Here is a 57,671-nt window from a genome sequence, read left to right on the forward strand (position 1 = left end):
ATTATAACCACTTACTGGAAAATTAAAAATGTTTTGTCATCTCATTTCAAATTAATTAATTCGCTGAGTGATTAATCTCATCTGTTTTGGTGCCCTTGGGAATAAAATGCAGTTTTTGCCATCGTTGAGATCGACTGGTTCTGTCTTTTACTTCACCAGCAAGCTGGCCACATGCTGCATCAATATCATCGCCACGCGTTTTACGAGTAATCGTATTAATACCGTTTTTAATTAACCGGTCTCTGAATGCATCTATAGTGGCCTGTGAAGAACGTTGATATTGAGTCATCGGAAATGGATTAAATGGAATCAGATTGACTTTGGCAGGCACATCACGTAGTAATTTGATCAGTTGATTTGCATGTTCGGGCTGATCATTGACATCTTTTAACATCACGTATTCAAAAGTAACTTTTCTTCTTGGTTCGTCTTTAAAATATCGTTTACATAAAGCCATGAGCTGAACCAAAGGATATTTTTTGTTGATGGGTACCAATTCATTTCGTAGGGCATCGTTGGGAGCGTGCAATGAAACAGCCAAGGCAACTGGACTCACTTCTCTTAGTCGTTCTAACTCAGGAAGAACACCAGAAGTGCTTAGTGTAACTCGTCGTTTAGATAAACCATAGGCAAAATCATCCATCATGATATTCATGGCAGACACAACGTTATCAAAGTTAAGTAAAGGCTCTCCCATACCCATCATGACAACATTCGTAATGCTTTGATCATGAGCTCCTTGTGCTTTTGATAATTCTCTGGCAGCCAACCAAACCTGTCCTATTATTTCAGCAGTGCTCAAATTGCGATTGAATCCCTGTTTGGCTGTAGAGCAAAAAGAACAATTTAGTGCACATCCCACTTGAGATGAGACACACAGAGTACCTCTATTAGCCTCAGGAATGTAGACCGTTTCGATACAATTGCCACAATCCAGCTTTAACAACCATTTATGGGTACCATCGCTTGATTTTTGACAAGCAACAATTTCAGGTAATTTAATATGGGAAATCCGTGAAAGTTTCTCCATCAAGGCTTTCCCTATATTGGTCATTTGAGTGAAGTCAGTCAGGCCGGCCTGATGAATCCATTGAATTAATTGCTGCGCTCTAAATGGTTTTTCACCCCATTGAGTCAGTAACTCTCGTAACTGCTGATAATTATAATCCAATAAATTAACTTTTTGATCGGCCATAGTGACTCCTAAACAACCTTATCTATCACACAGTTCATGAGGTTCAAAGAAAAATGCTATTTCACGAGCAGCATTTTCAGCACTGTCTGAACCATGAACTGCATTTGCATCAATGCTATCAGCAAAATCAGCGCGGATAGTTCCTGGTGCTGCCTCTTTAGGATTCGTAGCGCCCATAAGGTCACGGTTTTTAATAACCGCGTTTTCACCTTTCAGTGCCTGGATCATCACCGGACCAGAAATCATAAATTCAACAAGAGCATTAAAAAAAGGACGGTCTTTGTGGATTTCATAAAATGCTTCAGCCTGAGAACGGGATAATTGCATCATTTTTGCTGCAACAATCTTTAAGCCAGCATTTTCAAAACGACTGTAGATTTGACCGATTACCGATTTAGCTACAGCGTCTGGTTTAATAATAGACAGTGTTTGTTCTATCGCCATCATGCACTCCAAGAGGTTAGTTTTTAAAGTGCATTATTATACATGAAGATGAAGTGTTCTGGCTAATATAAATTCACTCTGCAACCCAGGATCGTTTTATTTTGGTTAGTTTTCACCTATTGTTTTGTCAAAGTATAGTGATTCTTTGTTAATCGCATCCTGATTCGGATCAATTTTGTATTCAGGTAATAATTTGATTAACTCAGTAACGCGAAGAATGGTGTCGTAAAATTGAGAACGATAAGATTTTGCCTGTTCTCCCAATATCTTATTCTCCTGATTGTATTCGCTCATTTGCGAATCAAAATGAGATAATATCTCAAGTATATCCGACATATTGTTTAAAATTTTATTTTTTAAATCATCACTTAATTTTAGCTGGATGCTTTTGGTAAACTCCTCAACAATCAGAAGTTTATTGCCAAGAGAGGCCGCCTTTACATAATCACAGTGAATAATTGCATAATTAATCGCAGTACGTATGGCGCTTTTTTTGACTTCAAATCCGCCAGTTTTTAACGTGTTGTTTATAAGAGATAAAACTGATTCAAATTTTTTTCTCCAGTCGTCAGCAATGCGGATCAATTGTGCCTGCGCCGTAGCAATTAATTTGTTTTGTTCCAGTTCCAGTTGATGAAACTCTTCTCCCAGGGTTACTAATTTTTGTCGCTCTGCTTCTAACGATTCACGTGTTAATGCACCAGGGGATGTCTCGCTTTTACCACTTTCTCCAGATAATAAATAATCAATAAACAATTTCTGAGCATAAACATGATAATCACCTGCTTGTTGGAGTACGATTCCATTCAGAACATTTTTTAATGGAATTTGTAATAACTTGTGGTAGAAACTAAAGGGGCTTTTAATTGCGGTGACTAACTCATTTTGTGGCAAGGAAATGTGATACGATCCGAGTAATCGCTCGGCAGTGATTAGACCATAAGTTGAAAACCATTTGCTCAATTGTTCGTCTTGTATTATCTCGTCCATAATTCATCCAATTTAAATTATCTAGCGTCTGTGATATAAGGCTTATTAACTGAAATTATAGTGTATTTCAATGATGTTAAAACGATTAGATGCTGATTTACAAATTTTATGCGAATTTCTCAGAGTTTCGACCCCCGACTCATGGCTACAATATGCATCACAGCATATTCCCTTATTATTAATTGATCATGCTCATTGCGAGCGAAAAGCAGCCGCCACTGCAATTAATTTCATCAGTAAATATCCTGAAAAAGCAGAATTAGTCGCCATTATGTCGCCCCTGGCCAGAGAAGAATTGCTGCACTTTGAAAAAGTAATGCATATTATGAAGCAAAAGGATATTTCTTTTGGTCCGCTCCAGCCTTCAAATTACGCAACAAACCTCCATAAGCTGATCACCAGGCGTGATGGAAATGAACGCTTATGTGATCAGCTTATTATTGGAGCGATTATAGAGGCTCGCTCATGTGAACGGTTCAATGCCATCATTCCTTTTTTAGATGATCCGGATCTTGCAAAATTTTACAAGACTTTGATTAAATCAGAAGCGCGTCATTTTCAGGATTATTTATCCCTTGCCAAACTTTATGGGGGTGACATTGATGAACGTCTGGAACGATTTTTAAACATTGAGAATAAATTTATTATGGATAAAGATACCGTCTTTCGGTTTCACAGTGGCACTCCTGAGTACGAGAAAAGCGATTTAACTGAACCTCAGGCTGTTCAGTAGGAATTGTATACGGTAAATAGCGGAAGTTGCCAGAAACGGCTATTTATCCTTTCGATAGAGAAGCCAGTTAAGCTGATTTGGGAATCGTCATGCAATGATGATAAAGCACAGTCTAAACAGCCTGTATTAGACAAAGTCTTGATACAGGCACATTTCAGTGGTGTGAAGTGATTCGCTCCAGCTTGCTAAACAAGGATACAGCCCATATGTCAAAACTCTCTAAGGACCACGAGGCCTTAATTCAAGCTCTGTGTGACCTTCCAGGAAACTGCCTAATCCCACATCAGGATCATTTTTTAAATTATCGAACGTCTCTTTATCTAAAACCTTACCATCTTCATTAACAAACGTTGATTTATCACCAGCTACTGGCTTATAGCCCTGCTCCTCAAGCCACATCCGTACTCCCTTAGCGAAAAAATCATCGAGCTTTGAACTGGTTTGGTTGTGATTATCAGAACGGGTAAGCGGTTCGATTTTTAAATGGCCATCTTTTGTAAAGCTGACTGCGTGCTGAAGTGCGGGCAGCTCAACATCCGGATTTTTTCTAAACATTTCAGTAACAAAATCAGAGGCCATTAATAACTTATCAGTAACAAAATTACCGACTGGAGCAGCTACCGTTTCTTTAACGGATTGATGCAGCGCTCTCGCCAAATAACCATTAATGTTCCATAATTTCATCATTGCAGAACGCCAGTCATTGTACGCGTTTACGTCTGCGTTCAATGCTCTTTCTGCTTCTTTCAAGGCTACGTCCCAAAGAGTTGACTCCCGACCAGTTTGAGGATCGGTAGTTTTGCTGCCTTGATGTAATTTGTCCATTGCTGCAGCACGCGCATCGGCTCTTTTTCTTTCACGTTCTTCTAGTTCCCGAATCAAATTCTTCTGCTCTTCTTCTCTACGTATTCTGGCGAGTTCCTCGCGCATTTTATCTTCTGATTTAGACATTACTGTACTCCTCGTGCAAAAGGGTTTGGGTAAAATAGAATCCTTTTGTATTATCATAACACAATACTTGTGGCGTGTCATCCCAATCACTAAGAACAAATCGCTGCATTTCAAGCAACTGATTCTGATATTGGGTAAGTCCTGGCTTATGAGTATGGCCATGAATTAAAATACGTACTTGATGCTGTTTCATATGCTTCAGAACTGCTTCGGTGACTACATCCATTTCATCCATTGGTTTATATTGTTTCCTGGAGCTGATGGTCCGAACTTTAGAAACAATACGCTCACGAAATTTTAAAGAAAGGCTCAGAAAAAACAAAGTAAAAAACCGATTACGAGTTAGACGTCGTAACCTTTGATGTCCTACATCATTGGTACAATATCGATCCCCATGGGATAATAATATCCTCTCACCACCCAATTCAATGACGGTTGGCTCGTGTAGAATAGTCCAGCCAGTCAATCTAGCAAATTGTTTACCCAGCAAAAAATCACGATTTCCGCACATATAATCTATGGATATCCCCCGCTGGGTTAACTCGAAGAGCTGGCTCGCAATCCCCTTGCTCCATTCATTCACTGAATCATCTCCAGCCCAAGCATGGAAAAAATCACCAAGAATGTATATTTTTTTTACTGATGTTCGAGCCCAGTCTAGAAAATGATTAAAGCGCTCTTGAATAGCAACGTCTTGCGGATGTAAATGAAGATCTGAAATAAAAACTGCCTCTAGCATAAAGACTCAATAACAATGTGTTGATTCGATAAATAGATCTGACAAGGTCCGTTAATAGGCTCTATAGCATCACTTAATCGATAAAAACCGGCAATTGAAACTAATTCTGCTTCAAGCGATTGGCAAAATATTCTTGCATCAACATCACCGGAGATACCGGCTAAAGCCCTTCCTCGCAAAGCGCCATACACATGAATATTACCGTCGGATAATAATTCAGCGCCATGACTTACTGAGGAGGCAATAATTAAATCAGCACCTTTGGCAACAACCTGTTGCCCAGAGCGAACGGGTGTAGTCAATAATTTGGTTCTAATCGTTTCAGCGACAGTATGCTCCATTGGTTGTTCAATTAATGGTTTATCCTGTGAAGTTGATGCGTTTAAAACAGCTAATCCATTACATTGAGCAAGAGTTTCTTGCAAGGCATTGCCTCCCTGGATTGCAACAGGAATCATCCCATGATCTCGAGCAATTTGAAGTAATGCATTCAAATCAAATTCCGACTGATTTACTGATGACAGATCAAATACAACCGGTGTCTTTTCAAATAATTTAGGGGCTTTAACAACTGTTTCTGCAAATTGTTGTGAAAAAAAATCAAGATTCGTATTTAAAACTTGTAAAACTGTAAAGGTATAAAGTCTGCCTTTTAATTTAAATGCTTGAGTTTTAGTTATATTTTCACCCATCTCTATGATATCCATAACTGATATTTTTGTTTATACTATCATGTGGGAACCAATAACAGAAGGATATCAAAGTGGATAAACGATGGTTTGAACAATATCAAAATGGCGTGCCACATGAAATTGACCCCAGTCAATATTTATCCCTAGTATCTTTATTTAAAGAATCATGTAGCCTTTATGCCAAGCGTATAGCTTATACAAATCTGGGCAGTAGCATTACTTATTCCCAGTTAGATCATTTAACCAGGGATTTTGCAGCCTATCTGCAACAGCTCGGTTTACAAAAAGGAGCCCGAGTCGCCATCATGATGCCGAACGTGCTTCAATACCCTGTAGCGTTATTTGGTATAATGCGAGCGGGTTTTGTCGTTGTAAATACCAATCCGCTTTATACAACGGATGAAGTAATTCACCAGATGAATGATTCTGGAGCCGAAGCAATTATTGTCCTTGCCAATTTTGCCAACACTATAGAAAAATCCTTACCGTCATTGAAGACAGTAAAGCACGTGATTGTGACTCAGATTGGTGATCTGTTCCCGACTTTTAAGCGTTTAATCGTTAATTTTGTAGTCAAACACATAAAAAAAATGGTTCCTGCTTACACTATCCCTCATGCAGTTGCGTTTAACTATGCCCTGCTCGAAGGCAAGCAATCAACATTACACCATGTTGATTTAAATCATGAAAGTATTGCCTTCCTGCAATATACAGGAGGTACAACAGGTGTTGCAAAAGGGGCGATGCTGACACACGGAAACATGGTCTCCAACGTATTACAAGCATACTCATGGATTGCACCACTAGGAATTTCGGAGGATGACATCATTGTTACAGCCCTCCCTCTGTATCATATATTTTCATTAACAGCGAACTGTCTGACCTTTATGAAAGTTGGTGCTAAAAATATTCTGATTACCAACCCCAGAGACATTAGTCATTTTATTGATGAAATTAAAAATTCCGGTTTTACCGCTTTTACAGGAGTGAACACTTTATATAATGCCCTCCTGAATCACCCCAAATTTAAAGAAATCGATTTTTCAAAACTGAAACTGGCATTGTCTGGCGGAATGGCGCTGCAAAAAAGTGTATCGCTTCGATGGTCTGAAATGACGAAGTCCCGTGTTTTAGAAGCTTATGGTTTAACGGAAACCAGCCCTGCTGCAACAATGAATCCGATGTATCTGGAAGGATACAATGGCAGCATAGGATTGCCATTACCCTCTACTGATGTTTCAATCCGCGATGACAATGACAACGAAGTACCTATAGGAACAAGTGGCGAATTGTGCATTAAAGGGCCACAGGTTATGTCAGGTTATTGGAAACGCCCGGATGAAACAGCGCTGGTATTCACCAAAGATGGCTTCTTAAAAACAGGCGATATCGCACGAATGGATGAAGAAGGTTTTATTTATCTGGTTGACAGAAAAAAAGATATGATCGTAGTGTCCGGCTTTAATGTATATCCTAATGAAGTAGAACAAGTTATTGGAATGCATCCTGGAGTATTGGAAGTAGGTGTTGTTGGTGTTATTGATGAGGAATCTGGAGAGCGGGTAAAAGCCTGTATTGTCAAAAAGGATCCGAATTTGACAGCAGAACAAATAATCGCTCACTGCAGAGAGCACCTAACGGCTTATAAAGTACCCAAAATCGTTGAGTTTTTTAATGAACTTCCTAAAACAAACGTAGGCAAAATATTGCGACGTTCATTAAAAGAAGGGGCAACTGGAGCTGATGCATCACAGAGTAAAACACCTAAAGTAACCGCTTAAACCTTAACGGTGTTAATTGAGCTAATCAATCGGGGGCTAGTCAAGCCTCGATTGAGCAAATCGCTTTATCTCCATTCAAAATACTTTGAGTAAAGATGAATAAAGGTACCATCATCCTCCATTTGCAAGATAATCTGATTAATACGATTAATCAGTTCAGCATTTTCTAAATGAGTCATAACAGCATAACCTTCTCCTATAGGAATTTTATTACCTATAAGTTTGTAAATTCCTGGATTAGTAGCAATCCAGTATTTAGCAGATTCATAGTCCAATACAAAGGCATCAATTTCTTTATTCTGTAGCCCTACAAACATGTCATTTATCAACGGATACACTACAATAGTATTGTTTCTAAAGTCAGCACGCACCTGATTCCCATAGGGAGTTCCCTTTCTTACCCCAATTTTTTTTCCATAAAGATCATCTGGAGTGTTTATTGAGGCATTATCAGCAGAGGTAATATATTGCGAGTAACTTTCCAAATAAGGAATGCTGAACAAGAACTGTTTTTGTCTTGTTTTTGTGATAATTACGGATGAAATGACAAGGTCAACTTCGTTACTTTTGGTTGCCTCAAAGAGATCATTAAAAGTGTAGGCTTTAAATTTACAAGCAACATTTAATCTTTTGCAAATTTCCATCATCAAATCAATATCATAACCATAATAGGTTGACTCTTGACTGGCCCATGTCTCAAAAGGTGGATTAAATTTGGAAGAGCCAATAGTCAAGGTTTTGGAATAACAGAACACTGACGAGATGCACAAGATAAATAATACAAATGATTTCATAAGTTCTGCCCTGAATAATCTGCATTAATAACACCATAAGCATGGTCTATATTTTTATTTTTGTACAATCCTTAAAAAATGAATTTCGTCATTTATAAACTGATGAATCTATAATCATTTGTTTCATAATACGCCAGTATCCTCCCATATAAATTCATTTTTTGTAATAAATTCACATGATCTTATTTGTATCCCATAACATGAAACAGTGATATCACGATAATTTAGTGCAGTATGGACTAAGGGCATTGGAATGGTAGCTTGCAACAAAATACCCTACTCTCTAAACATAAAAATATCTGAGGAACGTCGTAATCCTCCCTGATTTTTATCCATTTTTACTAGCTGGCGTAGCCTGGGAGCAGGCCCAAAGGGCCGTATCCCAGGGTTTCTTTTAAGTTAAAAATGGATTATTACCATAAAATTAGTGAAAGAGATTGGTCTAAGTGAGTTTGGAGAGTAAATGAGTGGTGAACTTAAGCTGGCATAACAATGAAAACCTGGGATACGGCCCTTGGGGCCTACTCCCAGGCTACGCCTAACCTGTTCTGCAACATTCATGATAGCCTGCACTGATCATATGGATGATGCTCCACCCCTGGAGCACTCCGCTCCCCTTGCAGATTGCTGCCAAAAAACAGCATAAGCTTATTGATATCTAAAATTTGGCTTTGCTGCGCTGTACCTGACGGTCTGGGTTGACTATCAGTAACAGCTTTTGCATCCTGGCGCTGACTCTCGGCAAACTGTTCCCTCAAACCAGCCGCATAGTGAGGATATTGAGCAATAATGACATTCAAATCATCAGAACTTTTTATCAAACGTCTGAACTCCTCCGGTTGCTTCAACACACATTCAAGCAATAAATCCGCAGACTGGGGAATTTTACTGGCGATACGCACCAGCGAGGAGGCGTATGAAACCATTCTCCTGCAGAAGGCAGGCTGATTTCTGAAGATCGATTCAAACAGAATGCCCGCATACTCTGGTAATTGTTCGATTAGCTTTATCCAATCCCGTTCACAGGTCACGACTCGAGCAAAATCAATCGGATTATTTAAAACCCGCTCTATCAATTCATACGCATGATGAGGTAATGTTTTAATGGCGTAAATCCAGCTATCCAGGGTAGCTGCTATCAGTTTACTGAAATCAGCCGGATCATCTAAAACCCGTTCAAAGCTCTCTCTGCTATAGTCTGGAAATTCACGAACTATCTTGAAAATTTCAAAATAGAATAAACCAGCTAGAAATCCCTCATCACTGTTCCAACACCGGTCAAACAAGGCCTGGGCATGATTTGGGAATTTTTTGACAAATCGAATAAAATTAGAAGCGCTACTAGAAACAAGTTTTATGAACTGTGTATTATTGCGCCACACTCGCTCGAACAGTTTCTCGGCGTGCTCCGGGAAGTAATGGGTTGTCAGAAGAAAATTGTCGAGATTGTTCAATATCAATCGCTCGCAGTCTTTTGGGCTGTCCCAGACCCGCTCGAAGATCTCCTGTGCGCGCAGCGGAAAGCGTTGGGCCGCAGTACCCCAGTGATGGGTGTTGTTTGTAATCAGCACTTGATAATATTCCTGTCTGTTCCATATCCGCTCAAACAATTCATCAGCGTAATGCGGAAATTTATCGACTGTTTGCCAGAAGACATGGCAGTTCCAGGCTATCACGCGGCGGAAGATTTCTTCATCATTCAAAACACGTTCAATCAGCATGTCCGCATACATTGGAAATATTTCAGCCGTGTGAATCAGCATATTGGTGGGGTTGAAACCATAATCATTTCCGCTGATAATCAAATGCGAAAAATAAATGGGATTATTCCAAAACGACCGAAACAGACTGTCCGAATGCTCCGGAATCATTATAGATAAACGCTTCCAGCCCCTGGCGTTTTCCATAACCAGCCGTTCGAATTGATATGGGCTTTTCTGAACACGTTGATACAAGGCAAGCCTGTATTCTGGGAAGCGCTCCAGTATCTTAATAAAATCTGTAGAACTGGATACCAGTTTTTTGAACTCCTCCTCATTGCTCTCTAAAACCTGCTCCATTATCCCCTTTACCAGTGGAAGAGGTTGTGCCGCTACCTTGAGTAAGTCCTTCGTGTTGCTTACCAGCCGATTGAATTCGTTTCGATTATTCAATACCCTACCTATGAGTCGCTCTGAAAAATCAGGGTACTCGGTAATTGCTCTAAACCACGCCTCAATATTGTGTATCAGCCGATGGAAATCCTTGTCGTTATTCAAAAGCCGCTCAAGTAACCTGTCCCTATACTCTGGGAATTTTTTCACCGTAGTCAACAAGGCATCATTGTTATTCAGGATGCGAGTGAAAAGGGCCTGATTACTCCAGACCAGTTCGAACAGTTGCTCCCTTTTCTCTGGAACAACAGTGGCCATATACATCCAGCCATACATGTTACTCAACACCACTTGATTTAAATCATCCTGATTACTCCATAACCGCTCAATCAGTCTGTCCTTATGCATTGGGAAAGCTTTGACTGTATTTGACCATGTTTCTAAATCATACATGACCAGCCGTTTGAACTCAGTCGGATTATTCCAGACCTGTTCAAACAATTTCTTCTGGTGCTGTGGAAAAGCTTTGGCCGTGTTGCGCCAGTCAAGATTACTTTCAAACACGAGACGCCGTGTGAGATCCGGTACACGCCAGACTTGATTAAACAGACGTTCCGCATGGTCGGGAAAACATGCACCCGTACTTACCCATTCGTCGTTATCGCAAAACAACAGGCGCTGGGCTTCATCATGCCTGCTCAAAACCCATCCCAGCAGTCGGTCTGCGTGCTTAGGACACTGTCGGGCTAATTGACGTAGGCAAGAAGGATACCTTAACTGGGTCTTAAAATAATCCGGCCTACACAAAACCCAATTCAAAAGACTGTCAGCATATTTGGGGTAATGCTCGATCAGGTCATTCAACTGAAACCCGCGGTCAAAGAGAAGCTTTATGCCATGCGGGGAACTTAATGCCATTTTAATCAATGTTTTCTTGTATTGCGGCAGATGCTGTATTGCAATCCGCAAGGTGTCGGCATCGTGCATCACCATACGGTTGAAATCCTCCGGATTTTCCATAACCCGTTTAACGAGTAATTCAAGCTGTTTGGGTAATTGACGGATGGTATTGAGCCAGGTGTGTTTGTTTTCTAATACCAATCGCCTGAACGATTCCGGCTCATCGAAAACACAGCTCACCAGGAAATCAGTCTGTTCGGGGAATTGCTGAATGGTGCTGAGCCAGGTGTGATTGCTCTGCTGTACCAGACGCCTGAAATCATCCGGGTTGTTGAAAATACACTCCGGCATTAACTCCACCTGCCGAGGCAATTGCCGAACAGTGTTGATCCAGGCTCTGTTGTCACAGGTTATCAACCGCCTTACATCATCAGGCCTGCTTAAAACGAAACAAATCAGTTTAGTGGCAAAATGGGGCAATGATTTGATAGCCTCAATGAACTGGTAATTGTCTGCGATCAGTCGTTTGAACCGTTCAGGGCAATTTAGACCATAATCAAACAACCTGTCCGCTGATTTAGGTAATTGGGTGATGGCTTTGATCCATTGATAGCCTGCACCCTGTAAACGATTCCAGGCATCCTGATTACTCAAAAGCCTGTCAATCAACCTGACTTCATGAGCAGGAAACGCCCTGGCCATATTGATCAAGGAATCGAGGCTGCCATGCACTGTCCGTTCATAAGCTTCTGGACTGTTCCAGACTCGTTCAAACAGTTGTTCGCGTTGTTCAGAATAGTGTCTGATTGTTTTAAGCAGGGCATTCCCATCTGGCGACATGAGACGATTGAAATCGTCAGGGTTACGCCAGACCTGCTCAAAAAGCCATTGTGAATGTTCCGGAAACTGTTGGGCGGCGCTCAGAAAGGTATTTTTGTCGCGCATTACCACACGCTTAAATTCTACCGGGCTATTGCAAAGACGTATGAATATCTCATTCGCAACATCTGGAACATGGTCTGCTATGCTGCGCAGGGTATGAATATCCTGAATGACCAATCGTGCGAACTCCCGCTCGCTGTTTAATATATATCGCATCACGCAATGCTTATAATTGCGAGCCTGCCTGACTATCTGGATCAAGATATAATGACTGCTCACCAGACGCCTGAAATTGTCCGGATCATCCAGCAGGCGTTGAACCAGTAGTTCTTCATGCTGTGGAAACTGGTTGACAGTACCAAGCCAGGTATTGGCATCCTGCATCACCAGGTGCCGGAAATCTTCCTCGCTGTTCAAAACATACTCGATCAATCGATTTGATTGCGATGGCAGTTTTCTGGCGGTAAGGACCAATAGATAATGCGTATCCACCAGTCGTCTGAATGTGTCCGGCTGTTGCAACAGCTGATCCACCAGATCGTCAGCAAATTCAGGCAATTGAATGGCCGTATTGATCCAGGTTTCATGACTGTGCATCACCAGGCGTTGAAAATCTCTGGGGTTTTGTTCAACCTCTCTGAACAGTGGTTCCGCATGCTCCTTAAAGTACAGGATTGTCTTGAGCCAGTTGCTGTTTCGAGATTTTAACAAGTTATTAAAAACGGGAAGGTTGCCTCGAAGTCCTTTATACAGTTTATCCGCCTGCTCCGGAAACGTCTCGACAGTCCTGAAAAAGGCACAGCTGCTGTTGGCTATCAGTCGGTAAAAATCGTCCGCATTGATCCAAACTTGTTCAAACAGCTGTTCGGCATATTGCGGAAACAGACCGACGATGTCGAGCCAGATGTGATTATCTCTCAACACCAGCCGCCTGAAATCAGCGTAGTTATCACAAAGTGAGGTGTATATATTTTCTTTGAGAAGCGGAAATGCCTTAACCAGTCTTATCAGATGCTCAGAGGATTTAATCATTCGTGTCAAATTCACATTATCAGCACATAAGCATTCAATGAGATGATTTATACACACTTGTTCAAATACAGTAGACTCGTCAAATGCGTCAGGCTTGATCCTGATTGCACCTGAGAAAACCTGGTTATGATAAATGCTGTCCTCCAGAGCCTGTTTATCAAAATGAGTCAATAACTCACGTTTATCGGAGGCAATCAGCCAGGATAGAAACAGCTTACGAAACGATTCATCATGCCATGGCAGTTTGCCTGCCAGCGCTAATTGCAGAGAAAGATCGTGCGACAGAAACAATAAAAACGCAACCCGAACGTCCTGGGCGAGCGTTTCTAAACCGTTTTGAGATAAATGGGCGATTTGGACAAGAAAACGATGTGTCAGGTTACCATTGATCAGGATCCTAATTTCTTCCTGCGGTATATCATTTTTTTGCAGAATGGATTGAATACTGTTTTTAATGGCAGCGTTTAATGCTTTCCGCTCTGATTGAATACGCCTTATCCTCGATAACTCAAGGCGTTCCGTTTGGTCGTCCTGCTGTATCAGCCAGAAGAGCAAATGATAACAGAGTGCCCGGGCATTGCTGGCATCAAAACCGCCTTCATTTTTTATCCACTGCTGGTATTTGGCCGCCTCTTTCGCTTCTTGAAAGACGTTGTTGATCACCTCGGCCAAAACATCAGTGAAAGACGGTTGAGCGCTATTGGTTATGATATCAATGAGGCTTGCCTGTTGTTCATGCGACAAGTCTTCTGATATTTCTTTCTGGAAGACTGGCAATATGCGTCTATGCATGGCAGGAGGCAGTTGCCTTCCCTCGACCAGATTAAATACGACTCTCCAGCCAGAGGAAGACATATTGTGACGCTTATCAGCTATCTTCAGAATCAGACTGAGCATCTGTCTGTCACTGCCGTCATAGCCATTCAACAATTCACTAAACGACAAACTGGATTGATAGGCCTTTTTTAAATAATCTGACACCGGTGTCAGAAAATCACCGCCGTTAGATGACGCACTTAGTATATGGTTCTGGCGATACTGTTCAATACGGTCCAACAGGGTTTGAATGCGTTGCTGATTTTTGGCTCTGGCCGATTCTAATGCCTGGATTCGATTGGCTTCCTGATAATACAAGGTATAAAGGCATTTAGCCTTCTGGCGGATGCTGAGATGAGACAAATCATTCACCTCTGCCAGATGAGTCAACAGGTCAAACACATGCACACCGCATGACCAGTTATCGCTTTGATGTGGAAACGGGAATGCAACAGACTGGAAGCTGTCACTGGTTTCCAGACACAACATCTCCTGCAGTCGCTGCTTTGCTTCCGCGGTTATTGAGGCATCACCATTCGAGTCATAAAGAGCAACCGCATGAGCGGCCTCGCCTAAGGTAATCCATACGGCAATCTGATGATGGCTGGATGACTGAAATGAAAAAGCAACATGAAGGTAACCATCCTCTCGCAATGAGTCTAATGAGAATACAGCCTTTTCGCCTGACATCATCTCGATACCGGGAACATAAACCGATTGTTTCGATTCAAGTGCTGCCTGCAAGGCCAATTGCACCTGGTGTTGGGTGAAGCCACCCTCGGCATTCTGGCAGATTTCCTGCAATTCCAGTTCAAAGCGAAGATCATTGATCACTGCCTGCAATCCTCCCAATTGCCGCATGTGTGCATTCCAGAGCCTTTCTTCATGATGCTGCAAATCAGCAAGGGCATCCATCAGATCAGACCTGGATGCCGCCTCAATAACGAGCCTGACGCCTGCCGGGTCACGCGAGACAAGAATACCTGGTATCCCGTCAAACAAACAAAACAACCTCTCTGCGCTTTCGACTGGCAGTCGTTCCCTGCTATACAACAAACAGTTGCTATGAGGAATGACATCAAGATGCACTTCAAGACGACCGCCCTCTTTGTTGACAATTCTGGTAGTAGATTCCCTATGCTCTGGAATAAACTTTACGATAGGTAAATCAATGCCCTGCAGGGTTTTTACGACTGAAATAACACGTTGTTTATCGATTTGTTGATGCTCGTCTATATAAGCATGAATCAGTTGATCCAGCATCAGTAATTGCTCTTTCCTGTATTCAACATACCAGTGTGGATTAACCGACATCGCAATTTGTTTCAATTGTTCAGGCAGATTATCACGCACGTGATACTCCACACGGTTGCTATCCTCGGCCGCTTGACAGTTATCCGGACTGGCATAATCTGTAAACAAATGCGACCCCTGTTCGGCACAATAGCTCAGAAAAAAATAACTGTATTGAGCACATCCCTGGTTGTGGCTCCGAGTCTGCAACTCATCCGTTGACAGAATAATTCTGGCGTCAGGAAAAAAGGCCCTGAGACAGGCTAGGGCCGGAGGTACCGGGGAATACCTCATACCTAAACCCTGGGGATCAAACATATACACATGGACCTGGTTATTCACCACCCGCATATAGATAGCAATGCAGTGAACGAGCGGCCTGAATAAAATCAATGCCTCGGCGCCCTCATCCTGCAGATGAAGTTTTGGCAACAAAGCAGCCAAATCCTCTGATCCAGCAAGCATAAACGATTGCGTATTATGATTGCGTAAGTCATGCAACACGAGCAACGCAAGTGCCTCATGATTTAATTGAACATTATTATTGAACTGGTTTTCAGATAAATTGAGCAAGTCGATATGATTTGGCATGTTGTTCCTCAATAATTTTTTTGTGAGCTCAGGTGCTAAACCTGCGAACAAAATTAATGTCTTTAATTAAAACCAATAGATTATATATTGAGCAGCACAAGGGTGGTTACCGTATAAAATACGGTACTAGATAACATCTATTTTGAAGTAGTCTTCTTTAATCGTTTTCATAATCCGGATAAATGCATGCGTGGTTCAATCAATTTCGCAGTGACAGCGCTCTGGGTTATATGTTTTAAAACGGCTCTCTCATGCTGGTTTTATGCGATAAGCGTTTAACCAGCATCTTTTATAAGGAATATAATGCCTACCAATCAACTTAAAAAACTTATTATGGACACCTCTCGAGATAACCAGCTTCCAGCGGAAGAACGGGCGAAGGAATTAATGGATGAAGGTGCCAATGCCAACGAATGTTTATTGATCGCAGCCTCCTATCATCGTATCGAATTTATAAGATGGCTGATTGTATACGGAAAAGCTGATGTTAATTTCACAGGTGAATACAATCGAACCCCTTTAATTAAAGCAACATCGGAAGCATGGCATTATCAATATGACCCAGGTTGTATACGGCTGTTGCTCGACCATGGCGCAAACCCGGATTTGTATACTGAGGATGGTCAATCACCCTTGTTAGTAACAGATAATCTTGAACTGATAAAACTGCTGCTGGAATATCGTGCCGATCCTGATCATCAGGATTCCGAGAAGATGACCTGTTTAATGAAGAATGTTGGTAATCCCCTGATTGTCGAATGTCTGTTACAGCACGGGGCAAAACCGGATTTACAGAACAGCGAAGGTCAGACTGCATTGATGCTGGCTATTGAGATTGAACAACTTGACACGATTTCCTTGTTGCTTACTCATAACAGTTCAATCGATATCTGCGATAAGGATAATCAAACTGCGCCTCACTATGCGCTGCGACGTTGTCGGGGAAATATTTTTACCATGCTTTGTAATTACGCTCCAGGCATTGAAGGGCGCTATGAGATGGAAATGCTTCCCTTGCTATATCATGAACGTTTCAATAAACCTCTGCCGAAAGATATTAATGAAATTAAAAACCACAGGTCCCCGCTTATAAAAGCCGTCGAAGCTGATGACTGCCCACTTGTTGAAAAACTTATTCGTGCTGGGGCAGATGTGAATCTGAGAACAAACTGTAGAACAGCTGCCATAGATTATGTCAAAAGTGCGGAAATACTGCGGCTGTTGTTTCAACACAATGCACAGATTACCATCCCTTCCGCATCTTCTTCCTCCGTGAATTACAGAAATCCGATAATTACAATCATTGGCCGGAAAAATCGTTCCTTGTTAGAAGAATACTTGAAAAACGATCAAGCCAAGGCAATTATAAACAAAAGCTCTTATTCCATGCATACCTCTGGATCTACCCCCTTAGCGACGGCTCTTGAGCTGGCCAGTACTTATCCTGATAACCAGGACTACGTAGAGTTTGTTCGCCTGCTCCTTGAGGCAGGAGCAGATCCTCTTCAAAAAACGGATGGACGCTCGATTTTTTTAACCCCCTGCTCTCCAGAGCTGAAGGAGTTGATGACTCAGGCTCTGGAGTCACGTTTGAACAAAACCATCGAGGATCATAATCTGGATAAGTTCAGGATGATGCTTGTAAATACTGATTATTTAGAAAAAAGTTTCATACTGTTGGATACATATAAAGATTCGCTCATACCTTATGACGGGACATCGCAAAATCAACAGGCCTATCAAGTCTGGATGAACTCGCAGATCTTCATTTATCAGGCATTTTATTGTATTCACGAACATGCTGTATCCAAAGGATGGGCATGTAATTTGATCATCTACAATGAATATCAGTCAAAGGCATGCCATTTTTTTAGAAGCCATATTATTCAGAGCCTATCAAATCTAATTCCAGTACCATTGACCGATGAGTGGGTTCTGGCATCAGGGATAATCCTAAAGATGATACAGAACAGACAAATAACTGTAATACCTGAAGCTCGGATTCGTGAACAGAAGCTAAGCGCCGAGCGTGAACAGCTGCTGTTACATATTATAAAAACATTGAACCAGAGTCTTAATGAACTGTCACAACTTAAAATTACGGGATACCAAACGCAGGATGCCTGGAATATCGTTAAAGAATACATTGAACATATTCTCCCCGAACCAGAGCATGACAGCCCGGGCATGTCCATGAGCTGAAGTAAACGCATGTCGGGCACTTAGCTCGACATGTTCTAGCATCCGCCCGATACAGCATCACCTGATCTCGCATCAAACAATCTCAGATTAACAAATTTAGAATAACGCAGGCAAGGCGAGTCAGATCTATCTGTTGATTAAGCCACAAAATCTTCCTTTTGCAAGGGATCAATCAACACTCTATCGAGCTCTAAATCCACCGTCATATTTTTATTACGAACCGTAATAGAAGGCCGGCCGGGATTCTGACGAAAAGGACCGTTTGTTGTATAATTTCAGCTCAATCAAGACTGAGTCAATATAATGGATTGGTTAAATATCCGTTTTGCCGTGTATCAAAAAAACGCTCTTTTTACGTTCGAGAACAAGTAATTTAAGACACACATGTTATGTCTAATTTTAGAATTAATCAGACTTATCAGATATTATTGGGTCAGGCTTATCCCCTACTCTTAATGAACTTCGTTTACTGTATGTTTTATTCCTTCTGCTTCTTGTAAAGCATGAATTACTGAAAATAATGATTGGGCTGTTGGATTTCCCCTTGCACTAAACATTCGCTGCAAGCTTTTACTATTTTAATCAACCTTTTTTGCTAAAGATTCAAATAGTATTGAAGCATTTATATAATCTTTTAATAAAGATTTAGCCACATCAATTTCATCTGCTAATAATGAATTTACAGCTTCTGTTAATAACGCTTTTCTAAATTCAGAATCTTTTTGAGCTCGATCACGAATTGTATTTTTAAAATCTCTTGTTAAGGCCATAATTTTACCCTCGCTTTTTTGCTAATTTATACTCTTGCCAATAAAATTTGGCCATTTTGATGTCAGTGTCCTGATGCTTTTTAGAGCCGCCACCAACTAGAATTACTAACTCCTCACCGTCTTGACCAAAATAAATACGGTATCCAGGGCCAAAATCAATTTTATATTCATAAACCCCATTACCCAGAGATTTAACATTTGAATAATTTCCTAATTCCACTCACAGCGTAATACATTTCAGAAAATACAAAATCTCTAACAGGATTTTCTGAAATTATACTCTTAAGGAAGTCAATTTTAGATGGTTTAACAGTTGCTTCTAATTTAAAGCCTGCAGTATTTCAATACCTAAAGAATTTCGTTTAAATGTAGATTTACAAATTGCCTCTTCAATTTCAGGGTTTAATTCGGCTATAGATTTATATGCGATCTGTTCTTTAATTTTAGTCATAAATAAGTCCATTTATTAACTTTAAATACTAAAATTTTAGTTGAAAAAAATATAAACCACAAAATCTTTAAAATTTCAAGAGTGTCTAAAGACATGTAGGGTCAGGGCTTGGACTGTGCTAATTTAACTTATGGTAATTCCCCCGAAAATTCTACTTTTGACATCAGTTATTTTTCGGGAGATTACCAAGCTATTTCCTTCAGATGAGTCTGCAAAAAAGGTAGTTTATCTTGTTATAATCTACGCCTCTAAAAAATGGACAATGCCCATTAGAAATTGGAGACCCGCTCTTAATCGATTCAAAGAGCGGTTGAGTGAGTTTGTTGAACACATGTCAGTTACACAGAATTATTTACAGGCTCTGTCATTAATCCCTATGGCCATGGTCGAACCTGGTTCGTTACCTCATGGAGTCATGCGTGAGCTGATAATGTGTTCTTGCGATTCAGTGGGTGAACATAAGGAGTCCAATTTTTCTTCAAGAGCAGGATCATCTCGCTTACTAAGCGATGTGTCTGCTGTTCTTAAAATACCTTTCACCACATTAATAAATACGTCATTATCCTTACATTCGTTACATTTTTTTACATAATCAATAATGCCTAATTCATAATACTGACTTCTGTTTGCATCTACTTGCATCACAAAATCCAGATATGTGTCACTATCTTTATGAGGGTCAGTTTTATAGCGTTGATACCAAGCCTCTGCCTCTTTCTCAAGATAACCAATCACAGAAGCTTGGTAATTTAATTTTAATTTTAGATCATATTCTTCACCTTTAAGTTCACGTTCATGAATTCTATTTAACCCAAGAAGTGCTCTGCCTAAATACTGATCTGTGGTTGTTACATGCGGAGCAAAAACTGGTTCTCTAAATTGTTCGCCGAATGAAGCGGCCACTAAGGACATAAAATGATCTCGGTCTTTAATTGGCATACATTACTCCTTTTTATGAAAAAATAAAAATTATATGAGTAATTATAAGCCACTTTGTGCATTTGTTTGTCTAATCCTGTTAGCAAATAAATTTAATACTATAAATACTTGGGCGAACCGCTAACGTGTTGTTGAATCGGCAGATAGTTGGTGTTATGGATCTCGTTGGAAATGTTAATAATCGTTACTGTAATCCTACTAAGTTAGGATTTAAATCGGTTGTTTTTATATTTTTAATATTAATCCTATTATAACTATGGATTATTAAAAAATTAAATAGTCATTATATAAAACATGCATTAATACTTAATTTCCACTCAATTTTACTCGTCTATTGTCAATTATACTTGTTCGCAACAAGAGTAAATTGATCTATTAAACGTCATTGCATTCATTCGAATGCCTTCGGTACATGGTATACAATTTTACATCAAAAAACCGAATTTGAGCATTTAAACTCGATGGATATGTCTAAGCAGAATTATAAGAAACGCTCTGCTTTTCTCATTAATCAGAGCATGATCTATGTAATGAAGAACAAGACGGCTAATAAACATACGGATGTTTCTTTGCAACCTTCAGAAGAGCTTGCTTTGGACGTCATACCTGTTTCGTCACCTCCTATCGAGAGTCGTGACGAGCCCATAGATAGGAGCGCCTCGTCAGGTATTGATTCTTCACAGACATCTTCGAGCAGCTACTCACCACGGTTTTTCCACTCAGACACGGCCAATTCTGTCTCAAGGGCATCGGAGCATACCCAAACCTCTGATGATGTGAGGCCATACGGAAAGGTCTAAAGAGATAGCCAGAGTCTCCTGATTTTTTTAACTCATTGAGAAACAAATATGAAATTAATTATTTTAGAAGTGAGTTTCTCAGTAACAGTCCGCTCAAATACAGGTTGCATTGCATGAAAAGATAAGAAGGAATTGAGGATGCGAATTAGTTTCCTGTTCATTGAGCTTGAGATAATACAAATCTGGAAGATGCTCTTTGTCCAGTTATGTTGACGCATGAGAATTTTGACAGTTCTTCTTAAGATAAACAACAAGCAGAAATACTGGAAGCAAAAGAAACCAACATTTTATAATTTCTTTTGCTTCCATAGTAAAATTTTACTCAGGCAATATAGCAAATGCGGCAGTATAAATCCCGCCAATATTTTCGAACCCTCCGCCTACATAGACCGAGCTTCCATTAAGAACAATAGTGTTTAACCGATAACCATCTGGATTTGGGTTCCATGCAGTAGGTAAGCCTGTACTCAAATCTAATGCCGCAAGGGTGCTACGGGGCTGACCGCCTACAGCAGTAAATTGCCCTCCAATATAAACCGCCCTACTATTAACAGCCAAAGAAAAAACTGCATTATTTGGATCGGGATTCCAGGAGGAAGGAAGTCCAGTATTTAAATCCACCGCAGCAAGATAGTTACGGGGTTGACCGCCGATACTGGTGAAGACTCCCCCAAGATAAGCAGTGCTGTTATTCAATGCCAGAGCATAGATACGTTCATTAGCATTAGGATTCCATGCAGTAACAAGGCCTGTAAGCAGATCAAAGGCTGCGATATGGTTACGGGGTTGACCGCCCATATTAGTAAAAAAACCTCCCACATAAAGTGTAGTGCCATTTATCCCCAAATCATATACAGAACCATCTGAATTAGGGTTCCAAACAGTCGCAAGGCCTGTGTTTGGATCCAAACCCGTAAAACCGATGCGAGCTTGCCCGCCTATACTGGAAAATTCTCCTCCCGCATAAACAGTGCCAGCATGATAAACCAAAGCGTAAACCAAGCTGTTTGCATTTGGATTCCATGCGGTAACCGTTCCTGTTGCAGAATCTATAGCCGCAATATTCCTGCGAGCTTGGCCCCCTGCAGTTAAAAATTGTCCTCCCGCATAGATGATATTATTATTGCGAGCCAAGGCATAAACAGTACCATTGATGTTCGGGTTCCATGCAGTAACTTTGCCCGTAGTTAGATCAATGGCAGCAATACGGGATCGTTCCTGCCCACCTATGCTCATAAATTGACCAACTATATAGACTAAACCGTCCTTAAAAGCAAAAGCCCTAGGTCTTCCATTTGAATAAAGATTCCATGCCGTTGCCAGTCCAGTACTTGCATCTAATGCCGCTAAATTATAGCGGCTTTGACCACCAATAAAAGTAAAGTCACCACCAACGTAAACAGTATTGCCATTAACGGCCACAGATTGAACAAAATAATCTGCATCAGGATCCCATGGAGTAGGCAGGCCTGTAACTGCATCCACAGCAGCAACGTTATTACGAGTTTGACCTCCTACGGTGCTAAAAATGCCTGCGATGTAGACAGTGCCGCCACTAATAGCAAAATCAGAAACAGTCCCCAAAACATCAGGGTTCCAAGCCGTTGCCAATCCGGTGGCTGGATCCAGTACTGCAATGCCACGGCGAGCCTGACCACCTATAGTGGTAAAATCACCTGCTGCATAGACTGTATTACCGCTAATCGCGAGAACACTGACGTAGTCGTCAGCAGAAGGATTCCAGGCTGTTGCCTGTCCGGTATTTGCATCGAGTGCGCCTATGTAGTTGCGTGCCTGACCTCCTATGCTGCTAAAAACACCACCTGCATAAACTGTATTACCATTAACCGCCAAAGTACGAATCGTATTATTAGCGCTGGGATTCCATGCGGTAGCTAATCCGGTGCTGGCATCCAGGGCAGCAATACGGCTTCGAGCTTGTCCCCCTATAGTATTGAAAGTACCGGCAACATAAAGAGTACTTCCACTCAAAGCCATAGCATTAACTACGCCATTCGCATTGGGATTAAATGTCGGATCAACACTATAATCCGGTAAAATATGAGCAATTCGGTTGCGTGTAACCGCACCCACCTGACTAAATCCTCCACCTATGAACCATCCCCCTGCCCCATCGGAAATAATGGCAGAAATATCAGCGTTTACTCGAGGAAAATTGCTTATTATTTCCGCACTCATTTCATCCACTGCAGCACCATATCCCGTGTTGGGACCTACATAAGTGAAGGAACCGCCAAGATACATGAGATTATTGGCATAATCTGGCATCATTACCTCTACAGTAGAGTCTGTTACCCAGGGAGCGTCAACAGAAAGCGTTGCATTGATACTATTTGTGTTGGTTCCCGAAACAGGAACTATAATGGCGTTATGTGCCTCGGTACTCGGGGTAAATGCCAATTGACAGCTGGCACCAGGAGCAATACTCAGACAGTTAGAAGCATCTTGCGTAACATCACCCCAATCAGACGGCAATAAAGCAGAGACATTGGTCGCTGTTGTAGTAGATGAGTTGTTAGTCACGGTTAACCTTTTAGTTATACCTGAGAATGCCGGAAAAGCTGGAAACAGCATTAACGGAGATCCCGTTATTGAAAGTGATGCAGTTGGGGAAGTGGGACTACCTCGAGTAATGCGTAAATTATCAGCTGGATATGGGCGATAACATTGATTGATATTTGCTCGATCACACAAAACCGGCCCAGAGAATATTCCCGTTTCAGCTATCTCACTTCCGATAATAGTCAAAGTCAAAATGCAGGTACTTCCTTCTGTTGCAAGCCAACAAGGTGAAGCCCTTAAACCAGCTGGCGTATTACTGAGTTTGGGATCCAATATCAGATTTTTTGGCTTTCTGGATTGATTGGTAATACGATACTGAACAGTAGCGGTTCTATCAGATGGCACGGTTAAGGTAGTCTCCGTCAAGGATTCAAAAGTCCACATGGGTTTGCCTGCTGTATGACCTATTCCTGCCATCAGTATCCAACAACAGAGAAATAACCATATACCCGCTAAAAATAAATGATTTATGGTCTTAATACCTTTCATAGCGCTCCTTGCAAGATTCAAATCAATAGTCCGTTTTGATTGACAAAATTAAGTGACAAGCTAATTAGCCCAATTAAAAATAAGTAAAGGCAATTAGTTGAATGAGTTTTGACTTAATCTGACACAATCACTTGAAAAAGTAAGAGTTTCCAGTTTAGCTAGAATAGCGAACTTTAAACAAAACCAATAGAAGAACTCTCATGATAGATGATACAGTTAAAATCATTTAACATAAAGTTAGTCTACTCAATCTTGCGGAAGAATTAGGCAATGTGTAGAGAGCATGCAAGGTAATGGGTTTATCCCGAGATACATCTTGCTTGTTTTTGTCGCTTTCTTCGGCGTATGCATTATATAACTTAAAATTCTATTATATTTTCCAAAAAAGTTTTCATCACAATCCCTTGTTATAGTTTTCCCTGTTTCTCGGCCCCATGGGCTTCTCGATCCAGATACCTTGTTCCTTCCCAAGCCATGACTTGTTCAATAACGAGTATGGCAATTGCTCCAAATAAATCTGAAAGTGTTTTACTCCCATTAAACCAGGACTGCGTCACGGGTGTTTGATTGAAATCCGGTTTAAAATTCCCGCGAGGCAAGTGATAACCGAATGAGGTTGTTACGCCAACCTGAAAACTATCTGGTGAGAAATGAAAAGACAAATCAAATTTTGGTGAAATAGGCGTTTGGATACGCAGCGCTTTACCCACTTTAAGAGGATCAATTTGATATTCTTTAACCCTGTGTTTTGGAGGGGCGAAATGGAATCTTTCGTCGTCACTGGAAGCAAATCCAGATTGGAGGCTCTCATCGTCGCCCGTTCCAAAAGGCGAACCGTACAAAGCAAGATTTTGAGATACTTCCTCTGCGCTAAAATTTTACCGATTCTCTCCTGATATTCATGCATAGCTGCATGGTGTGCCGAAAGAGAACAGCACTAGCGTAGTCCTCGATGCAACCATGAAGACCAAGCGTAGTCAGGTAAGGTCCTGCGCACACAGAGATGCCTGATCAATAACTAAACATTGCCGCGAATTCACCAAGAGAAGCCGATGTAGCTATTGTTGTATGTAAAATCGGATTCTGTGATTCGAGGTAGTTATAATGTTCATAAGTTTGTATATAAGTTTGCTCATATAGCAGTCATTTTTATCAGAATCCAGGTCGCGCCTGAAACTATTCAATCAGAAACCATTTGTTTCATAATTCGAGCTGTAGCACCCCATATAAATTCTTTATTTGTAATAAATTCACATGTTCTTATGTGGATTCCATAGCGTTTAACAGTGATATCGCGATAGTTTCGAGCCGCATGAACTAAGGGCATAGGAATGGTGATAAGGCCCGTAACTTCATCAAGATTTAACTCATAGGGATCTAAAGACTCTATTTGACCGAACCATGGATGGATAATAATACCTGATAAAGTGCGCTCTTCTCTCAGCTCCTTTATCAAAGTCACCCTTTCTTTTCTTATCCCTAATTCTTCATAAAGCTCTCTTAAGGCCGTATTAGCGTATGATAGATCACTCTCTTCCCATTTGCCTCCAGGAAAACTGATTTCTCCCGGATGATTTCTTAATTGCTCGCTTCGTTTTGTTAAAATTAATGAATCCGTGGCGAGTTCATGTAAAACAAGGACTGCTGAATGTGTTGTTTCATTTTGTGATAAGTTATTTAAGTCCATTAATTATCGCTGCAATTTTTGTATAACATTCACGATATTCATCTTCGCAATCCGAGTCAATAAGAATTCCACCACCTGCTGCCAAATGCAAAATATTATTTTTGGCAGTGATGGTACGTATAGCAATGTTGGTATCAAATCGGCCATGGCTTGAAAAATAGCCTATGCTGCCACAATAGATACCGCGAGCGTACTGTTCTTGCTCATTAATAATGTTCATAGCTTCCAATTTTGGAGCGCCTGTTATTGAACCACCAGGAAAACAGGAGAGAAAAATATCAAATGGATTCAAATGATCCTGGCAGAGGGCATTGATATCGCTCACCAGATGATGTACTGAATTATAACTTTGTACTTCGCAAAGATTGCTCACTCTCACCGAGCCAGGTGTCGCAATTTTACCTAAATCATTACGCATCAAATCAACAATCATCACATTTTCCGCGCGATTTTTTTCACAAGACATCAATTGATTTTTCAATTGCTCGTCTTTAGCGGGATCCGCTGATCGTCCGATTGTCCCTTTAATTGGAGATGCCAGGATAGATCCCTGATCGTATTGAAGGAATCGCTCCGGTGAAAAGCTGAGGATATCCGTATCATTATGTCTTATAAATGCAGAAAATGGGACTGGATTTTTAGCGGTAATTGTTCTGTAAATAGACCAGGAGTCCCCCGAAAAACCGGCATGAAATGGCTGAGTCAAATTAACCTGATAGGTTCTTCCTTCCTTTAAATACTGATTTATTGCTGTGAATGAATCGAGATATTGCTGTTTTGAAATAAGAGGACGAAACTCGCCATCTAGTTTAAATGGTTGTGGTTCATTTTGAGGCTCATTCCATAAATGAATCATTTTATCCGCAATATCTTTGGTTTCGGGATGACGATTGGCTGCGAATAGCGTCACTGTCCTTAAGTGATGATCCGCAATGATCGCCCAATCATATAATCCCATATCTAATAGTGGTACTTCAGATAGAGAGTATTGTGGTTTAGTTTTTAAACCGTATAACTGAGCACCAAAATCATAAGAAACATAACCTATAGCACCACCCTGAAAAGGAAGTTCATTAACTGACTGAGGTTCTGACAGGAGTTCGCGAATTCTATCTAAAGCAAAACATTCTGGCTCTGGATAAGAGCTGATAACAACGCGATCATAAGGGTAAGCGCTTAAAATATCATAGCGTCCACGCACTCTGTCCTTACTTTCGAGCAGAACAAAACCTGGTAAATCACAGAGCTTTTGATACAAATCCTGCAAACAAGGTTGGTAATTTAGTTCTAGTGTCATATATTTGCTCAAAATACCCCCTAATAATACTATTTTTTTGAATATATCTTTACATAAAAGTTAATAAATTGTACAGTGCTGTTTTCCTCAAACCCAGATTCTATAAGCCTCATGCACATTTTTTTCCAAGGTATAACCTATCAATCCAAACACATCGTCTGGTCATTCCCCGAAGCCTCTCCCTCTGCTGAATGCTGTTATAAATTGGCGGGCGAAAAAGGACCTCTCGATCACCTACTCATCAATGATGCTTTAGCTGGAATTAGCGGAATAGAAATTAAAGACGGTATCGCAACAGTTACTGATGTCGAAGTGTTTCGACTTCAACACCCATTTAATATACTTCTTCCATTGGAAGATCAAAAACCTTTGCAGCTCAATTTGAACCTGGTCAGAGGCCCTTCTTTTTTTAGAAGCGAAGCCGATCATAGTCTACAAATGCCTGCTTCATCCAGCACTTCACCCAGATCAGATGTAGCGCCACCACCCAGAACTCCCGGAACACCCCGATCACCCAGGGTTCATTTTGCATTGACATTTAGCTCTCTGCTAGCACCATTTCACGGAGAAACACTGGTCTATGATGCTGATGCTGAATTGAATATCCTCAGTAATAACGAGATTAATCTAAGAAAATTATCAACTCTTCAAGTTCATTCTGCTCTTTCGATCAATACAGCCATACACGTTATTAAAAATGTAACACTATATTTTCTTCGCCAACATCAAATCAGCATGGCGAAAAAGTTGTTCGATCAGGAACTAATACCAGCGATTCAGGAATTTCAGAAAGGCCAGCCAATACCCAAGTATGTTTTGGATTATTTTGCTCAGGCCGTACGAAAAATCATGGTTAATAGTAAATACAATTGTAAAGATACTCTTTTTGAAGAGTATTTCATTCAGGAACATGAGCCGATTCCGATACATTCCAACTATGAAGTTCGCGCCGCTTATGCAAGATCAATGTTATCTTATTTATTATCTTTAACTAAAGGCTATCCTCTTCCAGACACGAACAATCCTGAGTTAGACATGTGGCTTAAAGAGTTTAAAGCTCACCTTCATCTGGATGAAGAATCCATCAGGGAACGCTCACTTCGTACCAAGAATTGGGGGCTAATTCATTCGATTCTTGCCTTTCTAGAACAATCCATAACTTGCTCTGGTTTAATGGATCATGGCTACAAACCTCTTCAATTCAGTTCTATACTTCATAGCGGACAAGTACACTTCAGCTTGCTTGTTGCCGCAATTAAATCGATTCATGAAGGAAAAACAACACTCAATTACGCACTGAGCAAGTTAGATGGAGATTATAAACTACCTGAAACCAGCGAATTAAGCCTTCCACCTGTTTTAACACCACTGTCGACAATTATGTTTCACTGGTACCAAACAGCATTATCCCCAGAGCATAAAGTAAAAGTAAAAGAACACGGTATTACTGAGTTGATTGTTGATACGATGAAATCAGTTATGCCTTTATTTTTTAAGACGACTCAAGGAGACGCTCACTCGGCTTCTGCAAAGTATATTTCCCATACCATTCGTCCTGGTGACAATGAACTTTATATTAGTCCCCCATGGAAAAAGGCATTGGATGACAAATTTACAGATAAAACCCAATACTTGAATAGAAATAGAAAAGACAAGACGAAACCTAAAAAATTAAAAATGGAAATTTGCAGGGTAATTAAAGAGGTATTAGTCGAACAATTGGCTTTAATGTGTACTGAAGACAAACAGCGCAAAGAAGCCACACCGTCTCAAACTCATGCATCATCGTCCAATTCGTTTTCATACTCAATGTAATTCGATGTGAGCCAAAAGAGCCTGCTTAGAACAAAACAATAAATAGTGTATCTCTTTTGAGAGAGATACACGTCCTCCACGTCGTGTTCCAAGTTCACATCCTCAAGTTACTTAATTTCATTCTAATTCACTGGTTTTTAAATTAATTTGTGAGTATTCTATGGCAACGCGTTGTTGACAAGGAGCCATGTAATGACAACAGTTGCTCAATTTGATATTACTTTCACACAGTTTTTAAATGAGCAAGGCGAGTTAGTAGGTAAACTACCCTCCTTTGCAGAAGATCATTCAGCCTTAAAAGATTTATACAAAACAATGGTACTTACTCGTACCTTTGACAAGAAAGCAATTGCCTTGCAAAGAACTGGCAAAATGGGAACCTATGCTCCTATTAATGGCCAGGAAGCAATTTCTACGGCAATTGGCCACGCAATGAAACCCGATGATGTCTTCGTACCCTATTACCGTGATTATGCCGCTCAATTGCAGCGTGGCGTAAAAATGTCTGAAATTCTTGCATTTTGGGGTGGCGATGAGCGTGGAAGCAATTTTTCCAGCAACTCTCAGGATCTGCCTATCTGCGTGCCTATAGCCTCTCAATGCCTTCATGCAGCAGGTGTTGCCTTTGCATTTAAATACAGAAATCAAAATCGTGTTGCAGTTGTCTGTATTGGTGAAGGAGGAACATCTGAAGGCGATTTTTATGAAGCAATGAATGTGGCAGGAACCTGGAATTTACCTATAGTCTTTGTTGTTAATAATAATCAGTGGGCCATTTCCGTTCCCCGAGACAAGCAAACAGGCACTCAAACTATTGCACAAAAAGCGATTGCAGCAGGATTTAAGGGACTACAAATCGATGGCAATGACATGCTCGCAACACGTCAAATTATTGGTGATGCTATAGACAAAGCACGTCGAGGCGAGGGACCTACTTTAATAGAAGCGTTAACATACCGTCTCTGTGATCACACGACTGCCGATGATGCGACACGATACCAACCGTCTGAAGAAGTTGAATGCGCAAAACCCAAAGAACCAATAGCCCGATTCAAAAAATTTCTGATGGGTCAGAAGCTATGGACTTCCGATGAAGAAGAACAGTTGGTTATGGAATGTTCCGAAAAAGTAGAGCAGGCAGTTGATGAGTATTTAAGTACTGCCCCTCAACCTACAAGCAGTATATTCGATTATCACTATGCTGAGTTGCCTGAGTATCTTGTGGAACAACGTGCAATAGCCATGGAGGAAGCGGGTCATGCCTGATATTACCTTAATTGAAGCAGTAACTCAGGCTCTGGCTTACGAGCTAGCGCATGATGAAAACGTCGTCGTATTTGGAGAGGACGTAGGAAAAAACGGTGGGGTGTTCCGTGCCACAGCCGGATTGCAGGAACGTTTTGGTGAGAAACGTGTTTTTGATACTCCCCTTGCAGAATCCATGATAGCCGGTTTGGCAATAGGAATGTCACTCCAGGGTTTAAAACCTGTCGCTGAATTCCAGTTTATGGGATTTATCTATCCTGCGATGAATCAGATAATTTCTCATGCTGCTCGTATGCGAAACAGAACTCGTGGACGATTACATTGCCCACTGGTTTATAGAGCCCCCTTTGGAGGTGGTATCAGAGCACCGGAGCATCATTCAGAAAGTACAGAGGCGTTATTCGCTCATATTCCAGGGTTGCAAGTGGTTATTCCGTCATCTCCCAAACGTGCGTATGGTTTATTACTTGCCGCAATGCGAAATCCTGATCCTGTTATTTTTCTGGAGCCTAAACGCATTTATCGCCTGGTAAAACAACCCGTTGCTGACGATGGACAGGCATTACCCATAGGTAAATGTTTTACATTGCAACAAGGTGATGATCTGACGCTGATTAGTTGGGGAGCGAGCATGCACGAAACCTTGCAAGCCGCGAAACAATTAAGTGATGAAGGCATTTCCTGTGATGTGATTGATGTCGCGACTATCAAGCCATTGGATATTCAAACCATAATTGCTTCAGTAGAAAAAACAGGCCGCTGTGTCATTGTTCATGAAGGAGCAAAAACATGTGGCGTTGGAGCAGAGATATCCGCTCAAATTATGGAACAGTGTATGGCTGATCTTCTTGCACCGGTTCAGAGAGTCACTGGTTATGATACCGTTATGCCTTATTTCCAGCTTGAAAAACAGTACATACCAAGTGTTACACGCATTAAAAACAGTGTTATGAGCATAATGGAGTGATAATGAATATTTTTAATCTACCTGATTTAGGTGAAGGATTACCTGATGCTGAAATTCATGAGTGGTTTGTTAAAGAAGGAGACACAGTAAAAGCGGATCAACCCCTAGTCTCTATGGAAACAGCCAAAGCTGTAGTCGATGTGCCCTGCCCTCAGAGTGGTACAATTGGTAAATTATATGGTAAACCTGGTGATGTAATTAAAACTGGCGAACCTTTGGTTGCCTTCGTGTCGACAAGTGCCAAACCTGCTGATAAAGGCACTGTAGTGGGTAATCTTGAAGAAAGCACAGAAGTCAGTGAGGATAATTTTGTTATTGGCACACAAAACTCAAGCAGAACGCAAGTCAAGACAACTCCAGCAGTTCGTATGTTGGCGAAAAAACTGGGCGTGGATTTAACCACCTTAAAGGGAACTGGTGAACATGGTGTCATTACCCGGCATGATGTACAGAGTCAGGCAGATAAAGACTCACAACCCCCTGTTGGGTTTGAACCATTGCGAGGGGTCAGAAGAGCCATGTTAAACAGTATGGTTCAATCGCATGCTGAAATAGTACCCGTCAGTATTTTTGATGAAGCAGACATTAACAGCTGGAACTCTGGAACCGACATCACTGTTCGATTGATAAGAGCAATAATCCACGCATCTAAACTGGAACCAGCCCTTAATGCGTGGTTTGATACTCGACATGGTGCCCGTCAATGTTTTGAAGAAGTTCATCTGGGACTGGCAATGGATAATGACGAAGGTTTATTTGTTCCAGTTATCCACAACGCCGGCAAACATTCTGATAGTGAATTACGCCAAATAATAAATGACTTCAAAGAATCGGTCAGGAATCGAGCCGTAACTGCGGATAAGTTGAAAGGTGCAACGATTACTTTATCTAATTTTGGCAAATTTGCAGGACGTTTTGCCAGCCCAATTATTGTTCCTCCGATGGTATCAATTCTGGCTGTTGGACGACTTTATAAAAGTGCAGTTGTGACCCCTGAGGGTTCAATAGAAGCACATAACATGCTCCCTCTCTCACTCAGTTTTGATCACAGAGCCGTCACAGGAGGCGAGGCGACTCGATTCCTCGGTGCGGTCATCGAATCATTACAAAATGCTTGATTAGAAAATGCTCTCAATACCGTTTGGTACTGAGAGCAACTGTCCACATTAAATTAAGCCATAATCTATATTCCTGCTACTGAATAATTCAAATACTACCCCTCTCACCACCATCCCTTCCCTATCATTTAAGTGAGAATTGATTTAGAGAAAACTATTACGCAGATCGGTTAATATTTCTTTAATAATTGAAGTCTATAATCAACATATAAGTTAATTAATTGGTTTTCTCATATGAATCTAAATAAAGAGCAGTTTGATATTTTATTTGGTCGTTACAGGAATAAAAATACCAATTATCCAAACAATGATGCTTCGAGAAAGCAATTTAAACTTGCCATTGAATTTCTCGAAAAAAAATTTCAATCTGAATTTATACACTTGGCTGGCCTAAGCAGTGCTAACGAGCAAACTTTTGCCGACCATAAGTTAGATTGGGATTTAGCATGCCAAATGCTGGACGCCAGTTTACCAGCTCAAAACAACTTTAAATTTGATTCAAACAGAGCAGAATTAGAAAAAATCAAAGTAGATCAAAAAATTGTTCGTACCTCCCTGATATCAATCCACGGGATGACCAGCAACCTGGGTTTAAGGGAAAAATTAATCAAAGGGAACTTAACACAATCAGAATGGCTAACAGATATTGATTTGCAACGAATGCTCGAGTTGACTCAAACACAGGATAAAGTTCATATCCTGAGCTTTAATGCCCCTTCAATTGGTACAGCGCTGCATTTTGAACGTGAACAACATACCGACGGTTTACCCTATACTATTCCTATTTTGCTTAATAAAGGAAGTAGCGGCACCAATCAGGGAGTACATTGGCTTGCAGCACAGATTACAGTAGATCCAACAGCTCGTACAGTATCATATAAGATTACAGACAGTATGAAGCTATCCAAAGAACAAGAAAAAGCCTATAAAGATTTGATCGAAGAGGCCATTAATTATCAGGAAAATAACCAGCCGGATCTTATTTCATTCAAAGGTTTTCCCGCAAACGAGGGATGGACCATTAAAAGAACCGACAAAGACGTAGTAAGTCAAAATCAAAATGATGGATTTTCTTGTGGATACAGAGCCTTACACAATCTATTTCAGATTGACGGACTTGTTGGTGATAATGAAGTTGCAGGCAGATACAAACAAATCAAAGGCAAAGATGGCATAGCACCAGAAAACAGCAGTGCTTTAGTACAGGCATTTTATGAAGCTCAACTGGAAAATTTAACAATCGATGAATCCGTCTTTGATGCAATTAATCACAAACAAAAAGGACTATTTGAACCAGATCAGGATAAAAAACGCATAAAAAAGGCGGCATTACAGGACATATTATCGCCACAACAACCCATAACTACAGAAGATTCTGGATTTTTAGTCAATCCGGCGGTTAGTGAGGCGGTAAACAAATTAAATGGATTTTCAAAAGTTTTTTCATTCCCTGGTACAAGCGATCCCTCATTAAGCGCAACAGACTATGAGCATTTATTCACCCAGCTTCAGGTAAAACTGGATAAATTAAATATTAATCTGGGCATTTTGACCTTGACACCCTGTAATTCCGAAATGTTGGATGGGTTAAATGCCTATTGTGGGTTAAATGCGGGGATAAGAGCCAATAAGCTAAAAATAGATCTCGATCCATCCATTAACCCTGGCGTCTTTGTTGCCAAATTAAAATTAGCACTGAATAATCTTTCAGAGAATAATTTGGCAGAACTCGTGATCTCGGACAAAGGGAATGTTCTTAATGAAGAGCACTGGCTGCAAATTTACGATTTTATTGAAAAGAAACACATTCCAATTGCAATTACTCTGCCTGATAAGTTCATCAATTCAACATTACAACATCAAATTGATGATGTTGTTTCTATAAACCAACGTATAAAAAATGAGAAGGCACTAAATTTAGAACAAAGAGAACGAATAGCGTTGGATTTAGAAAATAAAGGGATTCGCAAAAGGCCAAAACTAAAAGATGCGCGTGCTGGAATCAATATAGATATAGAGCTTCAACAAGAACAACAAGCTGAACCGCCAGTAGCTGTTCAAAAAACGCGTGCGACAGAAGAGGAAGTAGTAGGTTTTGGTGAAATCCATGCTCTGGATTTTAAAGGCTTAATGGACCTATTCTTGAAAAAAAGTGGATTAAGTCTAAGCCCTGAAGCCCAATTGATCTCCAACAGTGAGTTAAAGAAAAACTGGCATGCATGGATGGGGGACATCGTTTATGTGGAGCACGATGGTGTCCGCTACGATCCGCATACATCAGACAACGTTCCAGAGGGAAAGGAAGTAATCATCCCCGGAACACAATTTGGTAAAATAAGTATAGAAGCTGCTGAACAGCTCATGAATCATAGAGAATTGTTCCAATACGGTCTGAACTCAGATTATCTTCCCCCTGGATTTGCACTGGTACCGGATCCGAGTGATTCCGAGAGTTTGGTATTGCATTTTGATCGTAACGCTGCTAAAGCAGTTAGTGTCATAGCACCTCAACTGCAAGAACATACTTCGCTTAAACCACCCTCAGCAGATGTTTTTGCTGAAATGATCCTTACATTAAAACCAAATGAAAATCCACGTGATGAGCTTTTATTAAAGCAGTGGAATGCACTTAATAGTTCCACTTATGCAAGAGAAGCTATTTTTGAGTTTCGAAGTCAATTTCCAAAATTGTTATTGTTGAATACAGCTCAACTGGATCAGGTCTTCAATCTATGTAATGCAGATGGGACATTCAATGCCAAAATACTGCACTACGTAATCGAGAACACCCAACGTACAGAATCACTGTTTAAAGGAAACGTGAACAGAACAGAGGACAACTCTGTTGCCCTGGACAGTATGATGAAACAATTTCACGGCTCAGAGGAATTAGCCAAAAACTATATTGAGTTATCTCATGATATCTCAACTGCTGTTCCAGATAAAACCCCACATATTCTTTTGACACTTTTAGCAGATAATCCTGAATTAAAAGGTCAAGTAGAAAGCTGGGCCAAACAACTGTCCTTTGATAACCAACAGATGAATGCACTCCTCCAGGTATATACCGAGTACTCAGGAGCAGGGTTATCAAAATTATTCACGGTATGGAAGGATATAGATTTAGGTTTACTAAAAGAATTAAACAATACCGTATTTAAAAAAGCAGATTCATTTGCTCCCATGATTAATAAAGAAAAAATGCAGGAAGCATTAAAAATTCTTAGTGGAATTAGTCAAGATAAAAACAAATATGCGTGGTGGTCCAGATTGATGGAACAACATGCTTCTGCTGTAGGTTATGATAGTTTGCCAGAACTCGTTACTGCTTTTAATTCATTCGCAAAGCAAATTGATGAAATGCACTTAACCTTTTATCCAGAGGTATCTTTCAATGATGTTAAAAGTATGCCGACTGTATTGGGTCGAATACTTACCATACTAAAAAATACAGCTCCAGCAGACAGGGCGGAACAATGGAAAGAAATGTCATCCATTTCCCTAGAACCTAATGGCGCAGTCCGAGAATTTACTCAACCGGAGCAACTGGGTAAACAGGGAAAACTCCAGCCATTTGTTATCCCTGAAATGAGAGTTACTCCCCTTGAATACTCTGCTACTGATTATTCAACAAAAGGCAAATGGAAAACAATTGCGGAACAAGACAATCTGGCTGAAACACGAAAAGAATTTTATCGCTATATCGCTCACCAGAAAGATCGTTTGCCTTTGAAATTTTATCAAGAGATGGACGCCAAAATTGTATCATCAAAATGTACTGATACAGAAAAAGCACAATTATTTGCTTTACTGGCAGACAGCACAACGGGTTTAACCAATACAGAATTAACCAGTAACATCGAGCAAGCAAAAGAAGATTGGAATCATATTGTTAATAGCTTGAACGATATTCCTTTGCCTCTTATTTTAAAAGTACTTGAAAATAAAATCAGAAAAGAACTTGTCGAGCGGTTATATGATTTAGCCAACGCACCTGCATTACCTGTGTTAAAAAAACTACTGGATTTAATCAGTTCAGCCTTAAAGATTGAAGGCAGCTACCTCCAGGCAAAAACCGAATTAGAAACAAAAGCTAAGCGCCTTGATAAAACGTGCTTTATTCTTGAGAGAATAACCGCTCTTTTCGGGGATTCAATCTATTCCGGTATGAGATTCTACACAGACACCACCTATAAAGAACCCGGCGAATCAATATTTTATCGGCACTTGGATACAGCAGTAGCACTTATTAACGGGCCTATGAACATAGGTTTCGATAACAACGAATACGGTAAAAAAATACTGGCGCTTATTAGTACTTTCGGGTTGGCAAATGGTGACAAAGAACAAAACCAAGCCAATGCATATAAAATTAGAATGATCTTCGATGCTGCGTTAGCAACCAGTAATGGGGCTGTTAATAAAGCACTGGATATGCTTCAATCTATGGATAAAAATGGTCCTCCACCATTAACGCCAGATAATTTATATCTGTTTCTGAGTGCATTTGCTGAGAAGTACATTAGTTCCAGAGACACTGCCCAAATTCAAAATGTGGTAAAACAACATTTTGAAGGCTACTTTCCGGATAACTATTTTAAATTACTGCAAGCAGAAGGAATACCTGAAGAGGCACAACAGCTACTCAATTCCAAATTCAGTGAGAATGAAAATGAGCGTAAATCAATTGAACAACTACTCTCTCATTATACTGAACCCGGTGACTCATTACAGTATTTGGATGTCATCAAAAAGCTTATAGCCATTACCCGGGATTTATCAAAATCAGAGCGTGAAACCTTTTTACAAAAATTAAATACTCCAGTACTTCTGGAACAAACTACTATAGATGATTTGACTCAGCTATTAGAGGGTATTAAAAAAAGCGGCGCACCAAATGACTTTTTGTTCTTCCTTAACAAGGCAGAGCATTTCCAGGGGAATGTGCATGGTTTAATGCAAAAGTCTCAAGTTTATTTGAATACAATTCTGCCTTCAATGGAACAAACGAAGAGCAAAGTAGTATCCAAAATGGACTCTCTGAATCTCGTTATCGATCTGCTTTTAACAACAGATCCTGCAAAATTAGGCTCTGCGCCTGAAGTTACGCGCCCTGATGATAACGATTATCTTGATTTTCAAAGGCAACTTGCTGTGTCACCTGACAGCGCAGATCCCAAACTTCTTGAAACACAAATTCAAACATTTATTGATAAGAACCCTGGGGCAAACAATCTTATTGCGCTCAAGAATTTACGCGACCATTTGCAAGAATTCAACAAACCCGAACCAATTGACGCCCAACCGGAGCAAATACAACCAGTTGAGCAAAGCAATCCTGTCATAAGAACGGTGAAGGCAGTTGGTGGAGCTTTTAGTCGGGCAGTTGGTGGACTGTTTGGCTTTATGTATAAAACAATAGCTGGTGCCAAATCTGAGGAGACCCCAGTTGAAGACAGTCAAGAACAACAAATTCAACCTGTAACAGCTGTTGTCAAAAAACCTAAAGAATTTGACACTGATTTGTTAACTAAAGCCAGTTCTGAACTCACAACAATTATTGAAAAACGAAAACAATTCGATCAGGTTTTTGCTGATTTATTTAAAAGCATCAATCAGGCAGCCGAACATTATCCTGGTGATAAAACCACGATTATTAACTATCTGAGACATTTTCTTTCTAATAATTACTCAGAACAGGATCAAATCGTTTTTTCATGGAATAACATTAACTTACTCAAAGATGAGTTCATTGCTCTGGACGATCCTGATATTGTTCGCTCTCTATGCAATCACTTCAGTAATGAGGATGGAGAATTTACTCATGAATCACTCTTAAAATTATTGTCATCTAGAGAATATTCAGCATTTCCCAAAGAAGATAAAAAATTATTTTTAAATCTGTTAACCTCATTAATTAACAACGATAAACCCTGCACTCTTGATGAACTTAACAGTTTAATGGCTCGCTGTACCGATAAGGATAAAGGTCCAGTTCTTCTTCAAACTTTAAAAAACATCTATCAATCAGCACCATACCCTACTCTTGAACAGTTTCAAGAATGGGAAGACAGGTGCCCTGAGAATGTTGAATTAGCTCAACATCTGGCTGAATGCTATGCACGGTTTGATAAAGCGCCTTGTGCACGAGAAAGTGTTAACGGATTTGACCTGGAATATGCCAAAGCTCAGGCAGCTAAAATGGGTGGGGTAACCTACAGCAATGAAGAATTAGAAGCAATTGATCAAGAAGTTACGGCAGTAAAGAAACTATCTACTGATGAGATCAAAAATGAACTGCTGGGTCTAAGGAATAAGACTAAAGAATTAAGCACAGAACGTCTTGTTGCATTATCTGCTGAGCTGATGCATCGCACTAAAGGTATGCCAGCCCTTTTTGATGAGAAAGGAAGGCAAAAACTGGGACGCTCTTTTGAAATTCATACAACCCAATATTTGGCAATTCACTCCATGCTAAAAACCGGTACACACGTGACGAGCGAAATAGGTACAGGTGAAGGCAAGTCACGCATTATGATGCTCACGAATTTATGTCTATATGCGCAAGGAAAGACAGTCGACTTCGTCACAGCTGATGTGCAACTGGCAACACGAGATTACTTGTCCTTCAGATCACTGTTTCAAGCTCTGGGCGCCAAAACAAACCTGATTTATCAAAATACTCCGGCAAATGAATATGCCCTTGACGGTATTAATTTCTCTGACGCGGCCAACTTAAGTTTATTCCGTAATAAAGCACGAAGTGAAGGTAAAGCACACCTCGTTATTGCTGAAAATCCTAAAGACAGAGCCATGACGCTGGACGAAGCAGATCGAACTTACTTCGATATGTCCGATACCCGGTTTAATTACTCAGCAATGGCAGATGAAACCATTCGGGACATGCCATGGGCTTATGAGGTACTGGTCGGATTTTTCTCGCAGGATAATCCTGAAATTATGAGGTTATACCAGGAAGATATAGACGCATGTAATCGTTTGTTAATACAGTATGCCTATAAAGAAGTGGGACCAGAAAAAGCAAAACGTCTGGAGTCAGTGGCTCAATCGCAACTGGAATCCTGGCAACAATCAGCCTTGACAGCATTAGTACTGGAGCTGGATAAAGACTTTGTGATTAAACCGGATATAGAAATTGAAACAGCGAAAGGCCCGCTGATGGTCAGTGAGGCACGCTTGTTAATCGGTAATCGTGAAGATCGCAGCTCGAAGTTTTCTTTTGGTGTACATCAATGCTTACATGCGCGTTTGAATATGCTAAAAAACAAACCGGATGCGGCTCAACCTGGTGATGAGCAATTAATAGCACGCTTGAGTGAGTGTGAAAACGACTTTTTTATTGATAATGAAAAGCAAATCATCTATTCATCTACCAGTAAATCCATGATGGATGAATACGAAGAAGGTACGGTCTGTGCTGTTTCAGGAACAGTAGGTTCAATAAGGGAACAAGAAGAAGGAACAGCCTTATACGGAAACAGTAAAGCCAATGAAGAAATGCGTTTTATTTCGGTTCCAAGGCATAGAGGATTAAATCGAATGGATTACCCTCTTTACCTCGCTGCTGATAAAAAATCGCAACAAGAGTTGTTTGCTCAACAAATACGTGAAGCACGAGCAGCCAATCAACCTGTCGCGATTATTTGCGAAAATGATATAGAAAGTCAGGCAATGATGGACTATTTACAATCAATTTTCCCAAATGATCCCGCTTTGGTTCGTATCAGCTCACAAACAAGCTCAACTGATGAAGCAGAGCATATAGAAAACCATGCCGGGCTTCCTGGAATGGTTACTGTATCTACAGGCATGATAGGTCGAGGAACAGACATCCCCTTAAAAGGTCAGGCTTCCGAACATGGATTAAAAGTACTTGTGAATTATTTACCACGCGAACGTGAGCTGAATCAAATAATAGGCCGTGCCGGTCGATTTGGTGCAGAAGGAGATACCCGTATAATTCTCAATAAAGTAGATTTGAAAAAGCTATTCGGAAAATCAAGTCTCAATGATGGTTTTTATACAGCTACTGAAGCTTACATCAAGCAACAACATGCCATTATGGATAGAAAAGCGCAGGTTGAACGTATAATAAAATTTACGGTTGCTGATTTCAGACGCGATTTAACCAATAATTATTTTGACCAATTTTTTAATGAAGTGGTTCCCCATCAACAACCACAGCTTAGTGCTCCATGGAAAAAATTCTTTGATGAAACGGATAAGAAATGGACTGAAACATGGCAAGCTATTAAAGGCGAAATGGATAATGTGAATCCTGATGTCCATGTCGTTAATAAACATCTTGATAACTATCAAAAGGTAGTTCAGGCAAAATGGAATGACTTAAGAGATGAAACCAAATTATTGAATGTTACAGGCAAAACAATGGACTCCCCTGCCGATGTGTTGAAATCTGATATTGGCCCCTTGGCTTTGTCAGAAAAATCAAAAACCATATTGGCTGGATTCAGTCCTGAACGAATTGCTCCATTAAAAACGGCTGTGTATGAAAAATACGATCCAGCACACGATGGTAAGGCAGTATTATATACTAGACCCTTTGAAAAACTCCGTGCTGTCTTCCGAGGAGAGCGTTCCCTGTTTGCTGATTTTAACGCCTGGATGGATAATCGCGGAATATTATTTCCGAATCTTCGTGCCTGGTGGAATGGACATATGACCTTTGGACAGCTTTTATTCGGTGGTGCAACGAAAGACAGCGTAATTATCTCTGATAAAGGCCGGGAGATAAGAGCAGAACAAGCTCCGCCTAAGATGACCAATAATGGTGGACCTTCTGCACTGGTTGCCGGTCTTGGAGTAAAAGCGGTACCGACTACGAAGACTACTGACCTGGACAACGACGTTCAGAGCGAACTGTCATCCACTGCTGCTGTGGCTAAAACATCAGTAAGGTCCATAACAGAACCAACTGATATACCACCAGTGCATGAACATGAACCAGAATCACAGAGATCGTTAACACATTGAATAAAATGAGTGCTTGGTTATAATGAGCAAATAAGGCTTAACACTTTATGTACCTAAATAACAGGACTTTTCTATGAAAGAAACAATCATAAAATTAGCACAAGATGGGAATGAATCTACCTTGTTGGAATTACTGGTAGGTACTCGCTTTTATTATGATGCCATCAAAGAGGCAGCTAAATTTAATCATACCCTGCTTGTAAACAAACTATTTAAACAGTTAAACTTTGATCCATACAATGTAGTCAGCATGAGTATTGGCCAACTGGCTTTGCTTAATAATGCACTTGAAGGGTACACGTCCGGTTTACATTTTGATCATGTAAAACAGATGGTGTCTTTGGGTGGCAATATTTTTTACGGATTAAATGCATTGGTGTCAGAGGATCTCTTAACCAAAGAAAATGCCTTAAAGCTTATTGATTGTGCTAAAGATGAAGTACAAAAAACCGCATTATGCGACAGAATTGAACAAACTTTCGACATACCCTGTCATCAGGGTACAGAACCAGCTGAAATAAGGGACACTTCCGTTAGAGTAAATCATTAATCTGCTGTGCCGCAATACTATTAAGTACTGTGGCAAGGCGACATCCCGCCAACACTATTTGCTTTTGAGATACGTTCTTAGCTTCCAATTGATATCGTTTACCAGGAACTCTATTCTGAGCGGTCTTGTAGACCTTGCTTAAGGCAAGTTGATGCGATTGATTGATCCATTTTCTGGGATTAATTTTTTTATCTGCATTAGAACAGGCCCAGTTCTGTTCCAATTGACGGGCTTTATTTTTTATCTGGAAGTGCTTGCTTTGTCCGGTCAAACTTCCTGCTCCATTGTCCCAATACTTATGTAAATTATCACCAATAGAATTATGGGCTAATGGAAACAGGTTTCCTCCCAAATCTCCTTTTGGAAAACGCTTACTTACTTTGGTAACGGTGTGTAAGGGTTGGTGCACATCACCAATTAAATGAGTCAGTATACGAAGGCTTAGGCCTTTGTCGGCCAGACTTGATTTATCGGAAGACAAAATTTTTATTGCCTGCTTGATACCCCATAACGCATTCATTTCCTGTACAGGAGGAAGCGGTGTTTCATCAAATGAAAAGGGTATATCCATATAATGCAATGAATCAAACCAATGAACATCATTTGCTCGTATCGCATCCAGCCAGGTGGCTGCCTGAATAAAACTGGATGCTGATCCGCTTAAATTATTATAAGCACTATTGTATTGATTACACATTTTTTTTGCCGCAGGGGATAAATTGTCGTAAGCAATTTGAGCGACCAATTGATGCCCAATAGCATTCCATGCAAAGGTAAGACAGCTATTGAACACCAGAACAAATGTGATAATTATTCGCATTATATAATTAACTCAGATAAGGGGACCATGCCGGCTCTTGAACATCACCCTCACGTGCAGGAAGCTTCATTCGTATTCTACCGTCTATAGATACAATACCTAATACCCCTTTGTCCTGGATTCGTGTCGCATAAAGAACCAATCTACTGTTTGGAGACACTGAGGGAGATTCATCCAGGCCAGAGAATGTCAGGCTCGCAATTGGACCACCTGAAGCATTTTGCAAACCAATATTAAAATTACGATCGTCTCGATGCAACATCACAATGTTTTTCATATCCGGTGTAAATGATGCACGAGCATTATAATTTCCTTCAAAGGTTACTCGGCTTACCTGTCCATCAGCAAGTGATAAACGATAAACCTGAGGTGATCCCCCTCTTCCAGACGTAAACAGTAAACTGCGTCCATCCGGTGCAAATCGAGGCTCTGTATCGATGGCATCACCAAACGTGAGTTGTTTCATTGAACCAGAACTTAAATCAATGCTGTAAATTTTGGGCGTGCCGGTCTTGGATAAAACAACTGCTAATTGGCGTCCATCGGGAGACCAGGCAGGTGCACCATTAATTCCAGGGAAACTGGTAATTAGACGGCGCTGACCTGATTCAACAGAAACAGTAAATATCTGTGCGCGTTTCTTTTCAAAAGAGACATAGGATATTGATCGGCCATCAGGAGACCACGAAGGAGACATTATCGGTTCGGAGGACACCAGCAAACTCTGAGGATTATGTCCATCTGCATCTGCTACCTCAAGTGAATAACGACTTCTTTGTCCGCCTCTTTGAACGGAAATGTAAGCAATACGAGTAGAAAATATTCCACGCTCACCGGTTAATTTCTGATACACTTCATCACTTATGTGATGGGCCAATGGCCGGATCTCGTTAGCGCCTATCTGGTATGTTTTGGTAAGAAGGACATTCCCATTTGCAACCGCATCAGCAAGAGTAAAGCTGACTTCATAACGGTTACCCACTCTATTCACTCGACCTGTAACAACACTATCAGCACCAAGTTGGCGCAATACACCAATAGAGGATTGAGAATTGGCACCTTGTGGGCCGGAAACAATTTTAAATTGCCCCGACAGCGTCAAATCGTTTTCAATTACATGGGATATTTCTTCTGCGCCAGCATCTGAGCCAAATGAATTAATAGCAATGGGCAAGGCTGAGTTAATACCCTGAGTAAGCTCCAAATCCAGAGCATAAATCTGACTGGTACATAACATGAAAATAAGTGGTATCAATCGGTTAATCACGAGTTTTATCCCCTAACTTGTTCTGGTCGAACGGTTAAACTGATTTCACGAAACAAATTAAATGTTTCTGCGTCTGTTGGTACAGGAAGCGGTGATGCTTTATATATTGCTGTTTGTGCGGATCGATCCAAAAGCGGATCGCCACTGCCACGAGTTAAAGTGACTTCTAACACTGTTCCATCAGGAGCAAGCCGAATTCGGAATTGGCTTGACATCCTGCTGTCAGCATTTTCTGGTAAAATCCAGTTTTTACCAATCGCATTAACAATGAGCGCCTTATATTTATCAACTTCTCCGGCGATACGCGCCTGATTTTCTGCATTTTGAGCAGCTTGTTGCGCAGCTGCTGCCTCCGCTTGTTTTTTTCGCTCCATATCCGCTTTTGCTTGTGCAGCACGTGCCTGATCGGCTCGAAGTTTCTCTGCTTTTGCTTGTTCTGATTTTAATTGCTCTGCCTTGGCCTTTTCTTCCAGTTTTTTCTTATTCAACTCTGCGAGTTTTTTTGCTTCCAGTGCTTGCTGCTTTACCAAAGCTTCTTGCTGTTTTTTTAGTTCTTCGATTCGTTTTGCTTCAAGAGCCTTTTGTTCAGCAAGTTCTTTTAAACGCTTCTTTTCTTCCTCTGCTTGCTTTTTACGTGCAATTGCAATTTTATTAGCCTCTTCCTTTAGCTTGGCAAGGTGCTGTTGTTCTTTGATTCGTTGTTGTTTTGCGGCTTCAGCCTGACGTTTAAGCTCATTTTGGTGTTTTATTTCAGCTCTTTGCTTTTGTTCACGTTCCTGTTTTAATCGATTCACGGTATCCATTATTTCTTTATTATCAACACTCACTGCTTTAACCGCTTCCTGTTGCGGAACATTTGCCACAGGAAGCTGCATACCGGGAGTGGTTTTATGTTCAGCAGTTAACACGGGGCGCTGAGTTGATGAATCAGTCAATAATAAAATCACTAAAAAAAGATGAAGTGTTATTGCTGAAATGAATGCGTTACGATAACTGTTTGTGCCTATCATGCTTGACCCTCTGAAGGTTCATCCGATGAGTCAGTTAATAATCCAACTTGTTCTGCACCCGCCTGCTTCAGTAATGCCATTGCCTGAACAACTTTACCGTAAGCGACCCCTTGATCTCCCTTGACTAATACATTGAGCTTTTGACCCGATTGTTTCGCCAACTCTAATTCTGCAGCAACCCGCACCACCAACGCTTGAGCCTCTATCGGATCCGCAGGAGTACTGCTAATATTCAGGAAATAGGTACCTTGCTGATTTACAGATACAATAATAGGTTCTCTGTCAGTTGGTTGCAGATTTTGGCTGGCAGCCTTGGGTAAGTCAACTGTCACTCCTTGAGTCAACATAGGCGCAGTAATCATAAAGATAACTAACAAAACCAACATAACATCAATATAAGGTACAACATTGATTTCTGAAATAGGACGGTCACGTTTGGTTTTTGCTTTAATCATTTGAGAATTATCCTCTTGATGTACCCGATGTTTGTTGCTCAATCAGGGAAATAAGCTCTTCCTGGAATAAATCGAAGCGGTTTAACAAAATATTTGCTCGAGTAGTGTAGCGATTGTATGCAATTACAGCGGGAATCGCCGTAAATAATCCAAGTGCAGTGGCAACCAGTGCCTCAGAAATACCAGGAGCCACCATGGCAATGGTAGCCTGTTGTGCATGTCCCAAAGCCTGGAACGAGGTCATTATCCCCCATACAGTGCCAAATAATCCGACATAGGGGGAAATAGAACCGACAGAAGCAAAAAAGGGTAAATGCTGCTCTAATTTTTCGGCTTCTTTTGCATGGCTGATTTGCATAACCCGCTGAATCGGTTCAATAGCGACAGTTCCCTGTTTTCGAGCCCGAACAAACTCTTTAAATCCTGCATGAAATATTGCGGCCATTCCCTGATTTTCTTCAGAGTTGCTGTCCACATCAGCATAGAGTTTGCTTAAATCACTGCTGTCCCAGAACCTTCTGTTAAATGCATCAGTCAGTTGTTTCTTTCGGTTAAAAAACCATGCTCTTTGAAATATTAACGTCCATGATACGATCGATGCAGTGAGTAAGATGAGCATTACTGATTTAACGACCAGACCCGCCTGCATGAAATACATCAATACATTTGCTTGATTTCCCACTTTTTATCTCCAGTATCGAAGTTTTTTGTTATTCATTTGGTGTTGCAAATAAGTCGGGAAGTCGTCTTGGTTTTAAAAGACCATCAACACAGACTACTTTAATATTTGCCTCACAAATTAAATTGTTGTCTTCATTGTGTATCGTTTGATTAAACACAAAACTGCATTTATTTTGCTCACTAATTTGTGTTGATAGAGTCAATAAATCATCCAATCGTGCCGGGTACAGATATTTTATATTCAACTCACTAATAGCAAAAAGAACATTCTCATTCATCAGTTCACTTAACAATAATCCGTTATGCCGCAACATTTCTGTTCTGGCCCGTTCAAAATAACGCAAATAATTTGGATGATAAACAATTCCCATATAATCCACGTCTTCAGCATAGACTCTTACACTGCTTTGATGTTTCGTTATATGTTTCATTCATACTTCCTGTTGTTGTATTACTTCCAGGCCAAAATGCTGATACGCTCTGGGAGTCGCCATTCTACCGCGTGGAGTGCGCATTAGGAATCCTTGTTGTATTAAAAAAGGCTCTAAAACATCTTCAATAGTCCCTTTTTCTTCTCCAATAGCTGCTGCAATGCTGTCAACGCCCACCGGACCACCATTAAAACGCTCAATAACTGCTAACAGTAATTTTCTGTCCATCAGATCAAACCCATGTTGATCTACCTCCAGCATTTCCAATGCTTTTTGGGCAATATCAAGGCTAATTATGCCACGCCCTTTAACTTCTGCATAATCCCGAACCCGCCTTAATAATCTATTGGCAATTCGTGGAGTCCCCCTTGAGCGCATGGCAATTTCTCTGGCACCCTCGGGTTCTGTCACCACATTCAATAATTCTGCAGATCGCGTGACAATTTGGGTTAGCGAATCTATAGAGTAATATTCAAGTCTCTGGACAATACCAAACCTGTCTCTTAATGGGGAAGTAAGCAATCCTGCCCGGGTTGTAGCTCCGATCAAAGTAAAAGGTGGCAGCTCCAGTTTTATTGAGCGCGCAGCCGGTCCCTCTCCAATCATAATATCGAGCTTATAATCCTCCATTGCAGGGTAGAGAATTTCCTCTATTACAGGACTAAGTCGATGAATTTCATCAATAAAAAGAATATCATTCTGTTGAAGATTGGTTAATATCGCTGCAATATCTCCAGCGCGTTCTATAACAGGACCTGATGTCTGACGAATATTGACACCCATTTCATGAGCAATAATATTGGCCAAAGTTGTTTTACCCAAGCCCGGCGGCCCAAAGATTAGCACATGATCCAATGCATCTTTTCTTCTTTTAGCTGCATCAATGAATATCTGCATCTGAGAGCTTACTGCATCCTGCCCAATGTATTCCTTTAGACTTAAAGGACGAATTGCCCGATCTATTGCTTCTTCAGAGGCAATACTCTGGGTACTGATTAAGCGATCACTTTCCAGCATAAGAGTCTTATTAGATTCACCCGAATTGAAAACATTTTAACATAGGTTTTTTTAATATCAGCTTTCTTTTATTAATTATTTCGTAATCAGCCACCAATCAGGATTAAGCGAGGTTATTGCCGATTATCTTTTAAAATAACATCACATCCTCTGTTTTGACACCTAATGCCTGACAAAAGTTCAATGACTCGTGCAATCACACGGTGATTATCTACCCTGACAAGGGTATTGATGCGGCCATAGATTGTTGAGTTGACACTGCATTGAATCGTTCTTGCCAACTCAGGATTACATTGCGATTTAAAATAGTATCGGTTTGTCGATGTGGCAATGATGCCATACTTTTTTAAAAGCGTTCCAAATGGAATATTTGATCTCGTGATTTCGCCAACAAGTTCCTGAGGTAATTCCTTAAAATAGATTGTGATAAACGCCAGTTCCGCAATGAGCGACTCATTTAGTTCCTGAGCCATTTGTGGGTCATTACGCTGTTTATTCGAATCCAATAGCATCGTAATCATACGAGAGTAGGTATGGCTACCCGGATTTTGATGAGCTTGTATGACACGAATAATTGCCTTTCTTTTATAATAGTTCTCAAGAGCCGGGGTTAATAATTGCTGCGTCAATAGGTCATTATAAGGTGCTGGCAAATGTTCTTGATTGATCTTTTGACTTTTCCAATCACTCGTGTTCAAAAGCGAAGAAAACTCATTCAGCTCACGCAGAATACTGTGGGGAGTCGATGGCTCTGATGTGGCATTCACACACTGTATTGTGCTAACCATCAATAATGAAATTAGAAAAAAATGAAACATTCGATGCATGATATGTCCTTTTACCTAATGATAATTACTCTCACAAATGGAGAGCGTTACCTGCATTTATAGCTCAACCGCAGAACAATGACTTATAATCCTGATTCAGTTTATCAACAATTAATTATAAATTGCCTGTTCCGTATTTTTAGTTCATATTAATGTCTGTTACAAAAGTTCTGTAACTCCTGACTTAATTTAAAAATTTCATGATTATAGGATATTTAATGACCCCTACTGTTTATCTAAGCAATCAATTTATTCAACCAATTTTACCCCTTCTACTCCCCGAATGGCAGGTTATATCAGGTTGGGAGGAAAAATCTCACCTAGATAAAATAAAGGTTACAGCCTTGGCAACCACCGTCTGGGATCGCATCGATGAATCGTTCTTGTCTCAATTCCCAAATTTACAATTCATCAGCCACCTGGGTATAGGCACTGATAATATAGACAAAAACTATTTAAAAAAAAACCAAATTACCCTTGTATCACAACCCCATGCAGGCGTTCACGATACCGCAGAGCTGGCAATCACATTAATGTTATCTTTGTCCAGAAAAATTATTGCGAATGATCGCTATACTCGTGCAAACCATTGGATTGATGGGAAGCCTCGATTTCTGGGAAACCATGTCTCTGGAAAACGATTGGGGCTGGTTGGTTTAGGCCAAATTGGGCTAACAATAGCTAAATTTGCTGATGCTCTGAACATGAATATTGCCTATACTGCGCGAAATAAGAAAGAATGTGCGTATTATTACTATCCTGATGTCAAAGCCCTCGCCAGTAACAGTGACATTCTCATACTCTGCTGTTCGGCCAATGCGGATTCACATCATCTGATCGATAAAGCGGTTTTGGAACATTTAGGCCCGCTTGGTTATCTTATTAATGTTGCCAGAGGAAGCATAGTTGATCAAGATGCTCTTATTGACGCGCTGACCAATAATATCATCGCCGGGGCTGGACTGGACGTATTCAGCAATGAACCTGAAGTACCCCTGAAATTGCGTCAATTGGATAATGTGATTTTATCACCCCATATGGGTAGTTCGACTCGAGAGAATTTGAATAGCATGTTTCAATTACAGGCACAGCAGTTAAATCACTACATGGAGAGTGCTTCTTCTCAAAGAATCGCAATAGAGAGCCCCGTTTAACTTTAATGTAACATCGACTCAATAATAAAGGACTATTATGACCACAACTTATATTCTAAACACTAACGATAAAGCAAGGGATCGCCTTTCGTTACAACATCAACTCTATGCACAAAGCAGTAAAAACCTGATTCAGGAGGCTGGAATCAAACAAGGAATGAGCGGACTTGAAATTGGCTGTGGTTCAGGAGCGATGACTCTTGAATTAGCCAAACTGATTGGACGCACTGGATCTCTTCTCGCGATTGATTTAAGTCAATCACAACTGGACTATGTCCAGAATATAACCCGTGATTACTCTACAGTACGATTCAAGTTATGGGACGTAAATCACCTTTCAGATCTGGGCGAACAATTTGACTTTATATATTGCCGCATGGTACTTCATCATGTTGCTGATGCTCATTCAGTAATAGATCATATGGGGCAATGCCTGAAGCCAGGCGGTATAATCATTTGCGAGGAACCGTCTATATTTGACTCAACTTTTTGTTATCCGCCTTCTAAAGCATACGAGCAGTTTACTCAGTGGGTCAGAGCGTGTTTCGCAAAGAACAATCGTGATTTTGAAGTGGCGCACCGTCTCGAACAGGAGTTTGAATCATGTCATCTTTCAGTCACACATCATTCACTTTACCAGCCCTTACTTAGAACAGCTCAAGAAAAATTGATTTACTCCATGGCATTAAACGATCTCAAGCCTCAACTCATCGATATGCAGATTGCATCACAAGAAGAGATTGATGCCTTATCCAACGAACTAATCAATTTAGCTCAAACAGGAAACACCATGACCTGGATTCGGATGCATAAAATCATCGCTAAATTAAATTGATTTCAGTTTCTATTGGGCTATTTGGTTGGGTCTTTATTAAGCCTGAATAGTCCAATTGTTCCAACATTGAATCTTTTTATCCGGCTACATTCTTATTTCGCCTATCCACAAAATTAGTCACCAGCTTCCTTGCTCTATGAATTCGAGATCGCACTGTTCCAATCGGACAGTTTAACTCTTGCGCAATATGTTCATAGGTGCACCCCTCAAAGACATGCATTCCATAGCAAAGCCGTAAGTCCTCTGATAATTGAGAGATAGCAGACTCGATTTGATCTGTGATCTCAGTCGTCATTAGATGATGCTCAGGTGAATTATAAAATGAGGAATATTGTTCATCAACAAAATGAGCTTCAGAATCCAGACGTAAACTGGCTGAACGGTAATAATTTTTTATCGTATTTTGAGTAATTTTATAAAGCCAGGTAGAGAACTGGCTCTTATCTTTAAAAAAATGCAAATTTCGGTACACTTTAAGTAATACTTCCTGAGCCAAATCTTTAGCATACGCCTGATCATTAATATAAAAATAAATAACCCGTTGCACTTTATGATCATATCGCTCAAGGAGTTGATTGTACGCAACAGAACTTCCATCTCTAGCCAGTTCAACTAAATACTCATCAGTATAAGGGCTGTCTCTATTCATAAAATCCTCTTTAATCCTTCATACAATGCTTATCATGCACATAAGATAACAGTATGATTGGAGGCTAGTATTATAATTATACATTATGTATAATTATATACTATTCGTTTGAAGATATATGATGAAGTTGCCGTAATTGATGTTCTGAAATCTGATCATTAAATAATATGAATAATTTCCTTTTATCCAGAATGGATATTTGAATCAGTTGAAATAAGGTATTGTGGATGATAATGCGAAGCTCATCACAATCCTCTGTAATTCCATTTTTTGTTGTGATATACCATTCTTTGTTGCGGTAAATCATCTCAATAATGAAATTACTTGGATTTTTATTAATGAACTCCGGTATCATGTATACAGAAAGAACTGCGATTAAAGCCAGCTTAATAAGACTGAATAAAGAAGAATATACAATTAAAGCCACGGTAAGAAAATATAAAATTGAAATCAAACGAAAATAGACTTTTGATTTAGTGGGTTTAAGTATTATTTCTGATGATGGTGACAATTTCATTTAGCTCAGTATCTTGTGGATCGGTATGTCCCATTAACCACGAAAAAAGTTCAGGATCCGTACAACTCAATAACCGATCAAACAACTTGAGTTCATGCTCACTCAACAAATCCAAACCATGTTCCAAAAAACGCTGCAAAATAAGATCCAGCTCCAGCATACCGCGTCGGCAATGCCAGGTAATCCTCGCCCTTTCTCGTGAATCTAGCATGAAATATCTCAAAAATAGTAGTTGATTGTATTGTTATCATTATTGAATCATAAATTCTAAAATGACTCTAAAATTATCCGTGCTGATGATACACTACTCGAATAATAAACGGAAACTTTGATATAACCATGAGCTTATTCCAAAATCACACTATAAATAATCGAATTTTGACAACAAACACCATTAATTGCACTATTGAGCCACTTAAAAACTACTTTTTTGATTTATCTTATCTTGGTTTAATCCAATTGGATGGAGAAAAAGCAGTAGATTTTCTTCAAGGCCAATTAACCTGTGATTTAAATGCAGTATCAGACATACAAATGATACAAGGTGCACAATGCAACCTAAAAGGCCGCATCCTTTCACTTATGGATGTTATCAATTGGAATGGAATTAAATTAATTCTTCCCCAGGATATGATTGAGGCTACAGCCATTTCATTGAATAAAACGGCTCAACTGTCCAGAGTAACTCTAAAAGAATGTAATGAATTCAAAATTGCTGGATTTTATTTACAAAATTCTCAGGACTTTGTACCTGATTCCGATTTTTTCCCATCTGAATTATACACTCTTTCTTACACTTCCAATTATTGCTATTACCACTTAGGTGATGGGTTTTATATTTTCATAGTGCCACAAAATGAATTCATCAATATATCTGAATTATTTAAAGAACGAGATCAATATCTAGGCTCAATGACTTGGCATACCCTGAGATTAATGCACAAACAAATCGATATATATCCTGAGTCCAGAGGACTATTTCTGCCTCATAGACTGGGTTTACATGAAACAAAATACATCAGCTTTAACAAAGGATGCTATAAAGGACAAGAAATTATAGCCAGAACACAATACCGTGCAACTATAAAACATGAATTAAAAATCTTTATTATCAATACAGATCACACGATTTACTCAGGCCAAAAATTATTTCATTTCACTGATGAAATTGAAATTGGGGAGTTAATCGATTATTCCAATTTAGGCAACAATCGCTATTTGATCGCAGCAAGCATGCTTAAAGAACCCTTCGTCTCAGTTCGGTTTGAAGGCCAAAACAAAGAGGTTAGGCTTGAAATACCAGTTTTATAAATAGATATAGAGAAGACATCGAAAAATTGTGGCATTAAAAAAAAGTGCGAGCGATACCCGCCGAAGTACTGCGGCTTACTCACGGAATCCAGAATACCAAAGTAAATTGATAAGATGCCGCGGCTTAGACCGCGGGTTCCACTGTTCTAGCACTGTTTTTCTGGATTTTGTGATTCAAACACTGCGACGTAACCAAGAGAATATCAGCGTCTGATTCGTCTTATGCTTCTATATCTTAAAACCACAAAATTTACTGTTTTTGTCCCGGTAACATTCGTTTTAATATATTGTTTTTATCAATAAAATGATGTTTCAAAGCGCCAAGAACATGCAGGCCAATAAAAACAATTAAAATCCAGGCAATAACCTCATGTGATTCATTCATAAATTCAGCAAGGGATTTGTCTGGTGTTATCCAGGGTAAGGGCATTTTAAAAAGACCAAAATAAGTGGGAATACGATCAGCAGCAACGGACATGATCCAGCCACTCATAGGCATAATAAATAAAAGAACATAAAAACCGTATTGCACAAAACGTGACAATACTTTTTCCCAAGGTTTAACTGATTCAGGTAAAGAAGGTTTTCCTTTAGCATGAACCCAAACAAAACGAATGAGCATCAAAAATAATACGGTAATACCAGTAGATTTATGGAGCATATATGCAGAACCCTGGTATTGTTCTGGAATTTCATCTAGAAAAAAACCCATACACAACATCCCAATAACGATGAGAGCAATAACCCAATGAAACCATTTGGAGGTTGCCGAATATCCTGTATCAATTTTGCTTTCCACTAAATCACTCCTTGAATTATAAGTTAAATCAACTAAATGAATCTTAAAAATCCCATGTCATAATTAAATGTCTATGACATGGGATAATAATGATTTAAGACGCTTTTTCTGGCTTTACATATGCTTGCAATGTGGTCTGCGTTAAATCCAGCAACTCCCTTATCGCAACAAAGAACATCGTGTAATTTAGAACCGTACTGGATTTTAAATCAGTGAGGATAAAACGCCAGCGCTCGATTAAAGCAGCATGAACAGTTCCCCAGGATTCCAACCGGGCTGCAAAATCCTTATTTTTAGCATCAAAACACATAATTCCTGAGGTTAATTGACGCTGTTGCCAATCCAGGTCATCACGTAAAGCCTCTCTGGATAATGACTCCCAATGATTTTCAGTTGGATGAATGATAACTTGCGTTCTAATCCAGGATAAATCCAGGTACTCACCGATTCCGAAGTATATTTCTGCAACTTTTTCAATACTCACATTGTTTGTATGAGCGAGTTCAATAATATCTGTGGCAGCAAATAATCCACGAGTAACTGTTAGTTCATGAGCCAAAGAAGGAGGTACTCCATCCTTAATCCGCTCTTCATAATGTTCTTGATATTGGGCTCGACCATGCTCACCAAATACAGCAGGCATTGATTTTTTGAATTCAACAACTCCTTTGGAATACAGTTTGATCGTATGACTTACATCTAAAGATCTGCGTTGATTACGTAAAAACCACCGCGTGACTCTTCTTGAAAGACGTACATAAAGCATCATCATATCAATCTGTTGTTGCGCGCTAATTTTTGTTCCCAACTCCTCAATTTGTTTCCAGATGGATTCCAAATCAAGAACTGTACGTGCAATCATATAGGCTCTGACGATAGCAGATACGGGAGCACCTGTCTCATCCTGAAGTCTGTACACATAAGTAAAGCCCATTTCATTGACGATAATATTGCTTAAACGAGTAGCAATAATTTCCCGTCTCAATGGGTGATCTTGCATTTGCTTGCTGAATCGTTCCTGTAATGGCTTGGGAAATGAATTAATCAAAATTTCATTCATGTAACTTTCTTCAGGAACATCAGATGCTAGAATTTGCTCCTTCAAGAGAGTCTTACTGTAACACATCAAAACAGCAATACCGGGTCTACCCAGACCCTGCCCCATTAATTTGCGTTCCGTTAATGCTTTATCATCAGGTAAAAACTCAAGATTACGATCTAATTTACCGGTCCTTTCGAGTTCATTCATATAACGTGACTGAAGCTCAAGCGAACGAAGTGCCTGTGATGCAGACAAGCTAATAGCTCGAGTTTGTAAAAAATTATCTCGAAGTACTAATTTTGACACTTCATCAGTCATTTCACCTAATAACTCATTTCGCTGTTTGGGAGTCAGATCTCCTGAAGCAACAATGGTATTCAGTAAAATTTTAATATTCACTTCTTTATCAGAACAGTTCACCCCACCTGAGTTATCAATAAAATCGGTATAAACCATTCCGCCATGCAAGGTATATTCTACTCGAGCTAATTGAGTCAAACCCAAATTACCGCCCTCACCAATTACTTTACAACGCAATTGTTTGGCATTCACACGGGTTGAATCATTGGTTCTATCGCCAACACTGGCATTTGATTCCAGACTTGATTTGACATAAGTACCAATACCACCACTCCAGAGCAAATCAACCTTGGCTTTTAAAATTGTTTTAATCAATTCATTAGGCTCAATTTCTGTTTGCTTTATGCCAAACACTTTTTGCATTTCTGGGCTGACAGGAATTGATTTTGCGCTGCGATTGAATACACCGCCTCCCTTTGAAATCAATTTTTTATCGTAATCGGTCCAATTCGAGCGTGGTAAGTTAAATAATCTCTTTCGCTCATTATAACTGATAGCCGCATCTGGATTAGGATCGATAAAAATATGAAGATGGTTGAATGCACCAACTAACTTGATGTGGTTGGATAACAGCATACCATTACCAAATACATCTCCTGCCATATCGCCAATTCCAACAACAGTAAAATCGTTATTGTGAATATCAATATCCAGTTCATAGAAATGGCGTTTAACAGATTCCCAGGCTCCCTTGGCTGTGATACCCATTTTTTTATGGTCGTATCCAACTGACCCGCCTGAAGCAAAAGCATCTCCGAGCCAGAAACCATATTCCAATGAAATAGAATTGGCAATATCTGAAAATGTTGCAGTTCCCTTATCCGCCGCAACGACCAGATAGGGATCATCTTCATCATAGAACACAACATTTTGAGGTTTAACAATATGACCGTCTTTATAATTATCGGTAATATCCAGTAAACCTCGGATAAACAATTGATAGCAGCTAATGCCTTCGGCCATGATTTCTTCACGGGTTCCATTAACTGGTAAATGTTTGGGAACAAATCCGCCTTTAGCACCACTAGGGACAATAACGGAATTTTTAACCTGTTGCGCTTTCATCAAGCCAAGAATTTCAGTACGAAAATCTTCTCTGCGATCCGACCAACGAAGTCCCCCGCGAGCAACTTTTCCACAACGTAAGTGTACCCCTTCAAAACGTGGAGAATAGACAAATATCTCAAACATTGGATGAGGTTTAGGAACACCTGGAATAATCTTGCTGTTTAATTTAATGGATATATAACTCTTGGAATTTCCATTCGAATCTACTTGATAAAAGTTGGTACGAAGAGTGGCATTAATTGCCTGAACGTATTGTCTGATAATTTTGTCTTCATCAAGATTCGAGACGTTATCAAGATCATTTAAAATTTCAGCGGTCAGATCATTAAAGCGAGATTCTCTTTTATTATTTTCAAGAGGATTACATCTGATTTCGAAGAGTCTCACCAGTTTCTTCGCAATGTTTACATTGTTGTTTAACGCCATTTCCATATAGTCCTGGCTGAATGTAAAACCTATTTGCTTAAAGTATTTCGCATAAGTTCTTAAGATGGCCACTTCACGCCAATTAAGTCCAGCTGCTAAAACGAGTTGATTAAATCCATCATTTTCTGCATCACCAAACCAAACACGGGCAAATGCATTCTGGAATAACTCCTTGATTTCATCGACATTAAATTCAAACTCTTTATTATACTGCATGGCAAAATCGTTAATCCATGTCACTTTGCCATTTTCAAATTTAAGTACGTAAGGCCGTTCACTAATCGCCCTTAATCCCAGGTTTTCCAATATAGGCAATACATCAGATAATGCTATGGTACTGTCATGTTGATAGACCTTTAATCTGAAATTATTCTCGGATTCATCCAGAGGGCGATAAAAATTAATCCCTAAAGGATGTTCGGCACTAAGACCATCGATATGCTTAATATCATATACAGCAGTCCGTGGAGAAAAATTATCACGATACGAAATAGGAAAAGCGTTTTTGTATAAAGCAAAATAGGCGTTTGCCTGTTCCTCACCATATGCTTCATGTAAATAATATTGCAGATCGTCGGTCCATGAACGTCCTACATCAATCAATTTCTGTTCGATTTCCTTCAAATCATATTCTGGGCATTCCTGTGGGTTCACCTTAACAATGAAATGAATACGAGCCAGAACTGATTCCCCGAATAACGTAGAGAATGTAATTTCTTCAGCATGAAAACTCTCTGCCAATATGTTTTGCATGGCATGTCTTAACTCGGTATTAAAGCGATCTTTGGGTACATAAACCAGACACGAAATAAATCGTCTGTATACATCCTTGCGCGCAAACAGTCGAATTCTTTTTCTGTCCTGCATGTAAAAAATACCCATAGCAATTTCAAGAAGTTCATCTTCTGAACCCTGAATCAAATCATCCCTGGGTAAGGTTTCTAGAATATTCAGTAAGACTTTTCCTGCATGACTGCGTGGATTTAATTTAGAGTTCTCCATAATTAACGCCACTTTATGACGCAAAAATGGGATATGTCTGGGATTGGTATGATAGGCCGCAGAAGTATATAAACCAATAATTCGCCGCTCTCCAATGACCTGCCCTTTAGAGTTAAATCGTTTAA

At 40.1% G+C, this 57,671-nt stretch carries 41 protein-coding genes (1 of these 41 only partly in view); 12 read left to right on the forward strand and 29 right to left on the reverse strand.

Translation table 11 applies throughout. From position 1 onward, the window contains the following. Positions 1–55 precede the first annotated feature (55 nt). The 3 genes from rlmN to G543_RS0111665 form a co-directional block, all read right to left on the reverse strand. On the reverse strand, positions 56–1,195 hold the full coding sequence (gene rlmN, locus G543_RS0111655) for a dual-specificity RNA methyltransferase RlmN (protein ID WP_028384678.1): 1,140 nt from the start codon (positions 1,193–1,195) through the stop codon (positions 56–58). Positions 1,196–1,213: 18 nt separating this feature from the next. After that, a complete protein-coding gene (ndk, locus tag G543_RS0111660; protein ID WP_028384679.1) occupies positions 1,214–1,639 on the reverse strand; it encodes a nucleoside-diphosphate kinase in 426 nt (141 codons plus the stop codon). A 105-nt stretch (positions 1,640–1,744) separates the two neighbouring features. Then, positions 1,745–2,629 carry a hypothetical protein gene (locus tag G543_RS0111665; protein WP_028384680.1) on the reverse strand — a complete coding sequence of 295 codons (885 nt, stop codon included), beginning with the start codon at positions 2,627–2,629 and terminating at the stop codon, positions 1,745–1,747. A 73-nt stretch (positions 2,630–2,702) separates the two neighbouring features. Between G543_RS0111665 and G543_RS17800 the strand changes: the two genes are divergently transcribed. Beyond that, positions 2,703–3,362, forward strand: a complete 660-nt coding sequence (locus G543_RS17800; protein ID WP_051190691.1) for a MiaE family protein — start codon at positions 2,703–2,705, stop codon at positions 3,360–3,362. 219 nt (positions 3,363–3,581) lie between these two features. Here the strand turns inward: G543_RS17800 and G543_RS0111675 are convergent, their stop codons facing one another. Genes G543_RS0111675 through minC form a run of 3 tightly spaced genes read right to left on the reverse strand, consistent with a single transcriptional unit; the run spans position 3,582 to position 5,744 of the window. Next, the gene (locus G543_RS0111675) at positions 3,582–4,313 is read right to left on the reverse strand and encodes a hypothetical protein (RefSeq protein WP_028384681.1); all 732 of its coding nucleotides are present in this window, start codon (positions 4,311–4,313) and stop codon (positions 3,582–3,584) included. Further along, entirely contained in the window at positions 4,306–5,052 is a 747-nt protein-coding gene (locus G543_RS0111680; RefSeq protein ID WP_028384682.1) for a UDP-2,3-diacylglucosamine diphosphatase, read from the reverse strand. The genes G543_RS0111675 and G543_RS0111680 overlap by 8 nt, the downstream gene beginning before the upstream one ends. Continuing rightward, positions 5,046–5,744 carry a septum site-determining protein MinC gene (gene minC / locus G543_RS0111685; protein ID WP_035922114.1) on the reverse strand — a complete coding sequence of 233 codons (699 nt, stop codon included), beginning with the start codon at positions 5,742–5,744 and terminating at the stop codon, positions 5,046–5,048. Before minC ends, G543_RS0111680 begins: the two co-directional genes overlap by 7 nt. Positions 5,745–5,815: 71 nt before the next feature. On the opposite strand from minC, the gene G543_RS0111690 reads away from it, so the two are divergent. Then, positions 5,816–7,525: an AMP-binding protein gene (locus G543_RS0111690; RefSeq protein ID WP_028384684.1), complete on the forward strand. Its 1,710-nt coding sequence runs from the start codon at positions 5,816–5,818 to the stop codon at positions 7,523–7,525. 65 nt (positions 7,526–7,590) lie between these two features. Here G543_RS0111690 and G543_RS0111695 read toward each other — a convergent pair whose 3' ends face one another. Next, positions 7,591–8,319, reverse strand: a complete 729-nt coding sequence (locus tag G543_RS0111695) for a transporter substrate-binding domain-containing protein (RefSeq protein ID WP_028384685.1) — start codon at positions 8,317–8,319, stop codon at positions 7,591–7,593. 557 nt (positions 8,320–8,876) lie between these two features. After that, positions 8,877–15,926: a hypothetical protein gene (locus G543_RS0111700; RefSeq protein ID WP_028384686.1), complete on the reverse strand. Its 7,050-nt coding sequence runs from the start codon at positions 15,924–15,926 to the stop codon at positions 8,877–8,879. 303 nt (positions 15,927–16,229) lie between these two features. Here G543_RS0111700 and G543_RS0111705 point away from each other — a divergent pair, with 303 nt between their 5' ends. After that, positions 16,230–18,128, forward strand: a complete 1,899-nt coding sequence (locus G543_RS0111705) for an ankyrin repeat domain-containing protein (RefSeq protein ID WP_028384687.1) — start codon at positions 16,230–16,232, stop codon at positions 18,126–18,128. A 578-nt stretch (positions 18,129–18,706) separates the two neighbouring features. On the opposite strand, the gene G543_RS19250 is transcribed toward G543_RS0111705, so the two are convergent. The 8 genes from G543_RS19250 to pabB all read right to left on the reverse strand — a co-directional run bounded on the left by G543_RS19250 (position 18,707) and on the right by pabB (position 27,144). After that, positions 18,707–18,898 carry a hypothetical protein gene (locus G543_RS19250; RefSeq protein ID WP_202972367.1) on the reverse strand — a complete coding sequence of 64 codons (192 nt, stop codon included), beginning with the start codon at positions 18,896–18,898 and terminating at the stop codon, positions 18,707–18,709. Positions 18,899–18,902: 4 nt separating this feature from the next. Next, on the reverse strand, positions 18,903–19,118 hold the full coding sequence (locus tag G543_RS17810; RefSeq protein WP_051190687.1) for a type II toxin-antitoxin system RelE/ParE family toxin: 216 nt from the start codon (positions 19,116–19,118) through the stop codon (positions 18,903–18,905). 99 nt (positions 19,119–19,217) lie between these two features. Continuing rightward, positions 19,218–19,349 (reverse strand): hypothetical protein, encoded by a 132-nt coding sequence (locus G543_RS19445; protein WP_274519382.1) that lies wholly within the window; start codon positions 19,347–19,349, stop codon positions 19,218–19,220. 405 nt (positions 19,350–19,754) lie between these two features. Then, positions 19,755–20,288, reverse strand: coding sequence for a hypothetical protein (locus G543_RS19030; protein ID WP_028384688.1), 534 nt, complete (start codon positions 20,286–20,288; stop codon positions 19,755–19,757). Between the two features lie 1,118 nt (positions 20,289–21,406). Continuing rightward, positions 21,407–24,160 (reverse strand): PQQ-binding-like beta-propeller repeat protein, encoded by a 2,754-nt coding sequence (locus G543_RS0111730; RefSeq protein ID WP_028384689.1) that lies wholly within the window; start codon positions 24,158–24,160, stop codon positions 21,407–21,409. A 407-nt stretch (positions 24,161–24,567) separates the two neighbouring features. Continuing rightward, positions 24,568–25,002 (reverse strand): hypothetical protein, encoded by a 435-nt coding sequence (locus G543_RS0111735; protein ID WP_028384690.1) that lies wholly within the window; start codon positions 25,000–25,002, stop codon positions 24,568–24,570. A 338-nt stretch (positions 25,003–25,340) separates the two neighbouring features. Next, positions 25,341–25,847, reverse strand: a complete 507-nt coding sequence (locus G543_RS0111740; protein ID WP_028384691.1) for an NUDIX hydrolase — start codon at positions 25,845–25,847, stop codon at positions 25,341–25,343. Then, positions 25,834–27,144: an aminodeoxychorismate synthase component I gene (gene pabB / locus G543_RS0111745; RefSeq protein WP_172463055.1), complete on the reverse strand. Its 1,311-nt coding sequence runs from the start codon at positions 27,142–27,144 to the stop codon at positions 25,834–25,836. The genes G543_RS0111740 and pabB overlap by 14 nt, the downstream gene beginning before the upstream one ends. A 111-nt stretch (positions 27,145–27,255) precedes the next feature. Between pabB and G543_RS0111750 the strand changes: the two genes are divergently transcribed. The 6 genes from G543_RS0111750 (at position 27,256) to G543_RS0111775 (ending at position 41,875) form a co-directional block, all read left to right on the forward strand. Further along, on the forward strand, positions 27,256–28,959 hold the full coding sequence (locus tag G543_RS0111750; protein WP_028384693.1) for a hypothetical protein: 1,704 nt from the start codon (positions 27,256–27,258) through the stop codon (positions 28,957–28,959). A gap of 192 nt (positions 28,960–29,151) precedes the next feature. Beyond that, a complete protein-coding gene (gene pdhA / locus G543_RS0111755) occupies positions 29,152–30,225 on the forward strand; it encodes a pyruvate dehydrogenase (acetyl-transferring) E1 component subunit alpha (RefSeq protein WP_028384694.1) in 1,074 nt (357 codons plus the stop codon). Beyond that, positions 30,218–31,192, forward strand: a complete 975-nt coding sequence (locus tag G543_RS0111760; protein ID WP_028384695.1) for an alpha-ketoacid dehydrogenase subunit beta — start codon at positions 30,218–30,220, stop codon at positions 31,190–31,192. The genes pdhA and G543_RS0111760 overlap by 8 nt, the downstream gene beginning before the upstream one ends. Before the next feature lie 2 nt (positions 31,193–31,194). Further along, the gene (locus tag G543_RS0111765) at positions 31,195–32,310 is read left to right on the forward strand and encodes a dihydrolipoamide acetyltransferase family protein (protein ID WP_028384696.1); all 1,116 of its coding nucleotides are present in this window, start codon (positions 31,195–31,197) and stop codon (positions 32,308–32,310) included. Positions 32,311–32,544: 234 nt separating this feature from the next. Beyond that, complete coding sequence (locus tag G543_RS0111770; RefSeq protein ID WP_028384697.1) at positions 32,545–41,325, forward strand: preprotein translocase subunit SecA; 8,781 nt, start codon at positions 32,545–32,547, stop codon at positions 41,323–41,325. Between the two features lie 73 nt (positions 41,326–41,398). Continuing rightward, a complete protein-coding gene (locus tag G543_RS0111775; protein WP_028384698.1) occupies positions 41,399–41,875 on the forward strand; it encodes a hypothetical protein in 477 nt (158 codons plus the stop codon). Here G543_RS0111775 and G543_RS0111780 read toward each other — a convergent pair. The 8 genes from G543_RS0111780 to G543_RS17815 all read right to left on the reverse strand — a co-directional run bounded on the left by G543_RS0111780 (position 41,859) and on the right by G543_RS17815 (position 48,383). Next, positions 41,859–42,698, reverse strand: a complete 840-nt coding sequence (locus G543_RS0111780) for a S1/P1 nuclease (protein WP_028384699.1) — start codon at positions 42,696–42,698, stop codon at positions 41,859–41,861. The genes G543_RS0111775 and G543_RS0111780 overlap by 17 nt on opposite strands. A gap of 4 nt (positions 42,699–42,702) precedes the next feature. Further along, positions 42,703–43,962 carry a Tol-Pal system beta propeller repeat protein TolB gene (gene tolB, locus G543_RS0111785; RefSeq protein ID WP_028384700.1) on the reverse strand — a complete coding sequence of 420 codons (1,260 nt, stop codon included), beginning with the start codon at positions 43,960–43,962 and terminating at the stop codon, positions 42,703–42,705. Positions 43,963–43,967: 5 nt separating this feature from the next. Beyond that, positions 43,968–44,972 carry a cell envelope integrity protein TolA gene (gene tolA / locus G543_RS0111790; RefSeq protein WP_028384701.1) on the reverse strand — a complete coding sequence of 335 codons (1,005 nt, stop codon included), beginning with the start codon at positions 44,970–44,972 and terminating at the stop codon, positions 43,968–43,970. Beyond that, positions 44,969–45,427 (reverse strand): protein TolR, encoded by a 459-nt coding sequence (tolR, locus tag G543_RS0111795; protein WP_028384702.1) that lies wholly within the window; start codon positions 45,425–45,427, stop codon positions 44,969–44,971. Before tolR ends, tolA begins: the two co-directional genes overlap by 4 nt. Positions 45,428–45,434: 7 nt before the next feature. Beyond that, positions 45,435–46,109, reverse strand: coding sequence for a protein TolQ (tolQ, locus tag G543_RS0111800; RefSeq protein WP_028384703.1), 675 nt, complete (start codon positions 46,107–46,109; stop codon positions 45,435–45,437). Positions 46,110–46,137: 28 nt separating this feature from the next. Beyond that, on the reverse strand, positions 46,138–46,539 hold the full coding sequence (locus G543_RS0111805; RefSeq protein ID WP_028384704.1) for a YbgC/FadM family acyl-CoA thioesterase: 402 nt from the start codon (positions 46,537–46,539) through the stop codon (positions 46,138–46,140). Continuing rightward, positions 46,540–47,556, reverse strand: coding sequence for a Holliday junction branch migration DNA helicase RuvB (gene ruvB / locus G543_RS0111810; protein ID WP_028384705.1), 1,017 nt, complete (start codon positions 47,554–47,556; stop codon positions 46,540–46,542). Positions 47,557–47,669: 113 nt separating this feature from the next. After that, positions 47,670–48,383: a hypothetical protein gene (locus G543_RS17815; protein WP_051190688.1), complete on the reverse strand. Its 714-nt coding sequence runs from the start codon at positions 48,381–48,383 to the stop codon at positions 47,670–47,672. Between the two features lie 218 nt (positions 48,384–48,601). Between G543_RS17815 and G543_RS0111820 the strand changes: the two genes are divergently transcribed. Both G543_RS0111820 and G543_RS0111825 read left to right on the forward strand, forming a co-directional pair. Beyond that, complete coding sequence (locus G543_RS0111820) at positions 48,602–49,537, forward strand: NAD(P)-dependent oxidoreductase (RefSeq protein WP_028384706.1); 936 nt, start codon at positions 48,602–48,604, stop codon at positions 49,535–49,537. A 37-nt stretch (positions 49,538–49,574) separates the two neighbouring features. Then, positions 49,575–50,372, forward strand: coding sequence for a class I SAM-dependent methyltransferase (locus tag G543_RS0111825; RefSeq protein WP_028384707.1), 798 nt, complete (start codon positions 49,575–49,577; stop codon positions 50,370–50,372). A 76-nt stretch (positions 50,373–50,448) separates the two neighbouring features. On the opposite strand, the gene G543_RS0111830 is transcribed toward G543_RS0111825, so the two are convergent. The 3 genes from G543_RS0111830 to G543_RS0111840 all read right to left on the reverse strand — a co-directional run bounded on the left by G543_RS0111830 (position 50,449) and on the right by G543_RS0111840 (position 51,749). Continuing rightward, on the reverse strand, positions 50,449–51,021 hold the full coding sequence (locus G543_RS0111830) for a sigma-70 family RNA polymerase sigma factor (protein ID WP_028384708.1): 573 nt from the start codon (positions 51,019–51,021) through the stop codon (positions 50,449–50,451). 100 nt (positions 51,022–51,121) lie between these two features. Next, on the reverse strand, positions 51,122–51,538 hold the full coding sequence (locus G543_RS0111835; protein WP_035922121.1) for a hypothetical protein: 417 nt from the start codon (positions 51,536–51,538) through the stop codon (positions 51,122–51,124). After that, positions 51,504–51,749, reverse strand: a complete 246-nt coding sequence (locus G543_RS0111840; protein WP_028384710.1) for an FAD assembly factor SdhE — start codon at positions 51,747–51,749, stop codon at positions 51,504–51,506. Before G543_RS0111840 ends, G543_RS0111835 begins: the two co-directional genes overlap by 35 nt. Before the next feature lie 128 nt (positions 51,750–51,877). On the opposite strand from G543_RS0111840, the gene ygfZ reads away from it, so the two are divergent. Continuing rightward, entirely contained in the window at positions 51,878–52,849 is a 972-nt protein-coding gene (gene ygfZ, locus G543_RS0111845; protein ID WP_028384711.1) for a CAF17-like 4Fe-4S cluster assembly/insertion protein YgfZ, read from the forward strand. A 250-nt stretch (positions 52,850–53,099) separates the two neighbouring features. On the opposite strand, the gene G543_RS0111850 is transcribed toward ygfZ, so the two are convergent. Then, positions 53,100–53,648: a cytochrome b gene (locus G543_RS0111850; protein WP_028384712.1), complete on the reverse strand. Its 549-nt coding sequence runs from the start codon at positions 53,646–53,648 to the stop codon at positions 53,100–53,102. Between the two features lie 94 nt (positions 53,649–53,742). Beyond that, positions 53,743–57,671: the 3' portion of an NAD-glutamate dehydrogenase gene (locus tag G543_RS0111855; RefSeq protein WP_028384713.1), read on the reverse strand. 952 nt of this gene lie beyond the right edge of the window; the window shows 3,929 of its 4,881 coding nt (coding positions 953–4,881); its start codon lies beyond the right edge, outside the window — the gene reads right to left on this strand; the stop codon is at positions 53,743–53,745.

The organism is Legionella moravica DSM 19234, from assembly GCF_000423305.1.
GTDB classification, from domain to species: Bacteria; Pseudomonadota; Gammaproteobacteria; order Legionellales; family Legionellaceae; genus Legionella; species Legionella moravica.

Coding starts and splice junctions, on each gene's coding strand:
- G543_RS0111775 (WP_028384698.1), top strand. CDS start 41,399: ATGAAAGAAACAATCATAAAATTAGCACAAGATGGGAATGAATCTACC.
- G543_RS19250 (WP_202972367.1), bottom strand. CDS start 18,898: ATGGCCTTAACAAGAGATTTTAAAAATACAATTCGTGATCGAGCTCAA.
- G543_RS0111680 (WP_028384682.1), bottom strand. CDS start 5,052: ATGCTAGAGGCAGTTTTTATTTCAGATCTTCATTTACATCCGCAAGAC.
- G543_RS0111760 (WP_028384695.1), top strand. CDS start 30,218: ATGCCTGATATTACCTTAATTGAAGCAGTAACTCAGGCTCTGGCTTAC.
- G543_RS17800 (WP_051190691.1), top strand. CDS start 2,703: ATGTTAAAACGATTAGATGCTGATTTACAAATTTTATGCGAATTTCTC.
- G543_RS0111765 (WP_028384696.1), top strand. CDS start 31,195: ATGAATATTTTTAATCTACCTGATTTAGGTGAAGGATTACCTGATGCT.
- G543_RS0111700 (WP_028384686.1), bottom strand. CDS start 15,926: ATGCCAAATCATATCGACTTGCTCAATTTATCTGAAAACCAGTTCAAT.
- G543_RS0111740 (WP_028384691.1), bottom strand. CDS start 25,847: ATGGACTTAAATAACTTATCACAAAATGAAACAACACATTCAGCAGTC.
- minC (WP_035922114.1), bottom strand. CDS start 5,744: ATGGGTGAAAATATAACTAAAACTCAAGCATTTAAATTAAAAGGCAGA.
- G543_RS0111705 (WP_028384687.1), top strand. CDS start 16,230: ATGCCTACCAATCAACTTAAAAAACTTATTATGGACACCTCTCGAGAT.
- G543_RS19445 (WP_274519382.1), bottom strand. CDS start 19,349: ATGACTAAAATTAAAGAACAGATCGCATATAAATCTATAGCCGAATTA.
- G543_RS0111695 (WP_028384685.1), bottom strand. CDS start 8,319: ATGAAATCATTTGTATTATTTATCTTGTGCATCTCGTCAGTGTTCTGT.
- G543_RS0111830 (WP_028384708.1), bottom strand. CDS start 51,021: ATGAATAGAGACAGCCCTTATACTGATGAGTATTTAGTTGAACTGGCT.
- G543_RS0111750 (WP_028384693.1), top strand. CDS start 27,256: ATGCACATTTTTTTCCAAGGTATAACCTATCAATCCAAACACATCGTC.
- tolR (WP_028384702.1), bottom strand. CDS start 45,427: ATGATTAAAGCAAAAACCAAACGTGACCGTCCTATTTCAGAAATCAAT.
- G543_RS17815 (WP_051190688.1), bottom strand. CDS start 48,383: ATGCATCGAATGTTTCATTTTTTTCTAATTTCATTATTGATGGTTAGC.
- ygfZ (WP_028384711.1), top strand. CDS start 51,878: ATGAGCTTATTCCAAAATCACACTATAAATAATCGAATTTTGACAACA.
- pabB (WP_172463055.1), bottom strand. CDS start 27,144: ATGACACTAGAACTAAATTACCAACCTTGTTTGCAGGATTTGTATCAA.
- pdhA (WP_028384694.1), top strand. CDS start 29,152: ATGACAACAGTTGCTCAATTTGATATTACTTTCACACAGTTTTTAAAT.
- G543_RS0111730 (WP_028384689.1), bottom strand. CDS start 24,160: ATGAAAGGTATTAAGACCATAAATCATTTATTTTTAGCGGGTATATGG.
- G543_RS0111840 (WP_028384710.1), bottom strand. CDS start 51,749: ATGCTAGATTCACGAGAAAGGGCGAGGATTACCTGGCATTGCCGACGC.
- G543_RS0111835 (WP_035922121.1), bottom strand. CDS start 51,538: ATGAAATTGTCACCATCATCAGAAATAATACTTAAACCCACTAAATCA.
- G543_RS0111675 (WP_028384681.1), bottom strand. CDS start 4,313: ATGTCTAAATCAGAAGATAAAATGCGCGAGGAACTCGCCAGAATACGT.
- G543_RS0111820 (WP_028384706.1), top strand. CDS start 48,602: ATGACCCCTACTGTTTATCTAAGCAATCAATTTATTCAACCAATTTTA.
- G543_RS0111805 (WP_028384704.1), bottom strand. CDS start 46,539: ATGAAACATATAACGAAACATCAAAGCAGTGTAAGAGTCTATGCTGAA.
- G543_RS0111770 (WP_028384697.1), top strand. CDS start 32,545: ATGAATCTAAATAAAGAGCAGTTTGATATTTTATTTGGTCGTTACAGG.
- ndk (WP_028384679.1), bottom strand. CDS start 1,639: ATGGCGATAGAACAAACACTGTCTATTATTAAACCAGACGCTGTAGCT.
- G543_RS0111665 (WP_028384680.1), bottom strand. CDS start 2,629: ATGGACGAGATAATACAAGACGAACAATTGAGCAAATGGTTTTCAACT.
- ruvB (WP_028384705.1), bottom strand. CDS start 47,556: ATGCTGGAAAGTGATCGCTTAATCAGTACCCAGAGTATTGCCTCTGAA.
- rlmN (WP_028384678.1), bottom strand. CDS start 1,195: ATGGCCGATCAAAAAGTTAATTTATTGGATTATAATTATCAGCAGTTA.
- tolA (WP_028384701.1), bottom strand. CDS start 44,972: ATGATAGGCACAAACAGTTATCGTAACGCATTCATTTCAGCAATAACA.
- G543_RS0111825 (WP_028384707.1), top strand. CDS start 49,575: ATGACCACAACTTATATTCTAAACACTAACGATAAAGCAAGGGATCGC.
- G543_RS19030 (WP_028384688.1), bottom strand. CDS start 20,288: ATGCCAATTAAAGACCGAGATCATTTTATGTCCTTAGTGGCCGCTTCA.